General features: G+C 64.8%; 65 protein-coding genes, 1 tRNA gene and 2 pseudogenes (2 of these 68 only partly in view). 38 read left to right on the top strand and 30 right to left on the bottom strand.

Annotation, left to right across the window (positions count from 1 at the left end):
* From EA472_RS11370 to EA472_RS11340, 7 genes are all read right to left on the bottom strand, one after another.
* On the bottom strand, window positions 1-201 hold the beginning of the coding sequence (locus EA472_RS11370) for a DMT family transporter (RefSeq protein WP_124191629.1). Its footprint begins 726 nt before the window's first position; the window shows 201 of its 927 coding nt (coding positions 1-201); the start codon lies at window positions 199-201; the stop codon falls past the left edge of the window.
* 358 nt (window positions 202-559) lie between these two features.
* A complete protein-coding gene (locus EA472_RS11365; protein WP_124191628.1) occupies window positions 560-925 on the bottom strand; it encodes a DUF7344 domain-containing protein in 366 nt (121 codons plus the stop codon).
* Window positions 926-1,007: 82 nt separating this feature from the next.
* A complete protein-coding gene (locus EA472_RS11360; RefSeq protein ID WP_124191627.1) occupies window positions 1,008-2,315 on the bottom strand; it encodes an ABC transporter ATP-binding protein in 1,308 nt (435 codons plus the stop codon).
* Complete coding sequence (locus tag EA472_RS11355) at window positions 2,312-3,601, bottom strand: ABC transporter ATP-binding protein (RefSeq protein WP_124191626.1); 1,290 nt, start codon at window positions 3,599-3,601, stop codon at window positions 2,312-2,314. The genes EA472_RS11360 and EA472_RS11355 overlap by 4 nt, the downstream gene beginning before the upstream one ends.
* On the bottom strand, window positions 3,594-4,604 hold the full coding sequence (locus tag EA472_RS11350; RefSeq protein ID WP_124191625.1) for an ABC transporter permease: 1,011 nt from the start codon (window positions 4,602-4,604) through the stop codon (window positions 3,594-3,596). The genes EA472_RS11355 and EA472_RS11350 overlap by 8 nt, the downstream gene beginning before the upstream one ends.
* The gene (locus EA472_RS11345; protein ID WP_124191624.1) at window positions 4,601-5,590 is read right to left on the bottom strand and encodes an ABC transporter permease; all 990 of its coding nucleotides are present in this window, start codon (window positions 5,588-5,590) and stop codon (window positions 4,601-4,603) included. Before EA472_RS11345 ends, EA472_RS11350 begins: the two co-directional genes overlap by 4 nt.
* 231 nt (window positions 5,591-5,821) lie before the next feature.
* On the bottom strand, window positions 5,822-7,372 hold the full coding sequence (locus EA472_RS11340) for an ABC transporter substrate-binding protein (RefSeq protein WP_124191623.1): 1,551 nt from the start codon (window positions 7,370-7,372) through the stop codon (window positions 5,822-5,824).
* A gap of 187 nt (window positions 7,373-7,559) precedes the next feature.
* On the opposite strand from EA472_RS11340, the gene EA472_RS11335 reads away from it, so the two are divergent.
* A complete protein-coding gene (locus tag EA472_RS11335) occupies window positions 7,560-8,195 on the top strand; it encodes a reverse transcriptase-like protein (RefSeq protein ID WP_124191622.1) in 636 nt (211 codons plus the stop codon).
* Between the two features lie 73 nt (window positions 8,196-8,268).
* Window positions 8,269-8,730 (top strand): DUF2240 family protein, encoded by a 462-nt coding sequence (locus tag EA472_RS11330; protein WP_124191621.1) that lies wholly within the window; start codon window positions 8,269-8,271, stop codon window positions 8,728-8,730.
* 95 nt (window positions 8,731-8,825) lie between these two features.
* On the opposite strand, the pseudogene EA472_RS11325 reads toward EA472_RS11330, so the two are convergent.
* Window positions 8,826-9,390 (bottom strand): annotated as a pseudogene (locus tag EA472_RS11325) (OsmC family protein).
* A 303-nt stretch (window positions 9,391-9,693) separates the two neighbouring features.
* Between EA472_RS11325 and EA472_RS11320 the strand changes: the two are divergent.
* Window positions 9,694-10,083 carry a hypothetical protein gene (locus EA472_RS11320; RefSeq protein WP_124191620.1) on the top strand — a complete coding sequence of 130 codons (390 nt, stop codon included), beginning with the start codon at window positions 9,694-9,696 and terminating at the stop codon, window positions 10,081-10,083.
* A gap of 44 nt (window positions 10,084-10,127) precedes the next feature.
* Here EA472_RS11320 and EA472_RS11315 read toward each other — a convergent pair whose 3' ends face one another.
* The 5 genes and pseudogenes from EA472_RS11315 to EA472_RS11295 form a co-directional block, all read right to left on the bottom strand.
* Window positions 10,128-10,370, bottom strand: coding sequence for a hypothetical protein (locus EA472_RS11315; protein WP_124191619.1), 243 nt, complete (start codon window positions 10,368-10,370; stop codon window positions 10,128-10,130).
* Between the two features lie 556 nt (window positions 10,371-10,926).
* A complete protein-coding gene (locus tag EA472_RS11310) occupies window positions 10,927-11,436 on the bottom strand; it encodes a DNA-binding protein (protein WP_207891152.1) in 510 nt (169 codons plus the stop codon).
* Complete coding sequence (locus tag EA472_RS11305) at window positions 11,429-12,124, bottom strand: nucleotidyltransferase domain-containing protein (protein WP_124191618.1); 696 nt, start codon at window positions 12,122-12,124, stop codon at window positions 11,429-11,431. The genes EA472_RS11310 and EA472_RS11305 overlap by 8 nt, the downstream gene beginning before the upstream one ends.
* 60 nt (window positions 12,125-12,184) lie before the next feature.
* Window positions 12,185-12,513 (bottom strand): annotated as a pseudogene (locus tag EA472_RS11300) (transcriptional regulator TrmB); the annotation flags it as partial.
* Between the two features lie 202 nt (window positions 12,514-12,715).
* Window positions 12,716-13,381 (bottom strand): HAD family hydrolase, encoded by a 666-nt coding sequence (locus tag EA472_RS11295; RefSeq protein ID WP_124191617.1) that lies wholly within the window; start codon window positions 13,379-13,381, stop codon window positions 12,716-12,718.
* A gap of 228 nt (window positions 13,382-13,609) precedes the next feature.
* Here EA472_RS11295 and EA472_RS11290 point away from each other — a divergent pair, with 228 nt between their 5' ends.
* The 3 genes from EA472_RS11290 to EA472_RS11280 all read left to right on the top strand — a co-directional run bounded on the left by EA472_RS11290 (window position 13,610) and on the right by EA472_RS11280 (window position 17,416).
* Window positions 13,610-15,367 carry a cation:proton antiporter gene (locus EA472_RS11290; RefSeq protein ID WP_124191616.1) on the top strand — a complete coding sequence of 586 codons (1,758 nt, stop codon included), beginning with the start codon at window positions 13,610-13,612 and terminating at the stop codon, window positions 15,365-15,367.
* Window positions 15,360-17,051 (top strand): cation:proton antiporter, encoded by a 1,692-nt coding sequence (locus tag EA472_RS11285; RefSeq protein WP_124191615.1) that lies wholly within the window; start codon window positions 15,360-15,362, stop codon window positions 17,049-17,051. The genes EA472_RS11290 and EA472_RS11285 overlap by 8 nt, the downstream gene beginning before the upstream one ends.
* 155 nt (window positions 17,052-17,206) lie before the next feature.
* The gene (locus EA472_RS11280; protein WP_124191614.1) at window positions 17,207-17,416 is read left to right on the top strand and encodes a hypothetical protein; all 210 of its coding nucleotides are present in this window, start codon (window positions 17,207-17,209) and stop codon (window positions 17,414-17,416) included.
* 226 nt (window positions 17,417-17,642) lie between these two features.
* On the opposite strand, the gene EA472_RS11275 is transcribed toward EA472_RS11280, so the two are convergent.
* The 3 genes from EA472_RS11275 to EA472_RS11265 form a co-directional block, all read right to left on the bottom strand.
* Window positions 17,643-19,301, bottom strand: coding sequence for a cation:proton antiporter (locus tag EA472_RS11275; protein ID WP_124191613.1), 1,659 nt, complete (start codon window positions 19,299-19,301; stop codon window positions 17,643-17,645).
* Window positions 19,294-21,012 (bottom strand): cation:proton antiporter, encoded by a 1,719-nt coding sequence (locus EA472_RS11270; RefSeq protein ID WP_124191612.1) that lies wholly within the window; start codon window positions 21,010-21,012, stop codon window positions 19,294-19,296. The genes EA472_RS11275 and EA472_RS11270 overlap by 8 nt, the downstream gene beginning before the upstream one ends.
* 94 nt (window positions 21,013-21,106) lie before the next feature.
* Window positions 21,107-21,475, bottom strand: coding sequence for a methylglyoxal synthase (locus tag EA472_RS11265; RefSeq protein WP_124191611.1), 369 nt, complete (start codon window positions 21,473-21,475; stop codon window positions 21,107-21,109).
* A gap of 151 nt (window positions 21,476-21,626) precedes the next feature.
* Here EA472_RS11265 and EA472_RS11260 point away from each other — a divergent pair, with 151 nt between their 5' ends.
* On the top strand, window positions 21,627-22,052 hold the full coding sequence (locus tag EA472_RS11260; RefSeq protein WP_124191610.1) for a VOC family protein: 426 nt from the start codon (window positions 21,627-21,629) through the stop codon (window positions 22,050-22,052).
* A 130-nt stretch (window positions 22,053-22,182) separates the two neighbouring features.
* Here EA472_RS11260 and EA472_RS11255 read toward each other — a convergent pair whose 3' ends face one another.
* Window positions 22,183-22,464, bottom strand: coding sequence for a hypothetical protein (locus tag EA472_RS11255; RefSeq protein WP_124191609.1), 282 nt, complete (start codon window positions 22,462-22,464; stop codon window positions 22,183-22,185).
* Between the two features lie 167 nt (window positions 22,465-22,631).
* Between EA472_RS11255 and pyrF the strand changes: the two genes are divergently transcribed.
* The gene (gene pyrF / locus EA472_RS11250; RefSeq protein WP_124191608.1) at window positions 22,632-23,432 is read left to right on the top strand and encodes an orotidine-5'-phosphate decarboxylase; all 801 of its coding nucleotides are present in this window, start codon (window positions 22,632-22,634) and stop codon (window positions 23,430-23,432) included.
* Window positions 23,433-23,454: 22 nt separating this feature from the next.
* Here pyrF and EA472_RS11245 read toward each other — a convergent pair whose 3' ends face one another.
* Both EA472_RS11245 and EA472_RS11240 read right to left on the bottom strand, forming a co-directional pair.
* On the bottom strand, window positions 23,455-23,712 hold the full coding sequence (locus EA472_RS11245; RefSeq protein WP_124191607.1) for a hypothetical protein: 258 nt from the start codon (window positions 23,710-23,712) through the stop codon (window positions 23,455-23,457).
* Window positions 23,712-23,891 (bottom strand): hypothetical protein, encoded by a 180-nt coding sequence (locus EA472_RS11240; RefSeq protein WP_124191606.1) that lies wholly within the window; start codon window positions 23,889-23,891, stop codon window positions 23,712-23,714. The genes EA472_RS11245 and EA472_RS11240 overlap by 1 nt, the downstream gene beginning before the upstream one ends.
* A gap of 155 nt (window positions 23,892-24,046) precedes the next feature.
* Here EA472_RS11240 and EA472_RS11235 point away from each other — a divergent pair, with 155 nt between their 5' ends.
* Window positions 24,047-25,699: a GTPBP1 family GTP-binding protein gene (locus EA472_RS11235; RefSeq protein ID WP_124191605.1), complete on the top strand. Its 1,653-nt coding sequence runs from the start codon at window positions 24,047-24,049 to the stop codon at window positions 25,697-25,699.
* 80 nt (window positions 25,700-25,779) lie between these two features.
* On the opposite strand, the gene EA472_RS11230 is transcribed toward EA472_RS11235, so the two are convergent.
* The 5 genes from EA472_RS11230 to EA472_RS11210 all read right to left on the bottom strand — a co-directional run bounded on the left by EA472_RS11230 (window position 25,780) and on the right by EA472_RS11210 (window position 29,067).
* Complete coding sequence (locus EA472_RS11230; protein WP_124191604.1) at window positions 25,780-26,460, bottom strand: HAD family hydrolase; 681 nt, start codon at window positions 26,458-26,460, stop codon at window positions 25,780-25,782.
* A gap of 37 nt (window positions 26,461-26,497) precedes the next feature.
* Window positions 26,498-27,031: a hypothetical protein gene (locus EA472_RS11225; protein WP_124191603.1), complete on the bottom strand. Its 534-nt coding sequence runs from the start codon at window positions 27,029-27,031 to the stop codon at window positions 26,498-26,500.
* A gap of 2 nt (window positions 27,032-27,033) precedes the next feature.
* Window positions 27,034-27,966 carry a methenyltetrahydromethanopterin cyclohydrolase gene (gene mch / locus EA472_RS11220; protein WP_124191602.1) on the bottom strand — a complete coding sequence of 311 codons (933 nt, stop codon included), beginning with the start codon at window positions 27,964-27,966 and terminating at the stop codon, window positions 27,034-27,036.
* A 229-nt stretch (window positions 27,967-28,195) separates the two neighbouring features.
* Complete coding sequence (locus EA472_RS11215) at window positions 28,196-28,510, bottom strand: MTH1187 family thiamine-binding protein (RefSeq protein WP_124191601.1); 315 nt, start codon at window positions 28,508-28,510, stop codon at window positions 28,196-28,198.
* 203 nt (window positions 28,511-28,713) lie between these two features.
* Window positions 28,714-29,067 (bottom strand): HalOD1 output domain-containing protein, encoded by a 354-nt coding sequence (locus EA472_RS11210; protein WP_124191600.1) that lies wholly within the window; start codon window positions 29,065-29,067, stop codon window positions 28,714-28,716.
* 271 nt (window positions 29,068-29,338) lie between these two features.
* Here EA472_RS11210 and EA472_RS11205 point away from each other — a divergent pair, with 271 nt between their 5' ends.
* On the top strand, window positions 29,339-29,767 hold the full coding sequence (locus tag EA472_RS11205; protein ID WP_124191599.1) for a universal stress protein: 429 nt from the start codon (window positions 29,339-29,341) through the stop codon (window positions 29,765-29,767).
* A 9-nt stretch (window positions 29,768-29,776) separates the two neighbouring features.
* Here the strand turns inward: EA472_RS11205 and EA472_RS11200 are convergent, their stop codons facing one another.
* Together EA472_RS11200 and EA472_RS11195 are read right to left on the bottom strand one after the other, a co-directional pair.
* The gene (locus EA472_RS11200; RefSeq protein WP_124191598.1) at window positions 29,777-29,962 is read right to left on the bottom strand and encodes a hypothetical protein; all 186 of its coding nucleotides are present in this window, start codon (window positions 29,960-29,962) and stop codon (window positions 29,777-29,779) included.
* Window positions 29,963-30,467: 505 nt separating this feature from the next.
* Window positions 30,468-30,538, bottom strand: a tRNA-Gly gene (locus tag EA472_RS11195).
* Between the two features lie 295 nt (window positions 30,539-30,833).
* Here EA472_RS11195 and EA472_RS11190 point away from each other — a divergent pair.
* From EA472_RS11190 to secY, 25 genes are all read left to right on the top strand, one after another.
* The gene (locus EA472_RS11190; protein ID WP_124191597.1) at window positions 30,834-31,703 is read left to right on the top strand and encodes a putative RNA uridine N3 methyltransferase; all 870 of its coding nucleotides are present in this window, start codon (window positions 30,834-30,836) and stop codon (window positions 31,701-31,703) included.
* A 4-nt stretch (window positions 31,704-31,707) separates the two neighbouring features.
* On the top strand, window positions 31,708-32,727 hold the full coding sequence (locus EA472_RS11185; protein ID WP_124191596.1) for a 50S ribosomal protein L3: 1,020 nt from the start codon (window positions 31,708-31,710) through the stop codon (window positions 32,725-32,727).
* A 3-nt stretch (window positions 32,728-32,730) separates the two neighbouring features.
* Complete coding sequence (rpl4p, locus tag EA472_RS11180; RefSeq protein ID WP_124191595.1) at window positions 32,731-33,483, top strand: 50S ribosomal protein L4; 753 nt, start codon at window positions 32,731-32,733, stop codon at window positions 33,481-33,483.
* A complete protein-coding gene (locus EA472_RS11175; RefSeq protein ID WP_124191594.1) occupies window positions 33,480-33,734 on the top strand; it encodes a 50S ribosomal protein L23 in 255 nt (84 codons plus the stop codon). The genes rpl4p and EA472_RS11175 overlap by 4 nt, the downstream gene beginning before the upstream one ends.
* Window positions 33,735-33,736: 2 nt before the next feature.
* Window positions 33,737-34,456, top strand: a complete 720-nt coding sequence (locus EA472_RS11170) for a 50S ribosomal protein L2 (RefSeq protein ID WP_124191593.1) — start codon at window positions 33,737-33,739, stop codon at window positions 34,454-34,456.
* Window positions 34,453-34,878: a 30S ribosomal protein S19 gene (locus EA472_RS11165; RefSeq protein WP_124191592.1), complete on the top strand. Its 426-nt coding sequence runs from the start codon at window positions 34,453-34,455 to the stop codon at window positions 34,876-34,878. The genes EA472_RS11170 and EA472_RS11165 overlap by 4 nt, the downstream gene beginning before the upstream one ends.
* 7 nt (window positions 34,879-34,885) lie before the next feature.
* Window positions 34,886-35,389, top strand: coding sequence for a 50S ribosomal protein L22 (locus EA472_RS11160; RefSeq protein WP_124191591.1), 504 nt, complete (start codon window positions 34,886-34,888; stop codon window positions 35,387-35,389).
* Window positions 35,389-36,348, top strand: a complete 960-nt coding sequence (locus tag EA472_RS11155) for a 30S ribosomal protein S3 (protein WP_124191590.1) — start codon at window positions 35,389-35,391, stop codon at window positions 36,346-36,348. The genes EA472_RS11160 and EA472_RS11155 overlap by 1 nt, the downstream gene beginning before the upstream one ends.
* Window positions 36,348-36,554, top strand: a complete 207-nt coding sequence (gene rpmC, locus EA472_RS11150) for a 50S ribosomal protein L29 (RefSeq protein WP_124191589.1) — start codon at window positions 36,348-36,350, stop codon at window positions 36,552-36,554. Before EA472_RS11155 ends, rpmC begins: the two co-directional genes overlap by 1 nt.
* A gap of 114 nt (window positions 36,555-36,668) precedes the next feature.
* Window positions 36,669-37,076 (top strand): ribonuclease P protein component 1, encoded by a 408-nt coding sequence (locus EA472_RS11145; RefSeq protein ID WP_124191588.1) that lies wholly within the window; start codon window positions 36,669-36,671, stop codon window positions 37,074-37,076.
* On the top strand, window positions 37,067-37,504 hold the full coding sequence (locus tag EA472_RS11140) for a 30S ribosomal protein S17 (RefSeq protein WP_124191587.1): 438 nt from the start codon (window positions 37,067-37,069) through the stop codon (window positions 37,502-37,504). The genes EA472_RS11145 and EA472_RS11140 overlap by 10 nt, the downstream gene beginning before the upstream one ends.
* Window positions 37,504-37,902 carry a 50S ribosomal protein L14 gene (locus EA472_RS11135; protein WP_124191586.1) on the top strand — a complete coding sequence of 133 codons (399 nt, stop codon included), beginning with the start codon at window positions 37,504-37,506 and terminating at the stop codon, window positions 37,900-37,902. Before EA472_RS11140 ends, EA472_RS11135 begins: the two co-directional genes overlap by 1 nt.
* 2 nt (window positions 37,903-37,904) lie before the next feature.
* A complete protein-coding gene (rplX, locus tag EA472_RS11130) occupies window positions 37,905-38,261 on the top strand; it encodes a 50S ribosomal protein L24 (RefSeq protein WP_124191585.1) in 357 nt (118 codons plus the stop codon).
* Window positions 38,258-38,986 carry a 30S ribosomal protein S4e gene (locus EA472_RS11125; protein ID WP_124191584.1) on the top strand — a complete coding sequence of 243 codons (729 nt, stop codon included), beginning with the start codon at window positions 38,258-38,260 and terminating at the stop codon, window positions 38,984-38,986. Before rplX ends, EA472_RS11125 begins: the two co-directional genes overlap by 4 nt.
* Window positions 38,983-39,522 carry a 50S ribosomal protein L5 gene (locus EA472_RS11120; protein ID WP_124191583.1) on the top strand — a complete coding sequence of 180 codons (540 nt, stop codon included), beginning with the start codon at window positions 38,983-38,985 and terminating at the stop codon, window positions 39,520-39,522. The genes EA472_RS11125 and EA472_RS11120 overlap by 4 nt, the downstream gene beginning before the upstream one ends.
* Entirely contained in the window at window positions 39,515-39,697 is a 183-nt protein-coding gene (locus EA472_RS11115) for a 30S ribosomal protein S14 (RefSeq protein ID WP_124191582.1), read from the top strand. The genes EA472_RS11120 and EA472_RS11115 overlap by 8 nt, the downstream gene beginning before the upstream one ends.
* A gap of 1 nt (window position 39,698) precedes the next feature.
* Window positions 39,699-40,091, top strand: coding sequence for a 30S ribosomal protein S8 (locus tag EA472_RS11110; protein WP_124191581.1), 393 nt, complete (start codon window positions 39,699-39,701; stop codon window positions 40,089-40,091).
* Between the two features lie 2 nt (window positions 40,092-40,093).
* On the top strand, window positions 40,094-40,627 hold the full coding sequence (locus tag EA472_RS11105; protein ID WP_124191580.1) for a 50S ribosomal protein L6: 534 nt from the start codon (window positions 40,094-40,096) through the stop codon (window positions 40,625-40,627).
* Window positions 40,628-40,630: 3 nt separating this feature from the next.
* The gene (locus tag EA472_RS11100; RefSeq protein ID WP_124191579.1) at window positions 40,631-41,380 is read left to right on the top strand and encodes a 50S ribosomal protein L32e; all 750 of its coding nucleotides are present in this window, start codon (window positions 40,631-40,633) and stop codon (window positions 41,378-41,380) included.
* Window positions 41,373-41,822 (top strand): 50S ribosomal protein L19e, encoded by a 450-nt coding sequence (locus EA472_RS11095; protein ID WP_124191578.1) that lies wholly within the window; start codon window positions 41,373-41,375, stop codon window positions 41,820-41,822. Before EA472_RS11100 ends, EA472_RS11095 begins: the two co-directional genes overlap by 8 nt.
* Window positions 41,822-42,370: a 50S ribosomal protein L18 gene (locus EA472_RS11090; RefSeq protein WP_124191577.1), complete on the top strand. Its 549-nt coding sequence runs from the start codon at window positions 41,822-41,824 to the stop codon at window positions 42,368-42,370. The genes EA472_RS11095 and EA472_RS11090 overlap by 1 nt, the downstream gene beginning before the upstream one ends.
* Window positions 42,367-43,026 carry a 30S ribosomal protein S5 gene (locus EA472_RS11085; protein ID WP_124191576.1) on the top strand — a complete coding sequence of 220 codons (660 nt, stop codon included), beginning with the start codon at window positions 42,367-42,369 and terminating at the stop codon, window positions 43,024-43,026. Before EA472_RS11090 ends, EA472_RS11085 begins: the two co-directional genes overlap by 4 nt.
* Window positions 43,026-43,493, top strand: a complete 468-nt coding sequence (locus EA472_RS11080; protein ID WP_124191575.1) for a 50S ribosomal protein L30 — start codon at window positions 43,026-43,028, stop codon at window positions 43,491-43,493. Before EA472_RS11085 ends, EA472_RS11080 begins: the two co-directional genes overlap by 1 nt.
* Before the next feature lie 2 nt (window positions 43,494-43,495).
* Complete coding sequence (locus EA472_RS11075) at window positions 43,496-43,990, top strand: uL15m family ribosomal protein (RefSeq protein WP_124191574.1); 495 nt, start codon at window positions 43,496-43,498, stop codon at window positions 43,988-43,990.
* A gap of 3 nt (window positions 43,991-43,993) precedes the next feature.
* Complete coding sequence (gene secY, locus EA472_RS11070) at window positions 43,994-45,457, top strand: preprotein translocase subunit SecY (protein WP_124191573.1); 1,464 nt, start codon at window positions 43,994-43,996, stop codon at window positions 45,455-45,457.
* Between the two features lie 592 nt (window positions 45,458-46,049).
* Here secY and EA472_RS11065 read toward each other — a convergent pair.
* Window positions 46,050-46,307 carry a cytochrome C oxidase subunit IV family protein gene (locus tag EA472_RS11065; protein ID WP_124191572.1) on the bottom strand — a complete coding sequence of 86 codons (258 nt, stop codon included), beginning with the start codon at window positions 46,305-46,307 and terminating at the stop codon, window positions 46,050-46,052.
* Between the two features lie 211 nt (window positions 46,308-46,518).
* Between EA472_RS11065 and EA472_RS11060 the strand changes: the two genes are divergently transcribed.
* Entirely contained in the window at window positions 46,519-48,207 is a 1,689-nt protein-coding gene (locus tag EA472_RS11060) for a S8 family serine peptidase (RefSeq protein ID WP_243637829.1), read from the top strand.
* A 189-nt stretch (window positions 48,208-48,396) separates the two neighbouring features.
* Here the strand turns inward: EA472_RS11060 and EA472_RS11055 are convergent, their stop codons facing one another.
* Together EA472_RS11055 and coxB are read right to left on the bottom strand one after the other, a co-directional pair.
* Window positions 48,397-50,871 carry a cbb3-type cytochrome c oxidase subunit I gene (locus EA472_RS11055; protein WP_124191571.1) on the bottom strand — a complete coding sequence of 825 codons (2,475 nt, stop codon included), beginning with the start codon at window positions 50,869-50,871 and terminating at the stop codon, window positions 48,397-48,399.
* Window positions 50,868-51,842 (bottom strand): cytochrome c oxidase subunit II, encoded by a 975-nt coding sequence (coxB, locus tag EA472_RS11050; RefSeq protein WP_124191570.1) that lies wholly within the window; start codon window positions 51,840-51,842, stop codon window positions 50,868-50,870. The genes EA472_RS11055 and coxB overlap by 4 nt, the downstream gene beginning before the upstream one ends.
* Before the next feature lie 468 nt (window positions 51,843-52,310).
* On the opposite strand from coxB, the gene EA472_RS11045 reads away from it, so the two are divergent.
* Window positions 52,311-52,592, top strand: coding sequence for an amphi-Trp domain-containing protein (locus EA472_RS11045; RefSeq protein WP_124191569.1), 282 nt, complete (start codon window positions 52,311-52,313; stop codon window positions 52,590-52,592).
* A 3-nt stretch (window positions 52,593-52,595) separates the two neighbouring features.
* Here the strand turns inward: EA472_RS11045 and EA472_RS11040 are convergent, their stop codons facing one another.
* The gene (locus EA472_RS11040) at window positions 52,596-53,054 is read right to left on the bottom strand and encodes a hypothetical protein (protein WP_124191568.1); all 459 of its coding nucleotides are present in this window, start codon (window positions 53,052-53,054) and stop codon (window positions 52,596-52,598) included.
* Between the two features lie 59 nt (window positions 53,055-53,113).
* Between EA472_RS11040 and EA472_RS11035 the strand changes: the two genes are divergently transcribed.
* Window positions 53,114-53,626 carry the 5' portion of an adenylate kinase gene (locus EA472_RS11035; RefSeq protein ID WP_124191567.1) on the top strand. 123 nt of this gene lie beyond the right edge of the window, so 513 of the gene's 636 nt are visible here — the first part of the coding sequence; its start codon is at window positions 53,114-53,116; its stop codon lies beyond the right edge, outside the window.

Below are 53,626 nucleotides of genomic sequence, written 5' to 3'. Positions count from 1 at the left end.
CCACTCGTCGCGCCCCCGGGGTCGCCAGCGGTCGCCGACGTAGATCGCGTAGGCCAGCATCACCGCGCCGGCGACGTCGTAGCGCAGGGCGGCGAACAACACCGGCGGAAAGTACTCGAGGCCTGCGCTGATCGCCACGAACGCCGATCCCCAGATCGCCGCGAGCGCCAGAAAGAGCGCGACGTTTCTGTACCTGCTCACAGAGGCGGTCGCTCCGGTCTCGACCTATACGTGTCGATTCGACGCTCTCCGGAGACGCAGGATCGCCTTCCATTCGGGGAACCGTCCCGGGGGACCGTCCTGGCGCGACTGTCGGCTGAACAGCTACCTGAGAACGGCGAGACGGCCGCTGGGCGGACTCGAGCGGGAGCGTTCACCGTTGTGACCGATTGGCGGTGCGAGGATCAGTGGCGAGTGGCGACGGACGACGCCGCGAACTATCCGTTGCGGGGAGCCCGAATCGTCGGAACGAAATCGCCGACGACGGAACGTGCGCGCTGTCGACGCTCGTCTGAAACGGCGTTCTGGACCGCACTCTCGAGGCAACCGAACGAACGGCCTACAACGCCGGTCGCTGTCGGATCTCGGGGACCGCTTCGGTCTGTCTGAACTGTTCGAGCAGCGGCTTGATGTCGTCGAACCCCTCCGTCAGGACGATCTCGCCGCTTCGGAGGTCGTAGTCGACGATGTCGTAATCCGCGAGGCGCGGAAGGTGGTTGTGGACGAGGGTGACGTAGACGTGCTGTCGCCCGTCCTTGTCGATCGTCGAGGCCGGGTCGCCGCGTTCCCAGGCCGCGATCTGTCGGACGAGGTCCTCCAGGTTAGCACTTCGCTCGTCGGCGAGCAGGTAAAGCAGGTAGCGGCGCTCGGACTCGGAAAGCAGGGAACACGCGGCCTCCATGCGAGTTGCACTCCTCTGATCCATACTTCTACCTGGAACGTCGGTAACTTACACCTGCCGCCAAAACAGATAGGATAGCGGATCGAGACTGTCGTCGTCGAACGAATTACCGATCCCCATTCTCGGATCCGTCGGCGGCCAGTCCGTAGAGGTGACAGGCGACCGGGTGTCTTTCCTCGCCGAGGTCGGGATTGCGTCGCTCGCAGACGCTCTCGTAGCGTTGGCGAAGCACCTCGGCCGCCTCGTCCCAGTCGACTCCCGCGAGCGCGGCGAGCGCCTCCTCGACGATATCGCGGTGCGTGGGCGGTAGTTCGCGCTCGAGTAACCGGTCGGCGAGGGCGTCGACGAACGCCGGAACGTCGCGCTCCGGTACCCCACCGTCGTCGAACGCGATCCGATCGCCGCCGACGGACTCGAGCGAGACGTCGCGGCGCTCGATCCGCTCGCGCAGGTCCATGATCGCGCGGTACTGGGCCTGCTCGAGGTCGAGATCGTCCGGCGGAATCACCGCCGGACAGCGGGTTCGGAACCGACAGCCACTCGGTGGGTCCCGCGGCGACGGAACGTCACCCGAGAGCGTCTCTCGATCGCGCTCTCGCTCCGCGGTGGTCGCCCTGGGAACGCTCTCGAGCAACGCCCGCGTGTAGGGGTGTTTCGGGGACTCGAAGATGTCGCGGACGGGCCCGATCTCGACGATCTCGCCGAGGTACATCACGGCGACGCGGTCGCAGCTGTGGCGGATGACCGAGAGGTCGTGGCTGATGAGCAGGTACGTCAGATCGAACTCCGACTGGAGGTCCTCGAGGAGGTTCAACACCTGCGCCTGGACGGAGACGTCGAGCGCCGACGTCGGCTCGTCGAGGACGAGAAACTCCGGCTCGAGCGCGAGCGCCCGGGCGATGCCGATTCGCTGGCGCTGGCCCCCGGAGAACTCGTGGGGGTAGCGATCGAGGTGGTCGGCCGACAGGCCGACGCGCTCGAGCAGCGTTCGGACCCGTTCGGTGCGCTCCGTGCCGGTGGCGACGTCGTGGACGTCCAGGGGCTGACAGACGATCTCGCCGATCGTCATCCGGGGATCGAGACTGGAGAACGGATCCTGGAAGACGACCTGCGCGTCCCGGCGAAACGCGGTGAGACCGTCCCGTCCGAGGGCGTAGACGTCGTCGCCGTCGAACTCGACGCGGCCCTCGGTCGGTTCTTGCAGGGCCAACAGCGTCTCGCCGGTCGTCGACTTTCCGCAGCCGGACTCCCCAACGAGGCCGAGGGTCTCGCCCTCGTAGACGTCGAAGCTGACGCCGTCGACCGCACGGACGGCGACCGGCTCCTCGCCGAACAGTCGATCGAGGATCGAATCGTTCTCCCAGAAGTACTTCCGGAGACCGTCGACGCGAACCAGCCGCTCGTCGGTGCTCACGAGCCGTCACCCCCGGCGTCCTCGAGCGTCGGCTGCGTTCGTTCGGCGGGGAGCGGTTCGTCGTCCGACTGGGGCTCGTCGACGGCCTCGGCTGGGCGATCCGGCTCGCCGAAGTAGTCGTCCGGCAGCGCGCGCGACTCGTCGTACGACCGCTCCGCGAGGACGCACCGGACCGCGTGGTGGTCGCTCCCCTCGGCGTCGACCTCCGGCGGGTGGGAGAGACAGTCCTCCATCGCTTTCGGACAGCGATCCGCGAAGCGACAGCGGTCCCCCATCTCGCGATCGAGCAAGCTCGGAACGTTACCCGGGATCGGCTCCAGCCGGCCGCCGGCGCGCTCGACGTCGGGAATCGAGCCGAGCAATCCGTGCGTGTACGGGTGGACGTGATCGTCGAAGACGTCGGCGAGCGTCCCGCGCTCGACGATCTCGCCGGCGTACATCACGCCGACCCGGTCGCACATCCGCGCGATGACGCCGAGATTGTGCGTGATGAGCAGGATCGTCATTCCCGTCTCTCGCTTGAGTTCGTCGAGGAGGTCGAGGATCTGCGCCTGGATGGTGACGTCGAGCGCCGTCGTCGGCTCGTCGGCGATCAGCAGGTCCGGCTCGCCGGCCAGCGCCTGGGCGATCATCGCCCGCTGGAGCATTCCACCCGAGTACTCGTGGGGGTACTCGTCGGCTCGTTCGACCGGGTCGGGGATGCCGACCAGCTCGAGCAGGGAGATCGCTCGCTCGCGGCTCTCCTCGCTGACGTAGCGTTTCGACGGCAGCATCGTCGAGAGGACGAACGAGCCGAGCGAGTACTCCTCGGATCGGGTTCTGGCCCGCGTCGACCGAGGGTTCGCGCTCGCCCGCCGTTGGACCTCGACGGCCTCCGCGAGCTGTTCGCCGACCGTGAGACTCGGGTTGAAACTGCTCTCGGGATCCTGGAAGATCATGCTGAACGACGTTCCGCGAAGCGATCGACGGACTCGTTCGGGGATCTCGAGGAGGTCGACGAACGATCCGTCGACGGCGTGGCCGTGGTCGTCTTCGACCGCGGCCGCGAGCTCTCCGTTTCGGTACCAGATCTCGCCGCTCGTGATTTCGCCCGGCGACTCGATCAGATCCATGATCGACCGGGCGGTGACGCTCTTGCCGCTGCCGCTCTCGCCGACGATGCCGTAGACGTCGCCGCGATCGATCCGCAGATCGAGGTCGGAGACGGCGTTGACCTGCCCTTGCTCGGTGAAAAACCGCGTCGAGAGTCCCTCGACGCGAAGCAGCGCCTCGGTCGACTCAGACACCGCCCTCACCTCCGATGTTCGGATCGAGCGAATCGCGCAACCAGTCGCCCAGCAGGTTGATGCTGATCACCGCGAGGACGATGCCGATCCCCGGCACGGTCGCGATCCACCAGGCCGTCGCCAGGTAGTCCTGGCCCTGCTGGATCTCGTAGCCCCACGAGAGCGTCGTCCCCGAAAAGCCGAGATACGACAGCGCGCTCTCGAGAAGGATGATCGCCGCGACCTGGATCGTCGCCAGGACGATGATCGGCGTCAGGCTGTTCGGAAGGACGTGTTTGACGAGGATCGTTCGGTTGTTCGCGCCGAGACTTCTCGCGGCTTTGACGTACTCCTCGCTGCGGACCGACATCGCCTCGCCGCGGGCGACGCGCGCGAACCAGACCCAGTTGACCAGCGCGACGACGAGCGTGACGGTCCCGGGCAACACGGCGTACTCGGGCATGCCGTCGGCGAAGCCGGCCATCACGATGGGATCGGGAATGAACTGCTCGCTGCGGCCGAAGACGCCGATCAGCGCGATGGCGAGCACGAGCGAGGGGAACGCGAGCATCACGTCGGCGATCCGCATCATCGAGTCGTCGATCCGGCCGCCGTAGTAGCCCGAGATCAGCCCGAACGGGACGCCGACCGCGGCCGCGAGTCCGGTTCCGATGAGCCCGACGAGCAACGACGTTCGCGCGCCGTAGAGCAGGCGCGAAAAGACGTCCTGACCGATGTTGTTCGTCCCGAGGTAGTGATCGGGGCTCGGCTCCGCCGTGTAGCTGATTCGCTCTCTGCCGTCGTCGCCGTCCTCCCAGGTGTGGGTTTCGTGGGTCACTCCCCACGGCGGGTAGGAGTTGCCGTGTTCGTCGAACTGGCCCGTCGTGGTCGGGTTGTGCGTCGCCAGGATCGGCGCGAACGTCGCCAGTAGGAGGATGACGATCGCGATCGCGAGCCCGAGTTTCGCCATCAGGCTCCGGTCGAACTCCCGTTTCAGGTTGGCCTTGAGCCGATCGGAGATCATTCGTCGGTCACCCGCGGGTTGAGGTAGGCGTAGATCGAGTCGACGAGTATGTTGATGCAGACGAAGCCGACGCCGATGACGATGATGATCCCCTGGATGAGCGGCCAGTCGACGGCGTAGATCGCGGAGATGAGCCGGGAGCCGAGCCCGGGCCAGTTGAACACCGCCTCGGTGATCACCGCGCCGCCGATGAGCGTCCCGAGTTGCAACCCGAGGACGGTGACGATGGGGATCATCGTGTTCCGGAGGACGTGCTTGTAGCGGATCAACACGCCCGGCAGTCCCTTCGCTTCGGTCGCGGTGACGTACGGCTTGCCGAGTTCGTCCAGCATCCCGCTTCTGGTCAGGCGCGTGATCAACGCGGTGAAGTAGGTTCCGAGGGTGATCGCCGGCAGCGCGATGTGGCGCAGCCACGTCACGAGGTCGTGTGCGTAGCCGGTCGTCACCAGCGAGACGACCGCGTCCGTGAAACTGACCGGCCGACCGCTCACCGGAAAGAGGCCGATCTGCACCGACAGGACGAGGATCAGCATGATTCCGAGCCAGAAGTTGGGCGTACTGATCCCCACGAGCGAAAACAGCGTCGCGCCGTAGTCCGCCGGCTCGTGCCGTCTGGTCGCGCTGACGACGCCGAGGGGAATCGCGATGACGACGGCGACGATCGTCGCCGCGATCGCGAGTTCGAGCGTCGCCGGCAACCGCTCGGCGATCATGATCGAGACGTCGCGTCGCGACTGGTATGAGAAACCGAGGTCGCCGACCACCAATCCCTGTAGATACTCGAGGTACTGGACGTACAGCGGCTGGTCGAGACCGACCTCGCGTCGGATCTGTTCGCGGAGCTCCGGCGACGCGCCCGGGTCGACGATCAGGTTGACCGGATCGCCGGGTGCGGCCGCACGGAGCGCGAACGTCACCGTGACGACGCCCCAGACGACGAACACGCCCTGCAGGATCCGTTTGACCAGGAATTTGGCGTACGACATCGAGAGTGTGATCGGTGTGTGTGGTTCCGGAGAGTCGTGGACTGTCGGCGTCAGCGAGCCCCGCCGACGGTCGGGTGGCGTTGATCCGCGATCGGTTCGCGTTCGGGCTCCCGTCGCTCCGTCGGTCCGATCGAGTGGATCGTCCCGTGACGGGGGAACCGAGCGAAATCGAGAGCGCTTCGGCGGGCGTCCACGACCGAATTTCGACGATCGTTCACGGACGGTCGCGGGCTAGAGCCCCATCCGATCCACGTAGATGCTCTCGTCCGAGCGCGGCTCCCACTCGAGGTCGTCGCGAACGCCGTAGATGCTCTCCTGTAAGTGCAGAAACACCCACGGGGCGGCCTCGCGCAACTCGGCGTTGATTTCCTGGAGCGCCTCCTCGCGCTCGTCTTCGTCTTCGATCGTCTGGCTCTCTTCGATCATCTCCTCGATCTCCTCGTCGACGAAGTTGTACGAGGCCTGGCCCTCGACGAACCACGGCGTGAGCCCGTAGTTCGAGTCGTACGTCGGGTTCCCCCAGCCGATGAGGAAGAAATCCGGCGACGTCGTCGGATCGCCGTCGAGGATCATCTCGACGAGGCTGTCGAACGGCTCGATCTCGGACGTGCAGTCGACGGCGTCGAGTTCGTCGATCTGTTCGGCGGCGGTTTCGGCGATCTCCGTGTCGTTCAGGTACCGCCCTTCGGGATGGTAGAGCGTGATCTCTTCGCCCTCGTGACCGCTCTCTTCGATCAGCTCCTCGGCGAGGTCGGGGTCGTACTCGTAGGGCTCGAGTTCGGGGTCGTAGCCGAAGATCCCCTCCGGAACGGGCTGTGTCATCGGCTGTCCGAACCCGCCGAGGATCGTGTCGATGATCCCCTGGCTGTCGACGGCGTGGTTCATCGCCTGGCGGAACTCGAGGCTGTCGAACGGCGGCCCGTCGTTGGTCATCACCAGGAAGATGTTCCGGAAGCTGGTGACGGTTCGAATCTCGACGCCGTCTTCGGTGTCGATCGTGTCGACGTCGGTCGGCGGAACGTTGACGATCAGATCGCTCTCGCCGGTCTGTAACTCGCCGACGCGCGTGCTGGATTCGTCGATCGCCTGGAATCTGACCCGCTCGACCCCGGGGGGGTCGCCCCAGTAGTCTTCGAAAGCGGTGTACACCGCCGTCTCGTCACCGGGGTTGAACTCCTCGACCCGGTAGGGCCCCGTCCCGTTCATCTCGTCGGTTACCGGCTGCTCGCGCTCTTCGACCCACTCCTCGTTGACGACCCTGCCGAAGACGCCCAGTCCGAACTCCGCGAGCGAGGGGCTCACCTCGTGTTCGACGGTCACCGTGGTCTCGTCCTCGGCTTCGGCTCCGAGAATGCCCGCGAGGCCGTCGACTTGCGGGCTCGCGATGCCGACGTCCTCCTGGACCTGGCGGTTGATCGTGTACGCCACGTCGGAGGCGGTCATCTCCTGTCCCTCGTGGAAGACGACGTCTTCCCGGACGGTGAGTTCGACGATCCCGTCTTCGGGAAACTCCCACGCCTCGACCACGTGGGGTTCGATGTCGCCGTCGGGCGTGATGTCGAATATCGGCTCGTACACCTGATCGAGCACGTTGTACGTCGGCGTCGCGTTGTCGGCGTTAGGGTCCGCATTCGGCGCGAACTCCCCCTGCGTAACCACGATCTCCTCGCCGTTACCGGGCCCTTCCTCACCGAGACAGCCAGCGACCGCCACCACGGACGTTGCACCCACAGCCGTCAGGAACGAGCGCCGCGTCGCTCGTCCGCTGCGTTCCTGTGACATATGACAGCATACCACGACAATATATTTAGTAATATCGGACGAAAAAATTAGTTGCTGGTGACAGTATCTGTATCCTGAATTTCAGCTCACGACGACTGTCGCTGACGGTGTCACGGATCGCACCACTCGACTGGTAGATGTTAACGTAGACAGAATAGTTAAGTGTGAGAAGAGCTTACTCGGAATCATGGCCGCTCACGGCCGGCCCGCACTGCGGAACCTGTTCGACGAGTCGCCAACCCCCCACATCGCCCACCCTCCGCGGACCCACCACCGTGACTTCTACGTCGCCACCGACGGGTCCTTCAGGGAGTCAGGGGGCGGACTCGGCGCCGTCATCGAGACGCGCGACGGCACTCGAGTCGCCCGTATCGCGACGGCGGACACTCCGCCGGACAACAACGTCGCGGAGTATCGGGCGTTGCACCTGGGGCTCGACGTGCTCGCCGCACGCGCGCCGCGAGACGCGAGCGTCGGCGTCCTGGTCGACCACGACGCGCTCGCGAGCAACGTCAACAACACCGTGCTGGCGACGAACCACCCGGACGGGAAGTCCCCTCGCCCCGTCTCGATTCCCCCCGCGATCGGCTACCACTGGCGGGGCATCCGCGCGCGCCTCAGCGGGTTCGACGAAGTGCGGGCGGCCCGCATCGCCAGCGACCAGAATCCCGCCCACCCGCTCGCTAACCAGCCGGAACGGTACGAGCACGTCAACCGCGAACCCGACCGCTGCGTGCTTCCCCAACCGCTCGAGTCGTCACCCTCCGAGTTTCCGCCGCCGTCGCGCGCCAACCGAAACGGCGGCGGTCGCGCGTCGGACTAGGCGCCCGTCCGACAGTCGGACAAATCGAGACGAACCGTCATCGTTTTCTCGTCGCTCGAGAGAGTCAGGTTCGATGAGCCTTCGCGTCGCGGTCGCCGCCCCGTTCGTCCAGAACGGCACGTCCCGACTCGAAGAAAGCGAGTTCGTCGTCTCCCTCTCGCTCGACCGCGACTGGTTCTCGCCGGATCAGGCGAAGCGGCTGATCGACGTCGCGACTGGGGAGGGACTGCTCGAGCGCACCGGCGACGAACTCGTCGCGGCGTTCGATCCGACCGACGTGACCGTCCCCGAGGAGTTCGTCCCCGACGAGGACGTCCTTCGCGAGCGGTCGGCGTTCGAACGCGTCCTCGACGCGCTCGTCGCCGAGGGGAAAGAAAAACACGAGGCCGTCGGCGCGATCAACACCCTCCAGCAGGAGCTCGGACTGACGATCGAGGCGGCGGCCGTGGTGTACGCCCGCCGCGAGGGACTCGACGTCGCCGACCTCGTTCCCGCCGCGAAGTCGGCGCTCGTCCGCGACGACGCCGGTACGTGACGGTCGCGCGGTCGGTCAACCGGTCTCGAACTGGACGCGATCGTGCGGTCCGCTGGTTGCTGCGGAGATCGCCGCAAAATGAGGTGGGGTTGGTGTCACTCGACGACGAGGTGCGTCTCGAGTGGCACTTCGGTGGTGAGGATATCCAGCAGCGGCGAGGTCGCCTCGACGCGCTCGCGGAGCGTCGCGAGCGCTTCTTCGGACGCGTCAGCGTCGACGAACACCGTACAATCGATCGATTCGTAGCCGGGCCGAACGTCCTCGGAGATCCCGAGGAACCCGCGCAGATCGACGTCGCCCGCCATCTCGAAGCGGAGTTCGTCGAGTTCGATGCCCATGGCCGCGGCGTTGGCCGCGTAACCGACGGTGAGACACGAGCCGAGCGCGCCCAGCAGGAGTTCGACGGCGTTTGGAGCCGTCCGCTCGCCGAGGATCTCCGCCGGTTCGTCGCCCTGGACGGTGAACTCCCGGGTGCGGACCGTTTCGCCAGCCTGATCGAACTCGTCGATCGTCGTCGTGGACTTCAGCGCGTCCTCCCACTCGCTCTCGGCCTGGAAGCTGAACCTGCCGACGGCGGAATCGTCGCCGATCGCTTCGACCGCGTCCTCGAGCGGCCCGTACGTCGACACCGTTGACGTGCGTCTTTTCGGTGGTTGCCATTCTCGAATCACCGTCCGTCCGCTCGTCGGGCGAGGAGATAACCTAGCTAGTCACTGTCTCACTATCCGTTCAGTCCGCCGTTCCTGCAGGTGATCCGCGTGCCCGAGCGTCGATCCGGGTCCCGACGGAGAGCGTCGGTTCCGCCACCAGTCGGTCGGATGCACTGCCGTCCCGTCCTCCGGTGGTACCGTCCGCAGGTTCGGAACCCGCGGCGACCGTGGTTCGCGTCCGCTGGATCGCGCCGAACCCGCGTCCGCGACGCGAAGCCAAAGGCGTTTGTCGCCGCTCGCCCGAAGCGTCGGTATGGTCGAAGAGCGGATCACCGACGGCAGGCGAATCGCCCAGCTGCTCGCGTCGGAACTCGAGGGGCGCGATGACGGCGGCCTCGAGTCGGTCGCCGTCACCGACGCCGACCCCGACGTCGAGGCGACCGCCGACGGCGCTCGCGCGTACGACGTGACCAGAGCGGACGACGAGGACGAGCGCGTCGCCCGCGTCTTCGTCCACGAGGACCGCGCCCGCCTCGAGTTCGCGATCGAACCGGACGCCGCGGCGGAAGCCGCCGCGGACGTCGACCTGCGCGTCCGTCCGAAAGCGAGCGAGCCGCCGCGCACGCTCGTGTTCGTCGAGTCCGGCGCGGCGGTCAAGCGGGCGACGGACGTCGTCCAGGCGGTCCTTCGAGCGTCGCGGTGAACCGACTCGCGGCCAGGCGACTCGAGGGTCACTTCGAGGTGCCGTCACTCGGACCGCGTCGGCGAGCGCGCACGGGCCGCGGGTGCGAACGCGAGCATCCCGACGGCGGCGACGCAGTCGGGACAGTACGACCGGCTGACGGGTTCGTAGCGATCCGCGAGCGCCGGCGACGGCTCGCTCGAGAGGCGAAACGCCCGCTCGCCGCGGATCGGATCGCCACAGCGATCGCAGGCGGGTCCGGAATCGGCGGCGCTCGCCGGCTCGAGAGCTCCGCGCTCGGAACTCATCGTCGTCCCCCTCCGCGGCGTGGACGCCGACTCGAGTAGCGGCCGCTCCTCGAGTCGACGGGCCGGAAGCGCCGGCGGACTGGCCCGCGCGGACGGCGTCCCCGTCGGCTCGAGGCGCACCGACCGAAGCGCCGCCGTTCGTCGGGGCTCCGAACGAACGGGCGTTCCGGCCGAAGCGTGCGCTGTTCGTACGGGATACGTGACCGTCGTGCGAGACCTTTTTGTCTCGGTAGCGGTAACGAAAGCATGGCAACCAACGTGTGAGGTTGGAAGCCACCCGCCTCGGGTGTTGCACCACCCGGGGCGTTTTCGTACGCACGCCCCTCCTTCGCATTTTCGGCGGACAGCTTCCATCTTCCCGTTCGAGCTAGTCGATAATATAATTACTGGTATCTGTGAAGGAAGGAGGCTGTATTTAGGTCGTATAGCAGTCCTAGTCACCCTAGATCGTTTTTCAAACCGAGTCGATGAAAGGCATACTCACCGCGGATAGATTCATGACCGTTCGGTACTAAAAGGCTTGAATTGCTGATAACTGGTAAGGAGACTTCGACCACTATTCACAGAGACAGACGCCGCCTTCTCGGATTTGGTCAACGGCGAATTGATGTACGGCAGCGGCAAGCTCAGCCATCGCTTTTGCTTGCTCTCCTGTCGGGCGTCCGCCGCCGTAATAGCTTTCTGTCCGGTTTTCGCTGTAGAGACTTTTCATCTCTTCAGCGGTTTCTTTGCTGAATAGACCAATCTGGTGAGCTCGTTCGTAGCTGAATTGGTGGTCCTGAAAGTCTTGGAGCGAGTCGTTCGTCATCGCGAGTGCATACGCTTCGATGGATCGCTCGATCGCGCCGAAGCAAACTTCGATAACGGCTGTAAAGTAATCGCCCTGGGACTGGAGCGCATCGACGACCTCGAGGAGCCGGCACGCCTTCGTCAGTTGAGTTTCCCAATCATCGTCCCCACTAATCCCGGCTTCGAACTCGACTTGTCCACGGCCGGCCATCTCGAAGGCGTCTTGAGCGCGGGTGAGTGCGTCACGGACAGCAGCCGGGTCAGATCCATTACTCACCGTCACCACTCTCCGTAAGGAGCAGGTTTTCGACGGTCACGAAGTCATCAGTCCTGTAAACTGGAATGCCAGAGACGACAATTTCACGGATATCTTCTGTGTACGTGGGGATCGCTTGTACTGTTTCGACATCGATGTCGTAGGCGTACCTGTCCCCATCAAATTCTCGCTCTTCAAGGTCTCGAGCGACTGCATTTGCCTCGCGTTGGTTTGCGGCTCGGTTCCTCCGGGTGAGCACCCACAGGTCGATATCGCTGCGCCGGTCGGCCTCGCCACGTGCGACACTTCCGTAAAGGACAACCGCCAAGAGATCATCGAGGGCAGTAGCGAGACTATCCACGGCGGCTTTCACTGGTTCTTGAAAATTGGCTTGTGGGATTCGGAGAAGCGGATCGTCCGGAATTGATAGCCGTTGTCGATTGATCTGGACGAGTCGCCGACTTCCGTCCGGGGATTCGACCACTAGGTCGTTCTCGATTAGGGTGTCGATGGCTCTGCGAACGGTCTGCTGAGAGTGTCCTATTTGGTTTGCAACTTCCCTGAGTGAGAACTGCCTGAATCGGTGGTTAGTTAAAAAGAGAAGAGCATCATTCGTTGCCTTTCTCTTGAATAAATCGGGGTTTGGTACGGGTATAGACAGGGATATCGAAGTTCCATTGCCGCCGTCGGAATTCGTATGGTGGCTCATATGCCACTAGACGGCTCACTGCTATAAAAGATTTATATTGATGGTTGGTGCGGGTTACTAGTTACCGCTCCGTTCGGTGACGTCGGTAACGGTTCTGGCTGATTTCTCTGATAGAGCACCTCGAGAGCTTTGCCCGCCAACAGCTCGGGAAAGTCGATGTGGGGGTACTGACGGACGAGATCTGGGCATGTTTCAGCTGTCCGACTGCCCGAGGGAATGCCGCATTTGCGGCGGCCGTCGCGTTCCGTGTAAACCAACCCCTTCTCGACGAGGGTCCCGACAGCACGAGAGAGGTACCACTCGCTGTGGTCGGGCTTCGCTGCGAGCTCCGACATCGTGTCGCCGCGCTCGACAGCAGCGAGCACCTCGAGTTCGATGTGTCGGAGCACAGTGTAACACAGGACGAAACTTGAATTTAAAGAAATTTCGAGTAGTGTTACAGCAGAGCGGAAGAACGGTCCGAGACAAAGACGATCTATTGTACCGATTTACCGGTTGACCGCGACCTGTCTGCGGTCCCCCGGCAATGACTCAGATGGAGCGAATGAGTCCTCCGAGCCGCCGACACCCCCTCACGAATTTCCCACGTCGTCACGCCCGCTCGAGGTCCGAGACGATCTCGGGAATCGCCGCGGCGACGTCCACCCCCGGAACGTGCGCGGCGGCTCGAGGATCGGGATCGGGTCCGTCCTCGAGGAGCACCTGTACGGCCAGCATGCCCGCGCTCGTCGCGCCGGCGACGTCGGCGTCGACCTCGTCGCCGACGTAGACCGCCTCGTCGGGATCGACGCCGAGTTCGGCCGCGATCTCTTCGAACGCGCGCGGATCGGGTTTGCCGGCCTCGAGTTCGCCCGTGACGAGGGCCGCATCGAAGCGGTCCTCCCAGCCGAGGACGGCGAGTTTGTCCCGCTGGGCGCGGATCGGCCCGTTCGTGAGCAACCCGACGCGGTAGTCCGCGCGGAGGTCCTCGACCATCGCCTCGACGCCCGGCCGCGGTTCGATCGTCCGCGCGATCGTCTCACGGTAGGCCGCCGCGAGGTCGGCGGGATCGACGTCGCCGTCGCGACCCGCGAGCAGGTCGGCGAAGATGGGTTCGCGCGTTTCCCGGGTAAGATTCGACCGGTGGGCCTCGAGGTACTCCTCCCGGCTCACCGGCGGCGCGCCGACGGTCTCGAGGGCCTCCTCGAGGATCGCCTCTCGGTCGCGGTCCGGAACCGCGAGCGTGTAATCGAGATCGAAGACGATCGCCCGGAGCATGGATGTCAGAGGGGACTCGAGGGTGTTGAAGGTATCCCTTCGATCCGACCGTCTCGAACGCCGCGACGAGGGATCGACCGCTTCTGGACGAGCGGAATCGGTTTCGTGATGGCGAGCGTTCGACGGTGGCGGAACCGCGTCCGGGAACGAAGCTCCGCCACGACGCCGACGCGTCGGACAGCGGTTTTCGACACCGTTAATTCGCCACACCTGAATCGTCCGTACGACATGGTCGCCGAGCCGGCACTGACCGTCGATTTCGCCATTATTCTGCTGAGTGCGACGCTCGTCGGCTTCATCGCGAAGAGGACGGGACAGCCGACGATCATCGCGTACATCCTCGCGGGAGTGATTCTGGGACCCGCGGTCCTCGGCGTCGTCCAGGTGAGCGAACTTACCGAGTTGTTGTCCGAACTCGGGCTCGCGTTCCTCCTGTTCCTGCTCGGGATCAAGATGCGCCTCGACGAGGTCCAGCACGTCCTCAAGCCGATCGTCAAGATCTCGATCCCGCAGATGATCGCGGTCTTTCTCGCGGGCGCGGGTATCTCCCTCGCGCTCGGCTTCAGCTCCCTCGAGGCGTTTCTGATCGGACTGGCGGTGATGTACAGCTCCACCGCGGTCGTCATCAAGATGCTCACGGACAAAGACGAGGCAACCTCGCTGCACGGCAAGATCGACGTGGGCGTCTTGCTCATCCAGGACATCGTCGTGGTCATCATCCTTGCGGTACTCGCGGCCGGTCGCCCGGACGATCTGGCGGAAGTCGCGACGACGCTCGCCGTCGTGCTGGTGCTGGTCGCGTTGATCACCGTCGCGGCCGTTCTCGCGTCTCGAACCGTGTTGCCGATCGTCTTCCGGCGGATCGCCGACAACAAGGAGGTGTTTTTCCTCGTCGCCATCTCGTGGGCGTTCCTCTTCGTGTTCGTTTCCGACAACGTCAACCTCTTTCTCGCACCGCTCGGTATCGAGGCGTACCTCTCGATCGAGATGGGGGCGTTCATGGCCGGACTGGCCATCGCACAGCTCCCCTACAGCAAGGAACTGCAGGACCGGGTTAATCCGCTGACCGACCTCTTCGTCATGGTGTTTTTCGTCTCGGTCGCGCTCGACCTCGAGGCGGCGCAGTTGCTGGCCCACTGGCAGGAGGCGATCGTCGCCGCGCTGGTGTTGATGCCCGTGAAGTTCTTCGTCTTCTTCTATCTGATCGACTGGCAGGGATTCGATCACGAGACGACGTTCCTCGGCTCGATCAACATGATTCAGGTCAGCGAGTTCGGTATTATCGTCGCCGCCGTCGCGTTCGAGGGCGGATTCATCGAGGCGGAGGTGCTCGGATTCATGACGCTGCTCGCGATCTTCACGATGGGCGTCTCGGTGTATTTCATCGAGTTCAACCACGCGCTGTTCGAACGGTTCGAACCGACGATCGACCGGTGGACCGGCGACGCCGAGTTCGAGGGCGGCAAGCGGGGGTACCGGGACCACGCCGTCGTTATCGGCTACGACGAGGTGACGAAAAACGCCCTCCCGCTGCTTGCCGACCGGTACGAAGACGTCGTGGTCGTCGACCGGACGGTTAGTCACATCGAAGCGCTCGAAGCCGAGGGATACGACGCAATCTACGGCGACTTTCGGAACTCGACGATTCGGAAGGACGCGGCGATCAAAAAGGCCGATTTCGTCCTCTCTTCGTCGGTCCAGACGGAAGTGAACAAGGCGTTGCTCCGGGAAGTAAGCGAGAACGCGACGGTGTTCGTCGAGGCGGAGCGAGTAGATCACGCACGCGATCTCTACGCCAACGGGGCTCACTGCGTCATCATGGCTCCACATCTCGCGGCCGACAGACTCGCGGACTATCTCCGAGCGTACCTCGAGGGCGATGACGACGTCATCGAAGGGGCGATCGACGGCGACGTCGAACTGCTCGAGAAACCGGATCCGTTCCCGAACGCTCACGATCGACTCGGAGGTGAACTCCGTGACTGATCTGCTCTCGGCGGTCGCGATCATCTTCCTCGTTACGGGACCGTTCTTGCTGGCGGCCAACCGGCTCGAGCTACCGACGGTGCCGTTTTTCGTTCTCGCGGGGATCGTCGCCGGGAGGTTCATCGAACCAGCCCTTCTGCTCGAACTCGCCTACTACGGGATCGCGCTGCTGGTGTTCACGTTCGGTGCCCAAATCAACCTCTCGGGGATCAGGACAGTGATCGCCGACGGTGAACTCGCGGGGCTCGGACAGATCCTGATCGTCGGATCGCTCGGCGTCGGGTTCAGCGTTGCCCTCGGCGTTCCGCCGACGGAGGCGATTTACCTCGGGATCGCAGTTGCGCTCTCCTCGACGATCGTCGGCACCGCGCTGTTACAGCGCACCATCAACGCGGATCCCGTTCGCGGGCGGCTCGTGCGGTCGATCCAGTTCGTTCAGGACCTGATCGCAATCCTCGCTATACTCCTCTTGGGGGCCGGCACGCTCGAGGCTGGCTACGTAGGACCGGCACTCGCCGCCGGAGCGGCGTTACTGCTGGCGGCCGTTTTCGTCAATCGGTACCTGTTCGACCTCATCGGGCGGTTGGCCGGGGGATCTGACGAACTCATGATCCTGGGCGTCGTCGCACTGCTCACGGTGTTCGTCGGTGCAGCCGAGTTCGCCGGGATCTCGATCGTCGTCGGCGCGTTCGCGGCCGGACTCGCCGTGCGGTACGATCCCGTCAACTACCTCGGGCTGTTCAACGGTCTCCAGTCGATCAGGGACTTCTTCGTCGCCATCTTCTTCGTCACGATCGGCGCACTCGTCGTCTTCCCGTTCGTCGGTGCGGAGTGGGGTGAATCCGTCGAGATACTGCTGCTCGTCGCAGGTCTCGTCGTCCTGACTGCAATCGTGAAGCCAGCCGTCACCACGGCGATCCTCATCGCCCGCGGATACGAGGCGCGCTCGGCGACGCTCGCCAGTCTCAACACCGACCAGGTCAGCGAGTTCGCGCTGATCATCGCGATCCAGGCACTCACGCTCGAGGCGCTGAGTCCGGCCATCTTCGACGCGATCATCCTCGCCGCCGCAATAACCATGGTGACCTCGAGTCTGACACACCAGTACGGCGAGCGGATCTACCGCACGCTCGCCGACCGCGGCGTGATAACCGGCCGCCACGATCGGATCGACGAGTGGAGCGACGTGCCGGACGACATCGTCGATCACGTCGTCATCGTCGGCTACGGTCGACAGGGTCGGTCCCTGGTCGAAACCTGCGAAGCGATCGATCACCCCTACGTCGTCATCGAGAACGATCCCAATCGCAGGGACATCGTCACCAGCGAGTGCGATGCCGTCGTCATCGGCGACGCGATGGAACGCTACACGTGGGAGAAGGCGAACGTCGGCGACGCGAAACTCGTCGTCTCCACGGTCAACTCCCTGCCGGTCTCGCGGCGTATCCTCTCGCTCGACACCGATGCCGAGATCACGCTGCGGGCCGCGGACCGAGCGACGGCCCTGGAACTGCTCGACGAGGGCGCGCTGTACGTCGGCCACCCGGACCTGCTCGCGGGCCAGCAGTTGGCCCAGCAAATTCGCGAACTGTTCGACGGCGACCTGACGCGCGAGGAACTTCGGGAGAACCAGCGAGCCGAACTCGAGCGACGCGCCGATCACGTCCCGCTTCACCTTCGGTGAGCCGAGCGATCCGACCGGTCGTTCGACGTGTCACACCACGGTCAGTCCGCCGATTTCGAGCGCTCGGTCGTGCTGGAATCGGTGACCGCGGGACGCCGACACCGCGACGTGGCGGAACCAGTACCCCTATAGCTCCACTGCCGATAGAAACGGCCGTGTTCGAGGTAACCCAGCCGGTACGGGTCGGTCGAAACCTACTGATCTACGCGGTGGGCGTCGCGTTGCTCGTCGTCGCCGCGCTCGGGCTGGCGGACGCGAGAGACGTTTCGACGGTCGTCGCCGTCCCGCTTTTCGTCGCAGGGTTGGCGCTCGTTTTCGTCGTCCACGAGTACTTCGGCGGCCCGGTCTATAGTAGCCACAACTAGACCCGATCGTCCCGCTCCCGATGCCACCGGAAATCGCACCGACAGACCGTACGACGCCCAGACCGTACGGATCGGAATTTCAGTCGGTGTGCTCGCTCGGCCGCCGTCCGAGCGCCCGGCCACCGAGCGTGACCGCGCGTTCGCCCCCGTGTACCATTCCGGGCCAACGCTCATACGCATCCGGCTCGCGAATGACGCCCCGGCTCGACCTCGCGACGGTCGGCGCTCACCGCTCTCCCGGCTCCGACGGCGTCTCGAAGTGGGCCTGGCCGCGGCGGGTGAACTCCTCGCGCGAAACGTCGCCAGAGAGTAGGGCCTCGAGGTCGTCGCCGACGCGCTCGGCGGCGATCGCGTCCGGATAGATGACGCCCGCCGCGCCGCGTTCGACGAACTCGGTCGCCGCGTCGGTCCCGTCGACGCGAACGATTCGCGGGACGTCCGTCTCGAGGTCGACGACCGTTTCCGTGCGGTCGCGCTCCGGCGTGAGCGAGACGACGGCCGCCGCGTGCTCGAGTCGGGCCAGGTCCCAGACGCGATCGTTCAGCACGTCTCCGTAGACGTAGTTGTCGCACTCCTCGCTGATCGCTTCGAGCACCGTCGGATTGTCCTCGACGACCAACACCGGCCGATCGAGTCGCGAACAGGCCTCGAGCACCTGCCGACCGCCGTGCTGGAAGTCGACGACGATGACGTGGTCGTCGAGATTCCTCGCGACGGTCGCCCGGTCCTCGAGGGATTCGCCCAGTACGCGAACGAGTCCGCGGTCGCGTAGCCAGCGGGCGATCGATCCGGCGTGACGGCCGGTGTACGTCGCGACGATCATCGTCACGGCCGCCGCGAGCACGATCGCGTCGAACAGCGACCTGGCGATCGTCTCCGCGACGAGGGCTTCGATCGCGACGAACAGCGTGAACGCGCTCACCTGATCGAGCGTGAGGCCCGCGAGGATCGACGTTCGACCGTCGAACCCGCTTCGAACGAGGACGAACGCGACGACCAGCGGGTTCAACACCAGTACCGCGACGACCAGCGCGATCGTGTACCCGACCGTCTCGAGTGTCGGAATCGAAAGCAACGCGCCGACGGTGACGAAGAAAATCGGCGTGAAGAAGTCCTCGAGATCGTCGATCGTGTCGACCAGCTCGAGCGAGTGGGGGTAGTCGTCGGCGATGGCGATGCCGGCGGCGAACGCGCCGACGACGATCGAGAGGGCCGCCGCTTCGGCGAGCGCGATGAAGCCGATCACGAACGAGATGCCGACGAGCATCATCACCTCCGGAACGCCGCGAAGCCTGGCGGTGAGCCGGTGAAAGAGGAGGTACCGAACGCCGAGCGCGAGCGCGATCATTCCGGCCGCGACCGCGAACTGTTCGACGGCCGGCTCCTCGGCGTAGACGAACGCGCTCAGCGCGAGCACGACGAGCACGCCGAGGACGTCCTCCGTGAAGTGGATCGACTCGGCGAGGCGTTCGTAGGTCGGGCGGGCACCGGTTCGCTCGTCGAGGTAGCTCGTCGCGACGAGCGACGAACTGAGCGCGCCGGCGACGCCGAAGTAGACCGCGTTCAGCGGATCGAGTCCGAACGCGAGCCCCGCACCGAACCCGAGCGCCCCGATGAGAGACGCCTGTACGGTCCCGACGGCGGTGCTGACCCGGCCCTGCGAGCGAACCGCCTCGAGGTCGACGTGGACGCCGAAGAGGAAGACCAGAAAGACGATCCCCCACTGCGCCAGGTCGAGCAACGCGGTCTCGTCGATCACGAAGCCGGCGAGGATGCCGGCCAGGAGGTAAAACGGGATGACGGGGAGGCCCCTCTCCGCGGCGACGAGCAACAGGGCTCCCGCGAGACAGAAGATCACCGTCAGCGCGAAGAGGACCTCATACATCGGTCTCACCTCCGGTCGGCGCGTCGGCCGCCGTGCGGGGCGATCCGTTCCGCGCCCGGTCGTTCAGGCTCGCGAGCCGCCGTTCGAACGCGTCCGGATCGTCCAGTCGCTCGAGCAGCTCGACGAGTTCCTCGGCGACGAGACCCCTTCCCTCGACGACGTAATCTGCGCCGTGTTCGTACAGGAGGCTCGCCTCCTCGTCCGTGGTGGCGGCGACGATCGTCAACGCGTCCGGCGCGTCCTCGACCAGACGGAGATTGACGTCCGTCCGTTCCGCCGCGCTGACGACGACGTCGGCACCCGAGACGTTCGCCTCCTGACGAACGTCGCCGTGTCTCGCGTTACCGAAGATGAACCCGTACTCGGCGTCGCCAAGCTCCTCGACGTACTCGGCTCGATCCTCGACGAAGACGACCTCCTCCACCGCGTTTTCCAGGACGTCCGCGAGTTCGGCCGTCAGTCGGCTGTAGCCGACGATCACGGCGTGGTCTTCGAACTCGACTGGCTGGGCCTGGACGGTGTCCTCGCGCTCTAAGCGCTGGAGATACGGTTCGACGGCGGCGTAGATCCGGCGGTTGTAGAGGACGTAGTACGTCGAGATCGGCATCGTGATCAGCGCCATCAGGCTGAGAAATCCGAGGATTCCCTCCTCGACGAAGCCCTGGTCCACCGCGAGCGCGCCGAGGACGAGCGAGAACTCGCTGACCTGCAGCATCGAGATCGTGCCGAGAAAGGAGGTCTCGACGTCGAAGCGTTGGCTGTAGAACAGCCCGAAGACGATGAAGAAGTTGACGACGATCAGGACGACGGCCGCGACGAGCGCCTCCTGCCAGTAGACCAGCAACTGGTCGACCTCCATCTGGAGCGCGATGCTCGCGAAGAAGACGGCGATGAAGAAGTTGGTCGCGGGTCGCATCCGCTCTTTGAGTTCGGTACTGTAGGGAAGCTGGGCCAGCGCGAGCCCCGCCAGGAACGCGCCGATTTCGACGGAGAGCTCGAGCGTCTCGGCGGCGAAGATGAACAGGAACGCCCAGGCGATGCCGACCGTGAACAGGGTGCTCTTGTTGGCCGCGCTCGCGCGCAACAGCGCCGGCAGGAAGTACCTGCTCGCGAGGTAGGCGACGACGCCGATCGCTCCCATCAGGACGAAGACGCGACCGATGCTGAACGCGATCTCGCCGAGGTCGTCGACGGCTCCGACCGAGAGGATCGCGAGCGCCATCACGAGGTAGATGTCCTGAAAGATCAGGATACCGACGTCGGTCTTCCCGTACAGCGTTTTCAGGTCGTCCTTGTCGCCGAGCACCTTGACGATGATCGGCGTCGCGCCGAACGTCGTCGCCAGCGCGATCATCAGCGACTGGAAGACGGTAAAGCCGAGCAGCAAGGCCACGGCCGTGGAGGCGATCGCCTGGAGAATGGCCTGTCCCACGGCGATCGCGCCGACGGGACGGACGATCTCCCTGATGTCGTCGAAGCGCATCTCGATCCCGAGCAGAAACAACAGGAAGCCGAGCCCGAGTTCGGAGACGATCTCGATCAACTGATCTTCGGCGACGATGCCGAGGCCGATCGGACCGACGACGACGCCCGTCAGCACGTAGGCGACGATCGTCGGCTGTTTCGTCAGCCTGGCGGCGTAGCTCAGAACGGTCGCGGCGACGATCAACAGCGCGAAGTCCGTCGCGAGTGCGATTCCACCGAGCGACATACTGGTGATACGGCCGTCGACTCCCCGGCGTCGTCACGTTTGACGGCTTGCCGTCGCAAAAGGGTTGGCGCTGCACAGCGAACGGGTTCGTACGCTAGTCGGCGAGCCCCTCGATCAGAAACGCCGCCGACGCGAGGTTCGTCGCGAGCGCCGTGTCGTGAACGTCACAGATTCGCAAGAGCGCGGAGATGTCGGGCTCGTGGGGCTGTGCGCGGAGGGGATCGCGGAGAAAGACGATGCCGTCGAGGTTCCCGGACGCGACCTCCGCGCCGATCATCAGGTCGCCGCCGAGCGGACCCGACTCCTTGCGTTCGACCTCGAGACCGGTCTCCTCGCGAAGCCGCTGGCCCGTCGTTCCCGTCGCGACGAGATCGTACGTCTCGAGTTGCGATTCGTGACGCAGCGCGAATTCGATGAGATCCGGCTTCTTCTCGTCGTGGGCGATGAGCGCGACGCGCGTCATACGGGAATCGTCGGCGGCGGACGAAATAAGGGTGAGCCACCGATCGAACGGCGACTCGTTCGATCCGCCGCGATCGCGACTGCGCTGGTCGCCGACTACGGATCCGCGCCGAAGCGAACCTTTAACCCCGGTTCCCGCTCGAGAGGCGTGTATGACCGGTCCGTCACCCCAAACGCACCACGTCGGAATCACCGTCTCCGACCTCGAGTCGACGCTGTCGTTCTACCGCGACGTCCTCGGATTCGACGTCGTCGATCGCTTTTCGGTGGCGGGAAAGGCCCTCTCGGAAGGGATCGGCGTCGAAAACGCGAGCGGGACGTTCGTCCACCTCGAGTCCGGCGGCGTCCGGCTCGAGCTCGTCCGATTCGAGCCGGAAGCGAACGAATCGCGAGAGTCGGCGCTCAACCGTCCCGGAACGACCCACGTCGCGCTCGCGGTCGACGACCTCGAGTCGTTCTACGCGACGCTACCCGACGACGTCGAGACGATCAGCGAACCTCGCACGACCGAAAGCGGCACCACGATCCTGTTCGTTCGCGATCCGGAGGACAACCTCGTCGAGCTGCTCGAGAGCTGACGCGGACACCCGTCCGTCGGTTCCGGCGAGAGCGCGACCGTTCGGCGGTCGCGTCAGGACGTCGGCGCGGCGGGTCGGACGAGTCGCCGGCGGTCCGGCGAACCGACCTCGCATTCGATCGAAAATTCGGTCAATCGGCCCCCCGCTGGTGAGTGAACGTCGAACTGACCTGTTCGACCTGCTGGTCACACTTCGCACAGACTCGCTTTTCAGACGCGATGTAGACGGACCCGCAGGTCGAGCAGTGGAACAGGTTTCCGGACGACTCCCCGCCTCCGTCCGATCGCTCGCTCCCGTTTCCGGAATCCGCCCGCGACAGTCCCGCTGTTTCCCGCGTTTCTTCGAGTGCCGATCGAACGCGCTGGCGCAGGCGCTCGAACGGCGACGACGGTAGTTCGTATCGACGGCCCATACAGTTGTGGTCTATTATATATAATAAGTACGTGACTCCGAATATATTTGGACCGTCGGTGGCGACCGCGATCGTTTCCAGCCACACTCGAGTCGTCAGGGGGTCGACGGCGTATTATCCCGGAAGTATAGCAACCTTTTCGAGCGTCGGGGGTTCACTCTCGGCGTATGAACTTCTTCGATCGACTGCACGACCGCATCAGGACGGTCGACAGCGTCGTCAGCGTCGGGCTCGATCCCGACCCGTCGCGCATTCCAGACCACCTGTCGGAGTACGACCTCCCGCGGTGGGCGTTCAACCGCCGCATTATCGACGCCACTCACGAACACGCCGCCGTCTTCAAGCCCAACGCCGCCTTCTACGAGGACCCCGACGGTTGGCGGGCGCTCGAGGAGACGGTCGCCTACGCCCACGGGAAGGACGTTCCGGTGTTGCTCGACGCGAAGCGAGCCGACATCGGAAACACGACTCGCCAGTACGCGACGCTGCTCGAGACGGTCGACGCGATCACGGTCAACCCGTACATGGGTCGGGACTCCCTCCAGCCGTTTCTCGCGAACGAGGAGGCCGGCGTCTTCGTCCTCTGTCGCACCTCGAACCCGGGCGGGGCCGACCTGCAGGATCTCGAACTCGAGACGGGCGAACCGGTGTACGAGCGCGTCGCCGCGCTCGCGGATCTCTGGAACGAAAACGACAACGTCGGCCTCGTCGTCGGCGCGACGAACCCGGACGAACTCGAGGAGATCCGCGAACAGGTTCCGGAGCTTCCCTTCCTGGTTCCCGGCGTGGGCGCACAGGGCGGCGACGCCGAGGCGGCGGTCGAGCACGGACTTGCCGACGGCGTCGGCCTCGTCAACTCCTCGCGGGGAATCATCTTCGCCGGCGAGGACGAAAGCGAGGAGTTCGCGGCCGCGGCCGGCCAGGCCGCAAAGCGGTTGAAAGCGCGGCTCAACCGGTATCGGGACTGATACGGCCTGTTACGATCGACGATCAATGACGCGTCTGATCGGGGCCGACGACGCGAGCCGCGACTCGGCCGTCGACGATCCGATCGAGAAGCTCGACGTCGACCGGTTCGGTCGGCGGATACTCGTCGAGTTGCTCGAGCCCGTCGACCACGACGACGGAAAGCGGACTGGCGTCGTTCGGGTGGTCGGCGACGAGCGTTCCGTCGCGTTCCTCGAGCGCGAGTCGATAGGTCTCGCCGACGCCGACGCGCTCGGCGAGCAGGTCCCTGATGGACGTCATCAGAACCGGTGGACGTCCACGTCGTCGCTGTCTCGTCCCGGATCGGCCCGAGCGACGCAGTCCGCACACAGCCCCATTCCTCGCTCGTAGTGTTCCATACACGCGAGCGTCCCGCAGTTGTCACAGCGCTCCTGTGCCGGCCGCGATTCGCAGATCTGACAGAGACCGCTTACGCTCATACGGGGCGTACGCGCTGGAAACCCTTGAAACCGAGTCCGACGTGCGACGGCCAGACGGGTTCGAGACGAGAGATCCGGCGGTAGCACCGACCGAACGTGTGCTGTGGTAGCACGTGACGAGAAAGCTTTTCCCGTGGGGACCGCTACCGGACCCTATGAGCCGTGACCGGGCTCTCCTCGAGCGAGCCCTGGAACGTGGCGAACAGGACGGTGGGAGCGTCGAATTCAAAGAACGGCTGTCACGGGACGTCCACCTCGAGGGTGGGCGTCGGGAGAGTCTGGCCGCACAGCTTCGACACCGGATGCTCTCGGGCGACGGCGAGGCGACCTACGTCGTCGGCGTGACCGACGACGGCGGACTCGCCGGCGTCGATCACGATACCTTCTCCGAAACGATGGACGTCCTCTCGTTGCTCGCAGAGGAGGCCGACGCCCACATCGACGACGTACAGACGTGGGGCGTCCCGAGCGGATCGGACGCGGAGAGTCCGGACGACGATCGCCTCCAGGAGTCGGCAAACGGCCTCGTCGGCGTCGCCACGATCCGGGACGGCGGCGTCCTCGAGACCGACGACGAACACGTCGTCGTCGGCACGGCGGGTCACGTCGATCACGGCAAGAGCACGCTGGTTGGCTCGCTCGTCACCGGCACCCCCGACGACGGCGACGGGGCGACCCGTTCGTACCTCGACGTCCAGCCCCACGAGGTCGAACGCGGGCTGTCGGCGGACCTCTCGTACGCCGTCTACGGCTTCGACGACGACGGTCCCGTCCGCGTTCGCAACCCGAACCGGAAGTCGGATCGAGCGGAGGTCGTCGAGGAGGCCGACCGCCTCGTCTCGTTCGTCGACACCGTCGGCCACGAGCCCTGGCTGCGGACCACCATCCGCGGCCTCGTCGGCCAGAAACTCGACTACGGACTGCTCGTCGTCGCCGCCGACGACGGTCCGACCCGGACGACGCGCGAGCATCTGGGCGTCCTGCTCGCGACCGACCTGCCCACGATCGTCGCGATCACGAAGACCGACGCCGTCGACGACGAGCGCGTCGAGGAGGTCGAACGCGAGGTCGAACGCCTCCTGCGCGACGTCGAGAAGTCGCCGCTTCGCGTCGCTCGCCACGGCGTCGACGCCGCGATCGAGGAGATCAGCGAACGCGTCGTCCCGATCGTCGAGACGAGCGCGATCACGATGGACGGCCTCGAGACGCTCGACGAACTGTTCGACCGGCTCCCGAAGACGTCCCAGGACGCCGGCGAGTTTCGGATGTACGTCGACCGCAGCTACTCGGTCACGGGCGTCGGCGCGGTGGCGTCGGGAACCGTCATGTCCGGCGAGGTGGAGGCGGGCGACGAACTGCTGATCGGTCCGACCGCCGACGGGCGATTTCGGGAGGTCGAAGTCCGGTCGATCGAGATGCACTACCACCGGGTCGACAAGGCCCAGGCGGGCCGGATCGTCGGCATCGCCCTGAAGGGGATCAAAGAGAGCACCATCGAACGCGGAATGGCCCTCGTCCCCCGCGACTCCGCGCCGGAGCCCGTCCGGGAGTTCGAAGCCGAGGTCATGGTGCTCAACCACCCGACGCGAATCGGCGACGGCTACGAGCCCGTCGTCCACCTCGAGACGATCGGCGAGGCGGCCGCCTTCCACCCCGAGGACGGCCGGCTCCTGCCGGGCGATACGGGCGACACCACCGTCCGGTTCAAGTTCCGTCCGTACCTCGTCGAGGAGGGCCAGAAGTTCGTCTTCCGCGAGGGGCGCAGCAAGGGCGTCGGAACGGTGACCGACGTCCGGCCGGTCGACTGACGGCGCTCGAGGCCGTTCGGTACCTCGTTCTGTGGATCGGTCGATCCCGAAAGACGTGTGGAACTTCCCTCGCTACTGCGTCACCACGGGCGCGTCGTCAGCTCCGCGAGCGACTCGAGGGTGTAATCCGGCTCCGGCTCCGGCCGCTCGGGGACCGTCTCGCCGTCGGGGATCCAGACCGAGCGGAGACCCGCCGCTCGCGCACCCGTCACGTCCGAGGTCAACGAGTTGCCGACGTAGATCGCTCGATCGGGGGTCGACTCGAGCGCCTCGAGGGCGACCCGGAACGGCTCGGGGTCCGGCTTGGCCGGCGCGTCGTAGCCGGCGCAGACGACCGTCTCGAACCAGTCGGATACCCCCGTCGTCTCGAGTTTCGTCCGCTGTATGCCCGGCGCGCCGTTGGTGATCAGCCCGAGGCGGTACTCCTCGGCGAAGTGCTCGAGCGCGTCCCTCGCACCCGGCAGGAGTTCGACGCCAGCGCCGTCGCGGACGGTCCCGTACTCGTCCGCGACCGTCCACCCCGTCTCGCGATCCAGCCCGGCTTCGACGGCGAGATCGCCGAAACACCGTCGGCGGAGATCCTCGACGTCCGCGCTCTCCTCGAGGTAGTCGTCGTATCGCGTCTGATAGGCCTCGATCTCCCACGGCTGGTCGACGCCGACGCGCTCGAACGCCCGCTCGAGGGCGACCGAACCCGGCTGGCTGTAAGTACACAGCGTGTCGTCCAGGTCGAAACAGACGGCGTCGATGTCGGCGGCCATGTCCGTGGATACCGCGGTCGTCCACAAAAGCGGATCGCTACGCCCGGTCGGTAGCCGTCCGGTACCTCGGTTTCCGGTCCTGGCGTCCCTCCGTACGGACCGCGAGGCCGAGCAGGACGGCCCACTCGAGCAGCCGTTCGGTCCGCTCGGGATCGGCCGGTCGGGCCGCGTCCGACCGCGATCCGCGATTGCTACCGGAACCGGTCGAGCGGTCGTTCACCCGATCGGCCACCTCGGGTGCGCTAATGGGTCCGTCGCTCGCCTCGAGCACCGCGAGCGCGTCGCCGGCCCCGTAGACCCGGTCGCGAAAGCGCGCTCGCATCGCCGACGGCGCGACGTCCTCGTCGGTTCGAGCGTAGCCGTCCGGTCCCGCGCTCACCAGCCCGAGCGCCCGGAGGAACGTCAGCCAGTCGCCGGCGTCGTCGCGGCTCTCGATTCCGGTTTCGTCGATCAGTCGCGCACAGCAGTCGATCTCCGCGCGGCGCGACTCGGCCGGCGACGGCGTCGCCGCGCGAACGTCGGCGACGGTCTCGAGGTCGTCGGGCGGGGCGGGGATCGGTTTGAACCGCACGGTTACAGGCCGAACGACTCGACGAGCAGCGCTTCGTTCGTTCCGCCGTGGACGTACGTCGGACCGCCGAGGACGTCGACCGTCACTTCCGCGGGTGCGAACAGATCGGCCGGAACCTCGTCGAACTCCCACTCGAGGTCGTCGAAGACCTCCTCGAACGGACGGCCGTGCTCGTCGGCGGCCGTCGAGGGGATCGAATCGAAGACGTCCGCGTCGGTTCGGACGGTGAGGTGTGCCGTGCCGCCGTAGGCGATGGCGTCGTTGGTGCGGGCGATCGCCGTCCGTTCGTCGTCGGCGACGGGAGCGACCGGGCCGCGGCCGGTCACGGAAACCACGTCGCGCGGGTCGTAGCCGAGTTCGCTCAGCCGGAAGGTCGCGAGTTCGGCCACCCGTGCCGCGTTCGAGATGCTCCCCGCGAGGCTCGCCGTCGAGTACGCGAGCAGGAAGACGCTGCTCGGCTCGACCTCCGCGAGGTCGGCGACCTGCTGGGCTGCGGACGCGGTCGGGTGCGATTCGGTCTCGACGGCGAGTGCCGTCAGGTCGAAGGCGTCGGTGTACCCGATCCGCCTGAACTCCTCTTCCTCGGCGACCAGCGCCCTGGCCGGACCGCTGCCGAGCCCCTCGAAGTCCTCGGTGGTCAGCTCCCAGCCGGCCTTCTGAGAGCAGAGCAACGAGAGCGCCGGCTGGTCGGTCGAGAGTTCGACGAACGGGATCGATACGCCGCCGAGCTCGCCGAGTCCGTGCTGGGGCGTCGCCATCCCGGCGGTCTGGATTTCCGTCAGGAGTAACCCAGCCTCGACGCCCCCGTCGAACTCGAGCCCGAAGTCGAGCACCGTCGCCTCGTTCTCGAGGTCGTAGCCCCCGACGTTCAACTCCTCGGCGTACTCGAGGGCCTCGTCGACCAGCTCGATCGCCATCCGGTTGAGACTCTCCATACCCTACGCTTCAGCGTCGGGCGTAAAACAGTTTGCCAGTTCGTGTCTGACCCGCGTCAGACCGATCCGTCCCGGAGCCGCCAAGCAGCAGCCGACCTTCCAGTGCCGCGGTCGCGGTCCCCTCGCAGCCCTCGCAGGCTTCCGGACGCCTCGAGCGCCGTTCGTTCGATCGCCTGGCTACTCGACCGGCCCCGTTGAGCGTTCCGGCGAACGGGCCGGTGGTGGCGGATCAGCTGTGATCGCTCGTCGGAGGACGACCCAGGTGCTCCTCGACGGATTCGACCTTCTCGGCCGCCGTCGTCTCGCTCGCGCGCTTGTCGTCGATCTTCAACACCGTACTCACGCGATCGCCGTCGACCGCCTCGTGTGCGGCCTGAGCCGCCGCGAACAGCTCGGCGACGTCGTCGGTCTCGATCACCGTCCCCATCGGATTCGTCTCGTACTCGACGTCGTACTCCTCGAGCGCCTCGACGGCGTTCGCGATCTCTTCGGCCATGCTGTCTTCGATCACCGGTGCGACGCTCAGTAATGCGACTACCGTCATGGGCGCTACTGACGGGGACCGTCGCCCTAAAGCCGTCCCTTTCATACGGTCTGCTGGAAGCCATTCCCGGTACAATCGCGATACGTCTGCGGTTGTACCGGTAAATCGTTACAGCAGTCCGTATCAGGGGTGCGCGACGGTGCTCGACGAGCGGGACGCGATCGACGAGTGTGACCGTCCGGACAGTGCCGATCCGTTCGAACTCAGTTACGTCCCGGATCGCGATCCGCGTCCGCCGGCGGGTAGATGATGACGTCGCCGTTGGCGTAGACGTACACTTCGTACTCGAGGGCGGTGAACGCGACGTGGCCGTCGGTCCGCTCGGACCCGTCGGCCTTCTTGCTGAACAGCCGGTCGAGGGCGTCGGGGTCGACGCTGTCGTAGAGGGAGAACTCGCCCTGTGAGACGTCGGTGTCGGCGATCGACGCGATCGCGTGGACGATGGTGGTGGTGATCGTCGCGGCTCCCTCGGGATCGTGGCGGAAGACGTACCGGTCGTTGGGCTGGTCGTACTGGAGATCGCTGGCGTCGTGGGTGGGAGAACCTTCCAATTGCATTTCGATCCTCTGGCGTTCGATCGTCGACTGTCTATACCGAACCAAGGTATAAAAGCGAACCGTAACGTACAACGGTTCGAAATCGTGAATTAACGCGTCGATTGGCGGTCGGAAGCGGACGCCGTACCGACGATCGTCCCCGCGTCGGGGATGCTCGTCCGCGAACTCCCTCGAGCCATCGCTCGTCGACCGGCTCGGTCCGCGACCGTCGTTTCCGATTTCCGGGAATCGACTCGGGTACTTACGTGCTCGCCGGTTGGGTACGTAATCGATGACTTCCTACGACGAAATTCTGTTTCCGACGGACGGAAGCGAGGGGTCGATGACCGCCTTCGAACACGCGATCGCACAGGCGCGCCTCCACGACGCCAGACTCCACGTGCTGTACGTCGTCGATACGACCTACGCGGGGGTCGGGTCGATGGACGCGGCGATCACGGCGCTCCGAGAGCGCGGCGAAACCACCGTCGAGGACGTCGCCGAGCGCGCCCAAGCGGCCGGCATCGAGGTCGTCCGACACGTCGGAGAAGGCGACCCGTACCGCACGATCATCGGCTACGCCGACGAACGGGAGATCGAACTGATCGTCATGGGGACGAGCGGACGAAGCGGACTCGACAGGTACCTGCTCGGAAGCGTCGCCGAGAAGGTGGTCCGTACCGCCGACGCGCCGGTACTGACCGTGCGAACCGAGTCATAGTCGGTCGAGTTACTCGTCGTACCGGGGATCGGTATCGTCCTCGAGCGCATCTCGCGACTCCCGGAGCAGCCGTTCGGCCTCGGCCGATCGCCTGTTCTGGGGCGACACGATCGGTTCGCCCGATCCTTCGATGCGGTCCTCGGGGTCGTCTACCGCGATCCACTCGCGGAGACGCGCGAACAGTCCACGGATCACGATCGAATCGACAGTCTCTCGCGGGAAAAAGATTGCCTGCGTGACACGGGACGACGACCGTTCGCGGACGGCAGCGAGCCGGTTCGGTGGGTCGGTCTCGAGCGCTATCGTCTCGGACGGTCCGGTGCACCGATTTACCGACGCGAGTACAGGACGACTCGTAGTCCCACCGGCAATGACATCCCGCGGATCGTACGAGGACCCTCTCGGTTCGCCCGTGGAGCCTCGATTCCGGTACACGTCCCGAAATCGCGTTCTCGATCCGCGATCGGGCCCGCGGTCGCTCGAGGATGTGAATTCGGATGGGTGGGCTGGCTGGGATTTGAACAACGCGAAGAGGGTCCTGCTCGCTCACTTCGTTCGCTGTGCGGTCGTCGGCGCAAAGCGCCGACTGCTCGAGGGATCGGAAATCCCTCGCTGGCTGCGACTTCTCTCGTTCAAATCCCAGATTCGATTTTCACTGACCACGCGACTCGCTTCGCTCGTCGGTGTTGGTCAGTGAAAATGCGCTGGCTGGGATTTGAACCCAGGTTGTGACCATGGCAAGGTCACGTGATACCACTACACTACCAGCGCCCTGTTGCACTTCTATCTACTCCCGGAGGGACGTATAAGGGTTGCGAATCGGGCCAACTTCGACAGGCCGGCACACGGAAGCGGGTCAACGGGAGAACCGTCCGCGAGCCCCGTCGTTCGGCCCGGACTCGAGCCGTTGGCGTATCGACGGGTCGGGTGACGTGACTGTGTGTCCAGTGCGCACGAATTTGGGGGTGTGAGGGGTTCACAGCCGCAATCGAATCCGCTATCCTTTTAAGACCATGTCCGCAACAGATCGCTACAGTCTAGTGACGCGGCGCCGAAGCGTTTCGGCATGACCGTCAGCGTACTCGTTCCGTCGTCACTGACCCGGGAAGCCGAGGACAAACGCGAGGCCACTCGCAAACTCGGTTACGTCGCCCGCGCGGCGACCGTCTTCCGGGTCGACCGTCTGCTCGTCTATCCCGATCGGGACGGCGAGGACGGACGGTTCGACGGCGGGTTCGTTCGCACCGTCTTGCGGTACGCCGCAACGCCACCGTACCTCAGAAACGAGGTATGGGGGATGCGGGACGAACTGGAGTACGCGGGCATCCTGCCGCCGCTCCGCGCCGCGTCGCAGACCGGCTCCGAATCGAACGGTTCGGGGTCGTCAAGACAAGGGATCGTGACCGAGGTCGGACCTGATCAACGCGTCCGGGTCAATTGCGGCTTGCAACACCCGATCTCGCTCAACGTGCCTCCGAACATGGAGGTCGTCGAGGGAGAGCGCGTGACAGTCAGGATCTCTTCGCGACGACCGGTCCGGGCGAAACTCGCAGACGAGCCCCTTCCGGGGCTGTCAGTCGAGCGGACGGACCTTTCGGCAGCACTCGGCCGTGAGGACGCCGGCGTTCGCATCGCGGCTTCCCGATTCGGTGAGGAACTCACCGTCGGGAGGCTCGAGACGCTGGCCGGACGCGTCGAACGGGACGGGATGACCGTCGCCTTCGGCGCGCCCGAGAGAGGGTTGCCGGACATCCTCGGAATCGAGGCACCGGCTCTCGCCCCGTCGGATTCGACGGACGGGACCGGTGACGAAGTCGAACCCAGCGATCCGGGGTTCGACCTCTGGCTGAACACGATTCCGGATCAGGGGAGCGAGGTCGTGCGAACGGAGGAGGCTCTGTTCGCGACGCTCGCGCCCCTCTCACTGAGAGCGTGATAGAATGCCACAAAAAAACGCACCACGCAAAGGCTCACTCGGGTTCGGCCCACGACAGCGTGCGACCAGCGAGGTCCCGCGCTTCAACTCGTGGCCGAACGACGACGGACAGCCGACGCTTCAGGGCTTCGCGGGCTATAAGGCCGGCATGACCCACGTCGTCATGGTCGACGATCAAGCGAACTCGCCGACCGAGGGGATGGAAGAGACCGTCCCCGTGACGATCGTGGAGACGCCGGCGATGCGCGCCGTTGCACTGCGAGCGTACGAAGAAACGCCCTACGGTATGAAGCCGGTCACCGAGGTCTGGACCGACGAGTTCGTTTCCGAACTCGATCGCGTCCTCGACACCCCCGGTGACGACTACGACGCCGACGCCGCCGAAGACGAACTTCGGGGCCTCCTCGAGGAGGGTCGCGTCGACGACGTGCGCGTCATCACGCACACGGTTCCCGGATCCGTTCCCTCGGTTCCGAAGAAGAAACCGGACGTGATGGAGACGCGCGTCGGCGGCGGCTCCGTCGCCGACCGCGTCGACTTCGCACTCGAGTTGCTCGCCGACGGCGGCGAGCACACGATGAACGACGTGTTCCGCGCCGGCGAGTACGTCGACGCGAGCGGCGTCACGAAGGGGAAAGGAACCCAGGGTCCCGTCAAGCGATGGGGCGTCCAGAAGCGCAAGGGCAAACACGCCCGGCAGGGATGGCGCCGCCGCATCGGGAACCTCGGTCCGTGGAACCCGTCGCGCGTTCGCTCAACGGTTCCACAGCAGGGTCAGACCGGCTACCACCAGCGAACCGAACTGAACAAGCGCCTCGTCGACATCGGCGACGGCGCGGACGCGACGGTCGACGGCGGCTTCGTCAACTACGGCGAAGTCGACGGACCGCACGCGTTGATCAAGGGCTCGCTCCCCGGGCCACAGAAGCGCCTCGTGCGCTTTCGCCCGGCGATCCGACCCGGAGACCAGCCGCGCCTCGATCCCGAGGTTCGGTACGTCTCCACCGCATCCAACCAGGGATAAACCATGGAAGCAACAGTACGAAACCTGGACGGCTCGGACGCGGGCTCGGTCGAACTTCCGGCGGTCTTCGAGACGACGTACCGCCCGGATCTGATCGCCCGCGCCGTTCGGGTCGCCCAGGCCAACCGAACCCAGGACTACGGCGCCGACGAGTTCGCCGGCAAGCGAACGCCGGCCGAATCGCTCGGCAGCGGTCGCGGGATGGCCCACGTTCCCCGTCAGGACGGACGCGCTCGTCGCGTTCCCCAGGCGATCAAGGGACGCAAGGCCCACCCGCCGAAAGCCGAGAAGGACTGGTCCGAATCGATCAACACGAAAGCGAAGAAACTGGCCGTCCGCAGCGCCATCGCCGCGACGGCCGACGCCGATCTCGTCTCGGAACGCGGTCACGCCTTCGACGACGACGTCGAGGTTCCGGTCGTCGTCAGCGACGAGTTCGAAGACCTAACGAAGACGAAGGAGGTCGTCGAGTTCCTCGAGGCCGCCGGTCTCGAGGCCGACGTCGAACGCGCCGACGAGGGTCGAGGCATCCGCGCGGGTCGCGGGAAGACTCGCGGTCGGAAGTACCAGGAACCCAAGTCGATCCTCTTCGTCACCGCGAGCGAGACCGGCCCGTCTCGTGCGGCCCGGAATCTCGCCGGGGCCGACGTGGCCACGGCCGCCGAGGTCAACGCGGAGGATCTCGCGCCCGGCGCACACCCGGGCCGACTCACCGTCTGGACCGAAAGCGCACTCGAGGAGGTGGCCGACCGATGAGTTCGATCATCGAACACCCGCTCGTGACGGAGAAGGCGATGAACGACATGGACTTCGAGAACAAGCTCCAGTTCGTCGTCAACCCCGACGCGACCAAACCCGAGATCCGGGACGTGGTCGAAGAGCGCTTCGAGGTTACGGTCGACGACGTCAACACGCAACTGACGATGAAGGGTAAAAAGAAAGCAACCGTCAAACTCTCCGAGGACGACGACGCCCAAGAAGTCGCCTCGCGAATCGGGGTGTTCTGACGATGGGACGACGCATTTTCGGACAACGACGCGGTCGCGGGTCGCCGACGTTTCGCGCCCCGTCGCACCGGTACAAGGCGAAGCTCGATCACAAGAAAGAAGAGACGGACGTCGTCCGCGGGACGGTCGTCGACATCGAGCACGATCCGGCACGATCCGCACCCATCGCCGCGGTCGAGTTCGACGACGGCGACCAGCGGCTCGTTCTCGCCCCGGAGGGCATCTCCGTCGGTGAGGAGCTGCAGGTCGGCGTCTCAGCCGAGATCAAACCCGGCAACACGCTTCCGCTGGCCGAGATTCCCGAGGGGGTCCCGGTCTGTAACGTCGAATCGAGTCCGGGTGACGGCGGCAAGTTCGCCCGCGCGTCCGGGACGAACGCCGATCTGATCACTCACGACCGCAACGCAGCGGTCGTCCAGTTGCCAAGCGGCGAGGTCAAACGCCTCGACCCGCAGTGTCGAGCGACGATCGGCGTCGTCGCCGGCGGCGGACGGACGGAAAAGCCGATGGTCAAAGCCGGCAACAAGTATCACAAGATGAGAGCCAGGGGCACGAAGTGGCCCCGCGTCCGTGGTGTCGCTATGAACGCCGTCGACCACCCGTTCGGTGGCGGCGGACGACAGCACCCCGGAAAGCCGAAATCCGTCTCGCGGGACGCCCCGCCGGGCCGGAAGGTCGGTGACATCTCCTCGCGCCGAACGGGCCGAGGTGGGAACAAATGAGTCAGGAGTACCGAACCGGTCGCGAAGGTGAGGAGTTCACCTACCGCGGCCACACGCTCGAGGAGTTGCAGGAACTGGAGCCCGAGGACGTCGCGGAACTGTTGCCCGCACGCAAGCGGCGAAGTATCGAACGCGGCCTCTCCGTCGAGAAGCAGAAGCTGCTCGAGAAGGCTCGCGAGAAAGACGAGGAGGAGACGGCGAACGCGCCGATCCGAACGCACCTGCGGGACATGCCGATCCTGCCGGAGTTCGTCGGACTGACCTTCGAGGTGTACAACGGTCAGTCCTTCGAGCGCGTTCGCGTCGAACCCGAGATGATCGGACACTATCTCGGCGAGTTCCGGCTGACCCGCACGTCCGTCGAACACGGACAGGCGGGCATCGGCGCGACTCGCTCCTCGAAGTTCGTCCCACTGAAGTGATTCACGCATGGGAATTAACTACTCAGTCGACGCGGATCCGGGCACCACCGCGAAAGCGATGCTCCGGGAGCGTCACATGAGCCACAAGCATAGCAAGGAAATCGCACGCGAGCTGAAGGGACGGACCGTCGACGACGCGCGAGCGTACCTTCAGGACGTGATCGACCAGAAGCGGTCGGTCCCGTTCAAATCGCACAACAGCGGCGTCGGTCACCGCTCGGACATCGACGGCTGGGACGCCGGCCGCTACCCCGAGAAAGCCTCCGAGGCGTTTCTCGACCTGCTCGAGAACGTCGAGGCCAACGCCGACCACCAGGGATTCGACGGCGCGTCGATGGAGATCGTCCACGTCGCCGCCCACAAGGTCGGCGAGTCGGTCGGACGAAAGCCCCGCGCGATGGGGCGTGCGTCGGCCTGGAACACGCCGGAAGTCGACGTCGAGATCGTCGTCAGCGACGAGTCGAGCGACGCGACGGAAGACGACGCCGACGACAACGAGAGTGATACCTAATGGCTGACGAACACCAGTTCATCGAAAACGGTCTGCAGCGGTCCCAGATAGACGAGTTCTTCAGCGAAGAACTCGGCCGCGCGGGCTACGGTGGCATGGACGTCGCCAAGACGCCGATGGGCACCCAGATCGTCCTCAAGGCCGAGAAACCGGGGATGGTCATCGGTAAAGGCGGCGAGAACATCCGAAAGGTCACGACCGCCCTCGAAGAGCAGTTCGACCTCGAGGACCCCCAGATCGACGTCCAGGAGGTCGACGAACCCGACCTCAACGCGCGGATCGTGGCGGATCGACTTGCCAACGCGCTCGAGCGCGGCTGGTACTTCCGGAAGGCCGGTCACACGACGATCGACCGGATCATGGACGCCGGCGCACTCGGCGCGGAGATCGTCCTCTCAGGAAAGGTCACGGGCGCTCGCTCGCGCGTGGAGAAGTTCAACCGGGGCTACATCAAGCACAACGGCGAACCCGCCGAGGAGATCGTCGACGAGGGTCAGGGCGTCGCCGTCATGAAACTCGGAACCATCGGCGTCACGGTGAAGATCATCCCGCCGAACGCCGAACTGCCCGACGACTTCCGCGTCCACGACGACGTCGACCCCGCGGAGGTCGTTCCGGACGCCGTCGAGGCCAACGAGACGGAGGGCGTCGAGGAACTCCTCGAGGGCGAACCCGAGGAAGCCGAGGCCGCCGAGACGGGTGCCGAAGCGCCCGCCGAGGACGCCGTCGAGCCCGAACCGGAGATCGACGAGGAAACCGTCGAAGAGGTCATCGAGGAGGAAGTCGCGGGTGACGAGGACGAGGACGACGAGGACGTCGAGACCCCGGACGAGTCGCCGATCGAAGAGGAGCTGGACGAACTCGAGGAGGACGTCGAAGCCGAAGCCGAGGAGCTGATGGCGGAGATGGACGACGAGGAGGCCGACGCGGACGAATCAGACGAGGGAGGTGACGCCTGATGGCGATCATCCACGTCGAAGAGATCCGCGACATGACGGCCGCCGAGCGCGAGGAAGAACTCGAGGAACTCGAGACGGAGCTGCTGAACGCGAAATCCGTCCTCGCGGCCGGTGGTGCCCCGGAGAATCCGGGTCGCATCGGCGAACTCGGTCGCACCATCGCGCGGATCAAGACGATTCAGCGAGAAGAAGGGGATCTCGAATGAGATCCGAGATCCGAACGGGCGAAGCCCGTGAGGAAGGCGATTTCGAGAGCGAGACGTCGGAGGCGTCTCGAAACGAAGGCGGCTTCGCCGCCTGAGACGACGAGTAACGAAACGATGGCACTGACACCCGAGACGCTCCCCCGGCACGAACTCAACGGCCTGCCCGTCCGAGTCGTCGACAGCGACGACGAGACGCGCGTGGGCCTCGAGGGCCGCGTCGTCATCGAGACGGCGAACACCCTCTCGATAGAGATTCGCGTCGACGGAGGTTCCCGGGTCGTCACGGTGCCGAAATCGGGCTCGGTGTTCGAATTCGCGATCACAGATGACGCCGCCGGCGACGAGAAGTCACCGGGGACCCCGTCCAAACTGGCCGACACTCAACCTGACTCGACCGACGAAGAGTCGTCCGGGTCAGAACGCGCTGGCGAGGACGTGGCCTACGTTACGGTCGATGGATCGCGATTGCTCTCACGACCCGCCCGACGCACGGAAACGAATGGTGATTCACCATGGCAATAGGACTAGACGTTGAAACCCCTCCGGAACCAGAGAACCCGGAGGAATACGACTACGAGAAGTGTCCGTTCTACGGCGAGCTTCCCGTTCGAGGCCAGATCCTCGAGGGGCTCGTCGTCTCGACGGACATGGACAAGACCGTAGTCGTCGAGCGAGAGTACGACGTTGCCGTACCGAAGTACGATCGGTACATGAAGCGTCGCTCGCGCATCCCGGCACACGTGCCGGGCGTGCTCGAGCCGCTTTCGCTCGGAGATACGGTCAAGATCGCAGAGACCCGACCACTGTCGAAGACGAAATCGCACGTGGTCGTCGAAGTAACCGAAGAAGCCACTCCGGAGGACGTCGCCGAGCTCACCGGTCAGGCCGAGCCCGAGCCGGAGCTTTCGGACGAGGACCTCACGGCGACGACGGACGAGGGTGATCAGTGATGGAGGCGATGAAAGCCGACGTCACCCAGGGACTCAAGAAGGGGTCGCTGGTCACGTGTGCCGACAACACCGGCGCGCGCGAACTCAAGGTCATCAGCGTCTCCGGCTACCACGGCACCAAGAACCGCCAGCCGAAGGCGGGACTCGGTGACAAGGTGACCGTCTCGGTCACCAAGGGGACGCCGGAGATGCGCCGCCAGGTTCTCGAGGCGGTCGTCGTTCGCCAGCGGAAGTCGATCCGCCGGCCCGACGGCACCCGACTCAAATTCGAGGACAACGCGGCGGTCATCATCGACGAGAACGAAGAGCCCCGCGGCACGGAGATCAAGGGACCGATCGCCCGCGAAGTCGCAGAGCGCTTCGGTGCAATCGCATCCACCGCGACGATGATCGTATAGACATGAGCAAGCAACCACACAAACAGCGAACGCAGACGGAGCGTGCGCCCCTGCACCAGCGGGGAAAGCAGCTCCACGCGACGCTGTCCGACGAGCTCCGCGAGGAGTACGGAACCCGCCGCACCCGCGTGAACGCGGGCGACACCGTCGAGGTCATGCGCGGCGACCACGCTGGCGACGAAGGCGAGGTTCTGCGTGCGGTCCTCGAGGACGGCACGATCCACGTCGAGGACGTGACGGTCGAGACGGCCGACGGCGAGGAAGTGCCGCGCCCGATCGATCCCTCGAACGTCCGCATCACGGAGCTCGATCTCTCGGACGAGCGACGCGAAGCACGGCTCGAAGGTGAGACAGAATGACGAAACACCAGAAACGACTGTCCGTCCCCAAGTCCTGGCCGGTCGAGCGAAAGACCGAGGTTTTCACGGTGAAAGCCGGTGCCGGACCCCACGGCGAAGCGGGCGTTCCGCTCGTCGTCTTGTTGCGGGACGTACTCGGCTACGTCGACTCGAAGAAGGAAGCGCGGTACGCCCTCTCCCAGGATTCGATCCTGGTCAACGGCCAGCCGATCAACGACGAACAGCGACCGATCGGAATCTTCGACATCCTCGCGTTCCCCGGACGCGAAGAGTACTACCGGATCTTCCCCGACGAGGGCGGTCGGCTCTCGCTGACCGAAATCGACGAGGACGCCGCCGGTAGCCGACTCGGCAAGATCGAGGGCAAACAGCAGGTGCCGGGCGGCGACACGCAGCTAACGCTGCACGACGGAACGAACGTCCTCGTCGACGAAAACGAGTACAGCGCGAACGACTCGGTCGTCGTCGACAACGACGACAAATCGATCGTCGCACACTTCCCCTACGAAGAGGGCGCGCTCGTCACCGCCGTTGGCGGAAACCACGGCGGCAAGATCGGCGAGATCGAGACGATCGACGTCACGCCCGGTAGCGGATCGAACACCGTCGCCGTCTCTACGGACGACGGCGAGTTCGAAACCGTCGAGGAGTACGTCGTCGTCATCGACGAGAACTTCACCGGCGATTCGGAAACCGAAAGCGACGACGGAGGTGACGACGAATGAGCGAAGCCGACGCCGGCGAGTTCCACGAGATGCGCGAACCCCGCGTCGAGAAGGTCGTCGTCCACATGGGCGTCGGTCAGGGTGGTCGCGAACTCGGCAAAGCCGAGGACATCATCGAGGAGATCACCGAACAGCAAAGCGTCCGCACGCAGGCGAAACGCACCGAACCCGACTTCGGCATTCGACAGGGTGATCCGATCGGAACGAAAGTGACGATCCGCGGCCAGGAAGCCCACGAGTTCCTCGAGACGGCGCTTCCGCTGGCCGACCTCTCGGCCACGCAGTTCGACGATACGGGCAACTTCAGCTTCGGGGTCACCGAACACACCGAGTTCCCGAGCCAGGAGTACGACCCGACCGTCGGGATCTACGGGCTGGACGTCACCGTCAACCTGGTACGTCCGGGCTACCGCGTCGCCAAGCGAGACAAGGCGACCCGCTCGATTCCGTCGAGTCACCGTCTCACCCCCGAGGACGCCATCGCGTTCCTCGAGGCGAACTTCGACGTCACAGTAGAGGAGTCCGACGATGAGTGAAAGCGAACACGAAAACGACCGCACAGGCGAGCACGCGGCGAAGCGAACGGGCCAGGAGGCGGCCTGTCAGCGCTGTGGCCGCAAGCAGGGGCTGGTCGGCAAGTACGACATCAACCTCTGTCGACAGTGCTTCCGCGAGATCGCCCGCGGCATGGGATTCAAGAAGTATCGATAACATGACCGGAAACGACCCACTCAGTAACGCGCTCTCGGGACTCGACAACGCCGAGAGCGTCGGACACCTGAGCCACGAGGTAACGCCCGCCTCGAACGAGATCGGCAGCGTGCTCGAGGTCTTCTACGACCGCGGGTACATCGGCGGCTTCGAGTACGTCGACGACGGCAGAGCCGGTCGGTTCGAGGTCGAACTGAAAGGAGCGATCAACGCGTGCGGCCCCGTCAAACCCCGCTACAGCGCCGGCGCCGACGACTTCGAGAAGTGGGAGAAGCGATTTCTCCCGGCTCGAGACTTCGGTGCGCTCGTCGTCACGACGAGCAGTGGCATCATGAGCCACTACGAGGCGCGCGAGCAGGGTATCGGGGGCCAGGTGATCGCATACGTCTACTAACCATGCGAGTCGAACTGGAAATACCCGACAACGTAACCGTCGAGATCGACCACCTCGACGTGACCGTCGACGGACCGGAAGGCACCGTAACCCGGCGCCTCTGGTACCCCGACGTGAGCGTCGACGTGGAGGACGACACCGTGGTCATCGAAAGCGGCGCCGAGGACGCGAAGACGAACGCGACCGTCGGCACGTTCGAGAGCCACATCGAGAACGCCTTCCACGGCGTGACCGAGGGCTGGGAGTACAAGATGGAAGTCTTCTACTCTCACTTCCCGATGCAGGTCCGCTCCGAAGGCGACGAGGTCGTCATCGAGAACTTCCTCGGCGAGAAGGCACCGCGACGAACGAGTATCCACGGCGACACCGACGTCGCCGTCGACGGCGAGGTCGTCGTCCTCTCCGGCCCGAACAAAGAACACGTCGGACAGACGGCGGCCGACATCGAACAGCTGACGCGAGTCAGCGGCAAGGACACCCGCGTCTTCCAGGACGGGGTTTACATCACGGAAAAGCCCGCCAAAGGAGGTGCCTGATAGATGGCAGACGACGAACCCGAGACGGACGACGTCGCGACCGAAGACGACGGTCCCCAGGAACTCGAAGACATCAGCGGCGTCGGCGCGAGCAAAGCCGACGCGCTCCGCGATGCCGGCTTCGAGAGCATCCAGGACGTCAAGGAAGCCGACCAAGACGAACTGGCCGAAGCCGAGGGCGTCGGTAACGCGCTGGCAGCCCGAATCAAAGCCGACGTCGGCGACCTCGAGGTAAGCGAGGAGACCGACGCCGAGATCGAAGACGACGGTCTCGAGGACGAAGAAGAACTCCGGGAGGACGTCGAGACGGAGCTGCAGGCCCGCGGACTGACCGAGAAGACGCCCGAGCTCTCGGAGGAAGAACAGCGGCTGCTCGACCGTCGACGCACGGTCGGCAAACCGCAGTTCAACCGCCAGGACTACCACAAGAAAAAGCGCACGCCAGAGTCGTGGCGGCGACCGCGCGGCGGTCTCTCGAAGCAGCGCCGCGGCATCAAGGGCAAAGGACCGAAGGTCCAGGCCGGCTACCGGACGCCCGAAGCCGTTCGGGGAAAACACCCGAGCGGATTCGAGGAGGTGTACGTCGAGAACGAAACCGACCTCGAGGGCGTCGACGGCGACACCGAAGCCGTCCGCATCGCGTCCTCCGTGGGCGCACGAAAGCGCGAGCGCATCGAAGAACTCGCCGAGGAAGACGGCATCCGCGTGCTGAATCCGACCTACGAGGAAGTCGAGGTGGAATCAGATGACTGATCTCTCCGCACAGAAGCGACTCGCGGCCGACGTCCTCGACGTCGGCGAGAACCGTATCTGGCTCGACCCCAGCGCTCAGGGCGACATCGCAGAGGCGATCACTCGCGACGAAATCCGCGAACTCGTCGACGCTGGCCTCATCCAGGCCGAAGACGCCCGCGGCAACTCCCGCGGGCGCGCTCGAGAGCGAAACGCCAAGCGGGCGTACGGCCACCGGAAAGGGCCGGGCAAACGCAAGGGCAAGAAGGGCGCACGCCAGAACGAGAAAGAGCAGTGGCAGACCACGATTCGTGCACAGCGACGGAAGCTGCGCGAACTCCGCGATCAGGGCGAGATTACGCCCACGCAGTACCGCGAGCTATACAAGAAGGCTGGCGGTGGGGAGTTCCGCAGCGTCCGGTACCTGTTGAACTACATCGACGGCAACTACGGTGACCAATAATGGCGACAGGACCACGATACAAGGTACCGATGCGGCGTCGCCGTGAGGTCCGGACGGACTACCATCAGAGGTTGCGCCTGCTGAAATCGGGCAAACCACGGCTCGTCGCTCGAAAGAGCAACAAGCACACTACGGCGCAGCTGATCTCGCCCGGCCCTCAGGGAGACGAAACCCTCGCCAGCGCACACTCGAGCGACCTCGAGGAGTACGGCTGGGAGGCACCCACGAGCAACATCTCCGCGGCCTACCTGACCGGCCTGCTGGCCGGCAAGCGAGCGATCGACGCCGGTCTCGAGGAAGCGGTCCTCGACATCGGCCTCAACACGGCGACGCCCGGAAACAAGGTGTTCGCCGTCCAGGAGGGCGCGATCGACGCGGGACTCGAGATTCCGCACAACGACAGCGTACTCGCGGACTGGTCGCGTACCCGCGGCGAGCACATCGCCGAGTACGCCGAACAGCTCGACGAGCCGCTGTACAGCGGCGAGTTCGACGCGACCGAACTCCCGGAACACTTCGACGACGTACGTGAGGCGATCCTAGAATGAGCGCAAACGATTACAACGACGACGGCTGGCAGCCGGTCACCCGTCTCGGCCGGAAGGTCCAGGAGGGCGAAATCGACACGATGGAGGACGCCCTCAACTCGGGACTCCCGCTCAAAGAGCCCGAAATCGTCGATCAGCTCCTTCCCGGACTGGACGACGAAGTGCTGGACATCAACATGGTCCAGCGGATGACCGACTCCGGACGACGCGTGAAGTTCCGATGCGTCGTCGTGGTGGGCAACCGCGACGGCTACGTCGGCTACGCGGAAGGCCGAGACGATCAGGTCGGCTCCGCCATCCAGAAGGCGATCGGCATCGCGAAGCTGAACATCATCCAGGTTCCCCGCGGATCCGGTTCGTGGGAGGACCGCTCGGATCGACCCCACTCGCTGACCCGCCGGACGAGCGGCAAGGCGGGATCCGTCGAGGTCGACGTCATCCCCGCCCCCGAGGGGCTCGGACTCGCCGCGAGCGACACCGTCCGCGCCGTCCTGGAACTGGCGGGACTCGAGAACGCCTGGACGAAGAGCCACGGCAACACCCGAACGACGGTGAACCTCGCGAAGGCGACGTTCAACGCACTCGAGAACGCCTCCCAATCGCGACACCCGCAGTCTCGCGGTTCGAGCCGTGACGAAGCCGAGGTGACCGAGTGATGAAGGCGATCGTCCAGATTCGCGGCGAGGTGAACCGCCAGGAGGACGTCCAGGATACGCTGTCGATGCTCAACATCCACAGCGTCAATCACTGCGCGCTCGTCCCCGAGACCGACACCTACGTCGGGATGGTCAACAAGGTCAACGACTACGTCGCCCACGGCGAACCCGACGCGGAGGTGCTCGCGACGGTGCTCGAAAAGCGCGCCGAACCCCTCGAGGGAAGCCAGTCCGACGTCGACGAGGAGTGGCTCGCCGAGCACACCGAGTACGACGACTTCGGTGCGCTCGCCGAGGCGCTGCTCGCCGAGGAGACGACCCTTCGCGAGGAGGGGCTGTCGCCGACGCTTCGACTGCATCCCCCGCGGGGCGGTCACGACGGCATCAAGAAGCCGACCGCCGAGGGAGGCCAACTCGGAAAGCATACAACAGCGCAGATTAACGACCTGCTAGAATCGATGCGATAACCATGACGAGCAAAAAACGACGCCAGCGCGGATCGCGGACCCACGGCGGTGGCACCCACAAGAACCGACGCGGTGCGGGCCATCGCGGTGGTCGTGGCCGTGCCGGGCGCAGCAAACACGAGTTCCACAACTACGAACCGAAAGGCAAGCACGGCTTCAAACGTCCACACGACATTCGCGAGGACGTCGCCGAGATCGACGTCCAGAAGCTCGACGAGGACGCGATCCTCTACGCCGCGGACGGTCTCGCCGAAGAGACCGACGGCGGCTACGAACTCGACGCACGCGACGTCGTCGAGGACGGACACGAAGTCGACGTCGTCAAGGTCCTCGGCTCCGGCCAGGTCCGCAACCAGCTGACGGTGACGGCCGACGCCTTCTCCGAGACCGCTCGAGAGAAACTCGAGGAGGCCGGCGGAGCGGCCGTCATCTCCGAGCGAGCGCAGGCGGACGACGACGCCGAAACCGACGACGAACCGGAACAGAACGAGGACTAACACATGGGATGGAAGGAAGCCGCCGAACCAGTCCTGACGCGGATGCCCGCAGTCCAGCGTCCACAGAAGCACGTTCCGTTCAAGCGGAAGCTGGCGTGGACCGCAGGCATCCTCGTGTTGTACTTCTTCCTGACGAACATCGCGCTGCTCGGAATGCAGTCCGGACAGGGAACCGACCTCTTCGGCGAGTTCCGCGCCGTCCTCGCGGGTGAGCACGGCTCGCTGATGCAGGTCGGTATCGGTCCGATCGTCACGGCCAGCATCGTCATGCAGTTGCTCGGCGGAGCGAACCTGCTCGGGCTCGACACCAACGATCCGCGAGATCAGGTGCTCTACCAGGGCCTGCAGAAGCTGCTCGTCATCGTCATGACGGCGTTGACTGCGCTCCCGATGGTGTTCGCCGGCGGTTTCCTGCCAGTCCAGCAGTCGCTGACGCTCGGAGGATTCACCTTCGATCAGACCCAGATCCAGGCGCTGATGTTCCTCCAGATCTTCATCGGCGGCGTCCTCATCCTCTACATGGACGAGGTCGTCAGCAAGTGGGGGATCGGCAGCGGGATCGGGCTGTTCATCATCGCCGGCGTGAGCCAGCGCCTCGTCACCGGGTTCATCCAGCCCGCGTCGGGCGGGTTCTTTTACGACTGGTACCGGATTCTCACCGGACAGGTCGAGATCGGCTCGATCGTCGCCGGCGACGGCCTGTACACGCTGTTGCTTCAGGAGGGGCATATCATCGCCCTGTTCACGACGCTGTTGATCTTCGGGATCGTCGTCTACGCGGAGTCGGTCCGCGTGGAGATTCCGCTGAGTCACTCGCGCGTCAAAGGCGCTCGCGGTCGCTTCCCCGTGAAGCTCATCTACGCCAGCGTCCTGCCGATGATCCTCGTTCGCGCGCTGCAGGCGAACATCCAGTTCATCGGACAGATCATGCACAGCCAGTGGGCGGGCATGCCCCAGTGGCTCGGCGAGTACGGCCCGCAGGGCCAGCCGGTGAGCGGATTCTTCTACTACACCGCGCCGATCTACTCGCCGGAAGACTGGATGTGGTGGACGGGTGAAGTCGCCCAGGACGCCTGGATGGTGATGATCCGCATCTCCGTCGACCTGACGTTCATGGTCATCGGCGGTGCGATCTTCGCCATCTTCTGGGTCGAGACGACGAACATGGGCCCCGAGGCGACCGCCCAGCAGATCCAGAACTCCGGGATGCAGATTCCCGGCTTCCGCCAGAACACCGGCGTCATCGAGAAGGTCATGGAGCGCTACATCCCGCAGGTGACCGTCATCGGCGGCGCGCTCGTCGGCCTGCTCGCCGTCTGGGCGAACATGCTCGGCACGATCGGTGCCGTCACCGGAACCGGTCTGCTGCTGGCCGTCTCCATCACGTACAAACTCTACGAGGAGATCGCAGAAGAGCAGATGATGGAGATGCATCCGATGATGCGCCAGATGTTCGGCAAGGAGTAGCCGAAACGCGCGGACACAACGTCCGCCGTCTCGATCGCATCGCGATCTCGATTCGCTTCACTTGCTTTCCGTCTTTTTCACCCCGGACGCCGAGCGGTCGCCTCGAGAATAGTCGTCGGAGACACCGAGTCCGAGCGGCCGCAACGACTCGAGCGGTGCTACGGCTACGGACCGAGATCCGAACTCCGTCACGCGCCGACGAGAATAATTCGTCGCCATCGCCGTGGTCGCCACGCAGACGGGCTCGGTCGACCGACGACGGTTCGTCACTCGAGAGCGAGCGCTGGTGGCTGCGTCGAGTGTCACGGCGACACAGGTTTCCACACGACGGAAAAACGGCGAGGTCGAGTTCCGAGACGACGATTCAGAGGGATTGCTGTCCGTCAGCTACGATCACGAACGGTCAGGGTTGCACGGGTTATCGGTGCAACTGCGTCAGCGCTCGGGACCGAGAGTCGATCCGCCCCAGGCTGTCTCGCGTACCGATTCAACGTGTGGTACCGGTTCAGCGTTTGCCACACGATGTACCCGCGGAACACGTTCGAAAACGGTCCGAAACGAAAAGCGAGAGCCGAACGGGAAGATCGAAGCGTTACTGGATCGAGTAGCCCGCCGCGACCGCCAGCAGGAACACCATGAAGACGGCCATCCCCATCATGTACGTGATGGATCGCGGTTCTTCGAGCAGGTGCTGGTAGTAGCCGGCGATCAGGAGGATCTTCGCGACCGCGAGTGCGATCGTCGCCGCCAGCGCGATCTGGTACGTGAAGAACTCGAAGAACGCGAACTTACCCGTACCCAGTACTAGCAGTACGACGTAAATCAGCGCGTACGTTCGAACGTCAGCCATTGGTCTCCATTCTGGGCGACGACCACTTATACCTTCCTCAACGCCGTCGCGATATCCGCTCGCGTCCGCCCAGTCCGCGACGCTGACGGTGATTCGTGACCGCCTGGGCCGTCGATCCGGAAAGAACGAGTGTGAACGAAAGAGCGTCGCTCGCAGTGACCGGTCCGTTCTCCAGAACGTCTTTATTCATCGACTGCGCAGTAGGGCTATCTTGATACGGACGACGCTCTCGCTCGTGGACTGCACGGTCGAATCGAACCGCAGTATCCGCTTCGACTCGCCGGTTCGCCGTCGAACAGCACGCGTCGTCGACCGACTGCTCGTGATCGCCGTTTGCCTGCTGATCGCCACGTCGTTGGTACCGGCCGTGGTCGCTTCGAGCGCCGGCGACGCCGGCGGCGATCTCGCGACGGGGAGCGACGACCTCGAGGAGGCGCTCGTCGACGGCGACGAGCCGATCGAACTCGTCGTTCGATTCAAGGAACCGGACCTCCCGAACGATCCCGACGTCGTCGAGGAGCGTCTCGAAACGCACGCGGACGACACCCAGCAGCCGCTTCTCGAGTATGCCGAATCGACGCCCGGAGTCGACGTCGAAGAGACGTTCTGGGTCGCGAACGCGGTCGTGCTCACGGTCGATCCGGATCGCGTGGATCTCGCGGCGTTCGAGCAGTTCGACGACGTCGAGGAGATCCACGAAAACTTCGAACTCGCCGTTCCGGAGGAGCCGCCGGAGATCGACGAGTCGAACGAGACCGCCGACGAACGGACGACGTGGGGGCTCGAGGCGACGAACGTGCCGACAGTCTGGCGGACGCACGAAACCCGCGGCGAGGGCGTCCGGGTAGCGGTCCTCGACACCGGAATCGACGTCGACCACCCCGACCTGGAGCTGTACACCGACGATCCGTCGGATCCGACGTATCCCGGCGGCTGGGCGGAGTTCGACGAAACGGGCGAGCGCGTCGTCGGCTCGACCCCACACGATACGGGGACGCACGGGACCCACGTCAGCGGGACCGTCGCCGGCGGCGCGAGCAACGGAACGGCGATCGGGGTCGCTCCGGACGCCGACCTCATGCACGGGCTCGTTCTCGAGGAGACCGGCGGCACGTTCGCACAGGTCGTCGCGGGCATGGAGTGGGCGGTCGAGGCGGACGCCGACGTCGTAAGCGTCAGTTTCGGAACGACGGACCGCCACCATCAGCTGATCGAGCCGGTTCGAACCGTCGATCGCAGCGGCGCGGTCGTCGTCTCGTCGATCGGCAACGAGGGACACGGGACGTCGGGCTCACCCGGGAACGTCTACGAATCGATCGCCGTCGGGGCCGTCGACGAGGACGGATCGGTTCCCGAGTTCTCCGGCGGCGAACGCATCGATCGAGCCGAGTGGGAAGAACCGCCGGCGGAGTGGCCCGAAACGTACGTCGTCCCGGACGTCGTCGCTCCCGGCGTCGCGATCGAGAGTTCAGTTCCCGGCGGCTACGAGTCGATGCCCGGAACGTCGATGGCGACGCCACACGTCGCGGGAACGGTCGCGCTGTTACGATCGATCGATCCCGGCGCGTCGTCGGAAGCGATTTCGACGACGCTACGCGAAACGGCCTGGAAGCCGGACGGAACGTCCACGGAGGTGGATACGAGATACGGATACGGAATCGTCGACGCCGCCGCCGCTGCCGACGAACTCGCCGCCGCTGCGGGCGAGACGGACGTCGAAATCGATACCGATCCCGGATCCGGAACGGACGGCGCTGCGAACGACGACTCGCTCGAGCAGCCTCGGGAGTCGGCCGATCGGGACGAGGCCAGGACGGACGTTGCGTTCGCTGTAGCCGGACTGGCCCTCCTCGCCATCGTCGCCGTCGTACTCGCTTTCGCCGGGCGCACTCGCGAGTAGACTCCGTCGACTCGCGACCGTTGCCGCGACCACTCACCGCTCGACTCGTCACCGTCGTCGGTTGCTCGAGTTACGACTCCCGGATCGTGGCGGACGTGTGAGTTTCCGTGACCGTGCGTTCGATGTCCCGTACCGAGACGGTCGTCGAGTGTCGGTCGAGACGACGGAAAAAACGGCGGGGGATTCCCGCTACATCAGGTAGAACAGCGGGAAGAGGATGACCCAGACGATGTCGACGAAGTGCCAGTAGAGTCCGAAAAACTCGACCGGCCGGTGATCCTCGAGGTAGGCGTCGACGCTCACGATCCGGTAGATCATGAAGATGGCGATGAGCACGCCGAGGATGACGTGAAGCGCGTGCAGCCCGGTCGTCACGAAGTAGACCGAGTGCTCGAGGCTGGTCCACCAGTACTCGCCGATCGAGAACTTGTAGCCGTACTCGTAGGCCTTCACGGCCATGAAGGTGAGCGCGAGCGCGAGCGTCGCCCCCATGGCACCGAGAAGTCCCTTCTTGTTCTTGCGCTCGGCGAAGACCAGCGCCATGATGACCGTGAAACTCGAGGTCAATAAGACGTAGGTGTTGAGCAGGCCGGGCCAGGAAGCGAACGGAATCGTCTCCCAGTTACCCCAGCCCATGTGGATTCGCAGGAAGACGAACGCGCCGATCGCGGCACCGAACACCACGACGTCGGACGCCAGGAACACCCAGACGCCCATCTTGGTGTTGTCGACGCCGCCGAACGGCCACCGCTCGGCGATCGCCATCTCGGGGACGTTGAACTGTTCGACGCCGAACTTGAACAGCGTGTACGCGAGTATGACCAGTCCGACCGCGATCAGACCGAGGTACGCAGCGTTCGGTTCGGCACTCGTTCCGATGACGGAGTGTCCGCGCGCTTCCGCGAACTGGACGAGATACGGCGTGATTCCCGTCAGCCCGAGGAAGAACACGAATGTTCCGATACCGATTCCCAGCGGCCAGATGCTCGCGTGGTCGGCGTGCTCTTCGTCGTGATCCGCCACCGCTTCGGTGGCGGTTCCCTCGCTGTGGGCGACGCCGCCGTCGGTGGCCGCTCTGGAGTCCTCGACGAACTCGAGATTGCCGCTCGCGTAGCTCGGCCGCCCGGTCCAGTTCTCGAGCGGCGGCGGCGACGGAACGGCCCACTCCGCGGTCCGCGAGTACTCCCACGGGTTGTCGGGAGCTTTCGGTCCGTAGAGGAAGCTGTAGACGAACGTCGCGAACATGATAATGAACGACGCACCGAAGACGAACGCGCCCACCGTCGAGAGCTGGTGGTAGAACTGGGCCCCCCCGTCGTAGTGGAAGACGCGCCGCGGCGTCTCCCAGGCGAGGAACTGCGGGAAGTACAGCAGGTTGAAGCCGATGAAGTAGACGGCGAAGTTGAGCTTTCCGAGCGTCTCCGAGTACATCTTCCCGGTGATCTTCGGCCACCAGTAGTAGAGGCCGGCGACCAACGCGGTGACGCCCGACACCATCACGTAATGGAAGTGAGCGACGACCCAGTACGTGCCCCGGAACTCGTAATCGAGGACGACGGCACCGAGGAAGACCCCGGTGATGCCGCCCAGGATGAACAACACGAGCGCGCCGAGACTAAACAGGAACGGCGTCGTAAAGCGGACGCGTCCCTTGACCATCGTGTAGATCAGCGCGAAGACCATCAGGTCGAACGGCAACGAGATACCGATCGTCGTCGCCATCATGAGGGTCTTGATCTCGAGGTTGATCGTCGTCAGGAACATGTGGTGCATCCAGACGAGGAACGACTGGACGGCCACGAGCACCATCGCGATGATGACCCACTTGCGACCGACGAGTCGACGGCCACAGAAGGTCTGGAACGTCTCGAACATGATCCCGAGCGCGGGGAAGAAGACGATGTACACCTCCGGGTGACCGAAGAACCAGAACAGGTGCGCCCACAGTAGGCCCGATCCCTGTTCGGTCGCGAAGTACTGCGTGAGAAACAGCCGGTCGCTCGCGAGCAACAACAGCGCAGCGAGCAACGCGGCGAACGCGAACAGCATCATCCAGACGGTGAGCAGCCACGACCAGGTGAACATCGGCATGTTCCAGAGGCCGAGCCCCTCCGCGCGCGAGCGGTGAATCGTGACGAGGAAGTTCACCGTCCCGATCGTGATCGAAATCACGAACAGCATCAGACCGAGGATCGTCGAGTTCCCGCCGGTCGTCGCCTCCATCGCGGGCGTGTACGTCGGGACGTTCAGCGGTGCGTACATCGTCCAGCCGCCGGCGTAGGCCCCACCCTGGAAGAACGAGATTCCGATCAGGATTCCCGAAAAGAGGTAGAACCAGTAACTCAACGCGTTCATCCGCGGGAACGCGAGGTCGTCCGCACCGATCTGGAGCGGAACGAGGTAGTTCGCGAAGCCGGCCGCAAACGGCGAGAGGAACCAGAAGACCATCAACAGCCCGTGAGCCGTGACGGCCTGGTTGAACTCGTTGGCCCCGAGCAGGCCGGTACCACCCGGAACCCACATCTGGGCGCGGAACGCGAGCGCCATGACACCTCCCAGCAGGAGGAAAAACAGCGCCGTCCCCAGATAGAGAATCCCGACGTCCTTGTGGTTCGTCGTAACGAGCCACCGCTTGACCGAGGTCATCGGGGGAAGGTCACTCATTCGTCGTCACCTCCGTCGTCGTTGTCGTTGTCGTCATCTGCATCCGGATCCTCGAGCGTGTACGTTTCGTCGGTCGGACCGGTGAAGTCGATCGTGTCTTCGATCTCCTCGAACTCGTCGTCGGTCGGCGAGATCACGACGTCGTACGGACCGCCCTGTTCGAAGTCGCCGAGTTCGACCGTCCCGTCCTCGAAGTCCTCGGGACCGAGTTCGGCCGACAGATCCTGATCGAACTCGTCGTTCTCCTGGTGTTCGATCGTGAGTTCGAAGCCGTCGGTGACCGGTTCCTCGTCCTCGTCTTCGAGCGTGATCGTCAGCGTGAGCTGGTCGTCCATCCACTGATCGAACTCGTCTTCTCCGAGGACGATCACGTCGGACGTCATGCCCGAGTGGCCGGGTCCGCAAAGCTCGAAGCACTCGAGTAGGTACTCGTCCTCCTCTTCGGCGACGAACCAGGTTTCGTCGACTTCACCCGGAATCGCGTCGGCTTTCACCCGTAAATCGGAGATGCCGAACGTGTGCCAGACGTCCGTCGACGTCACCTCGATCCAGATCGGCGTGTCCGCGGGAATGACCATCCCCTCACCGAACGAGTCCGTCTCTACGCCGTTCTCGTATGTGAACCCCCAGTCGAACGCCCACGCCTCGACGTCGATCTCCATGGCGTCTTCGGGGTTATCTTCGGGGCCGTCCTCGACGTACAGCAACATCCCGTACGTCCAGACGACGAGCGAGATAACGATGATCGCGCTCAGCCCGAACGAGACGAACAGCTTCTTTCCGCCCTTTCCACCGGTCGGTAGTTCCCCGAGGGTCGGCAGATCCTCGTCGTCGCTCGTGTCGCCGCTGTCGCGATACTTGTACGCGTTGTACAAGGTGTACGCGACGACGACGACGCCGACGAGCGTTCCGAGTCCGAGGAAAACGAGGAAGATACTCTCGAACACGTCGACGCGCGTCTGCACTTGCATCGGGGTCGTGAGTGCGCTGAAGATTGTATTCACCTCTATTGAAGTCCGCTTATATGTCGGACGATGGTTGCCGGGGGCACTTATCTATTTGGAAACGGTCGTCCGTCAGTACCGTCCGCAGTCCCACGGTTCGCACCGCCGTAGCCCGACCGCCACCGCCGATTCGTCACCGGCCCGTTGGTTTGTGCCCTCTTCTTTCTGTCGTTCGCACCCTCCGAATTGCGGCAAAATACGCAGCGGCATCGATCCCTCGGCACCAACTCCCGAACAGATTCGGTTCGAACTGCAACCCACTCGGCGGACGGCGTTGTGTTCTCTGGATACTCGTCGAAATCATCCGCCGCGCGTTCGTCGACTTCTACGCGAGAGTCCGACAGAAGTGACTCTCGAACGCGAAAACCCGTCCTGCAGCTGCAAATTCACCGCGCGCGGCGAAAGGTTCTCTATCACTGGGCGCGAAGGTCGCACGTGCCCGAAGAAGTACTGTTCAAATTCGAACAGCGGATGGACCGAACCGAAATCGCGGACTACCTACGAACCGTCGCCGACAACCTCGAGGACGGGGGATCGCTCTCCCTCGAGGCAGGCGACGAATCCGTCACGATGACGCCGCCAGCCAGGCCGACGTTCGAGATCAAAGCCGAACGCGAAACGTCGAGCAGCGGCGGTCCCGGCGAACTCAGCATCGAGTTCGAACTCGAGTGGGACGAAGGCGAAGAGGGGACGGGCGGCGATCTGAACATCGAGTAGCCCTCACAGTTCGACCACCCACACCCGAACGTCCTCGGCGAGTCCGTACACCCGGAGAAACGTCGCGTCCAGAAACTGGGCGATCCGGTTCGGATCGGCTTTCGCGCTCACGCGAACGTTGACCCCCTCGGCTTCCTCGGGGCGGGTCAACTCGTCGATTTTGAACGCCGGAAACTCGTTCAACAGCGACTTCAGCTCCTCGAGTTCGTCGTCCGTGCAATCGAGGTTGACCGTTCCGTCGCCGAACTGGATCCAGGGAACCCCGAGTTCTGGGTCCGGTCCTGTCGGAGTTTCTGCGTCGCGCTCGGAATCCGCCTCGAGTGGCGCGTCCTCGGTCGCCTCGAGTTCTCTCTCGTCGACCTCGAGCGTCAGAAAACCGCTTCCGCGCGTTCGATGGGCGGTGATGGCGTCGACGTACAGTTTTCGTCGCTCCGTCGGCTCGGCCGCGTCGAAACGGGTCATACGTCGATAGTTGTGATCATTTCTTTAAGCCTTTATGCGCTGGCCCAGAACTGGGTGGTATGGCGCAGCCACGAATCCTGATTCTGGGCGCTCCCGGCGCGGGGAAGGGAACCCAGAGCGCGAAGATTTCCGAAGCGTTCGACGTCGAACACGTCACGACCGGCGACGCACTCCGGGCGAACAAGGACATGGACATCTCCGAGATGGACACGGAGTACGACACGCCGCGCGAGTACATGGATCAGGGCGAACTCGTCCCCGACGAGGTCGTCAACGCCATCGTCGACGAAGCGCTCACCCAGGCAGACGGCTTCGTCCTCGACGGCTACCCGCGAAATCTCGAGCAGGCAGAAGAGCTCGAGGACATGACCGACCTCGACGTCGTGCTCTCGCTCGACGTGAGCGAGGAGGAACTCGTCCACCGGTTGACCGGCCGGCGCATGGACCCCGAGACCGGCGACATCTACCACCTCGAGTACAACCCGCCCGAAGACCCCGAGGTCGAGGCGCGACTCGAGCAGCGAGACGACGACACCGAAGAGACCGTCAGAGAACGACTGCGCGTCTACCGC

The organism is Natrarchaeobius oligotrophus, assembly GCF_003841465.1.
In the GTDB taxonomy this organism is placed as follows: Archaea; Halobacteriota; Halobacteria; order Halobacteriales; family Natrialbaceae; genus Natrarchaeobius; species Natrarchaeobius oligotrophus.
The sequence above is the reverse complement of the archived record's forward strand: the minus strand, read 5'-3'. Positions and strand labels throughout refer to the sequence as shown.

Coding starts and splice junctions, on each gene's coding strand:
- EA472_RS11055 (WP_124191571.1), bottom strand. CDS start 50,871: ATGAGTGACCTTCCCCCGATGACCTCGGTCAAGCGGTGGCTCGTTACG.
- EA472_RS11145 (WP_124191588.1), top strand. CDS start 36,669: ATGGCACTGACACCCGAGACGCTCCCCCGGCACGAACTCAACGGCCTG.
- rplX (WP_124191585.1), top strand. CDS start 37,905: ATGAGCAAGCAACCACACAAACAGCGAACGCAGACGGAGCGTGCGCCC.
- EA472_RS11290 (WP_124191616.1), top strand. CDS start 13,610: ATGGTCGCCGAGCCGGCACTGACCGTCGATTTCGCCATTATTCTGCTG.
- EA472_RS11185 (WP_124191596.1), top strand. CDS start 31,708: ATGCCACAAAAAAACGCACCACGCAAAGGCTCACTCGGGTTCGGCCCA.
- EA472_RS11320 (WP_124191620.1), top strand. CDS start 9,694: ATGGTCGAAGAGCGGATCACCGACGGCAGGCGAATCGCCCAGCTGCTC.
- EA472_RS11340 (WP_124191623.1), bottom strand. CDS start 7,372: ATGTCACAGGAACGCAGCGGACGAGCGACGCGGCGCTCGTTCCTGACG.
- EA472_RS11075 (WP_124191574.1), top strand. CDS start 43,496: ATGACGAGCAAAAAACGACGCCAGCGCGGATCGCGGACCCACGGCGGT.
- secY (WP_124191573.1), top strand. CDS start 43,994: ATGGGATGGAAGGAAGCCGCCGAACCAGTCCTGACGCGGATGCCCGCA.
- EA472_RS11170 (WP_124191593.1), top strand. CDS start 33,737: ATGGGACGACGCATTTTCGGACAACGACGCGGTCGCGGGTCGCCGACG.
- EA472_RS11270 (WP_124191612.1), bottom strand. CDS start 21,012: ATGTCGCTCGGTGGAATCGCACTCGCGACGGACTTCGCGCTGTTGATC.
- EA472_RS11275 (WP_124191613.1), bottom strand. CDS start 19,301: ATGTATGAGGTCCTCTTCGCGCTGACGGTGATCTTCTGTCTCGCGGGA.
- EA472_RS11110 (WP_124191581.1), top strand. CDS start 39,699: ATGACCGGAAACGACCCACTCAGTAACGCGCTCTCGGGACTCGACAAC.
- EA472_RS11120 (WP_124191583.1), top strand. CDS start 38,983: ATGAGCGAAGCCGACGCCGGCGAGTTCCACGAGATGCGCGAACCCCGC.
- EA472_RS11350 (WP_124191625.1), bottom strand. CDS start 4,604: ATGATCTCCGATCGGCTCAAGGCCAACCTGAAACGGGAGTTCGACCGG.
- EA472_RS11230 (WP_124191604.1), bottom strand. CDS start 26,460: ATGGCCGCCGACATCGACGCCGTCTGTTTCGACCTGGACGACACGCTG.
- EA472_RS11125 (WP_124191584.1), top strand. CDS start 38,258: ATGACGAAACACCAGAAACGACTGTCCGTCCCCAAGTCCTGGCCGGTC.
- EA472_RS11080 (WP_124191575.1), top strand. CDS start 43,026: ATGAAGGCGATCGTCCAGATTCGCGGCGAGGTGAACCGCCAGGAGGAC.
- EA472_RS11330 (WP_124191621.1), top strand. CDS start 8,269: ATGAGCCTTCGCGTCGCGGTCGCCGCCCCGTTCGTCCAGAACGGCACG.
- coxB (WP_124191570.1), bottom strand. CDS start 51,842: ATGCAAGTGCAGACGCGCGTCGACGTGTTCGAGAGTATCTTCCTCGTT.
- EA472_RS11105 (WP_124191580.1), top strand. CDS start 40,094: ATGCGAGTCGAACTGGAAATACCCGACAACGTAACCGTCGAGATCGAC.
- EA472_RS11160 (WP_124191591.1), top strand. CDS start 34,886: ATGGGAATTAACTACTCAGTCGACGCGGATCCGGGCACCACCGCGAAA.
- EA472_RS11165 (WP_124191592.1), top strand. CDS start 34,453: ATGAGTCAGGAGTACCGAACCGGTCGCGAAGGTGAGGAGTTCACCTAC.
- EA472_RS11115 (WP_124191582.1), top strand. CDS start 39,515: ATGAGTGAAAGCGAACACGAAAACGACCGCACAGGCGAGCACGCGGCG.
- EA472_RS11260 (WP_124191610.1), top strand. CDS start 21,627: ATGACCGGTCCGTCACCCCAAACGCACCACGTCGGAATCACCGTCTCC.
- EA472_RS11100 (WP_124191579.1), top strand. CDS start 40,631: ATGGCAGACGACGAACCCGAGACGGACGACGTCGCGACCGAAGACGAC.
- EA472_RS11305 (WP_124191618.1), bottom strand. CDS start 12,124: ATGAGCCACCATACGAATTCCGACGGCGGCAATGGAACTTCGATATCC.
- pyrF (WP_124191608.1), top strand. CDS start 22,632: ATGAACTTCTTCGATCGACTGCACGACCGCATCAGGACGGTCGACAGC.
- rpmC (WP_124191589.1), top strand. CDS start 36,348: ATGGCGATCATCCACGTCGAAGAGATCCGCGACATGACGGCCGCCGAG.
- EA472_RS11175 (WP_124191594.1), top strand. CDS start 33,480: ATGAGTTCGATCATCGAACACCCGCTCGTGACGGAGAAGGCGATGAAC.
- EA472_RS11190 (WP_124191597.1), top strand. CDS start 30,834: ATGACCGTCAGCGTACTCGTTCCGTCGTCACTGACCCGGGAAGCCGAG.
- EA472_RS11095 (WP_124191578.1), top strand. CDS start 41,373: ATGACTGATCTCTCCGCACAGAAGCGACTCGCGGCCGACGTCCTCGAC.
- EA472_RS11255 (WP_124191609.1), bottom strand. CDS start 22,464: ATGGGCCGTCGATACGAACTACCGTCGTCGCCGTTCGAGCGCCTGCGC.
- EA472_RS11065 (WP_124191572.1), bottom strand. CDS start 46,307: ATGGCTGACGTTCGAACGTACGCGCTGATTTACGTCGTACTGCTAGTA.
- EA472_RS11245 (WP_124191607.1), bottom strand. CDS start 23,712: ATGACGTCCATCAGGGACCTGCTCGCCGAGCGCGTCGGCGTCGGCGAG.
- EA472_RS11315 (WP_124191619.1), bottom strand. CDS start 10,370: ATGAGTTCCGAGCGCGGAGCTCTCGAGCCGGCGAGCGCCGCCGATTCC.
- EA472_RS11235 (WP_124191605.1), top strand. CDS start 24,047: ATGAGCCGTGACCGGGCTCTCCTCGAGCGAGCCCTGGAACGTGGCGAA.
- EA472_RS11295 (WP_124191617.1), bottom strand. CDS start 13,381: ATGCTCCGGGCGATCGTCTTCGATCTCGATTACACGCTCGCGGTTCCG.
- EA472_RS11090 (WP_124191577.1), top strand. CDS start 41,822: ATGGCGACAGGACCACGATACAAGGTACCGATGCGGCGTCGCCGTGAG.
- EA472_RS11345 (WP_124191624.1), bottom strand. CDS start 5,590: ATGTCGTACGCCAAATTCCTGGTCAAACGGATCCTGCAGGGCGTGTTC.
- mch (WP_124191602.1), bottom strand. CDS start 27,966: ATGGAGAGTCTCAACCGGATGGCGATCGAGCTGGTCGACGAGGCCCTC.
- EA472_RS11335 (WP_124191622.1), top strand. CDS start 7,560: ATGGCCGCTCACGGCCGGCCCGCACTGCGGAACCTGTTCGACGAGTCG.
- EA472_RS11215 (WP_124191601.1), bottom strand. CDS start 28,510: ATGACGGTAGTCGCATTACTGAGCGTCGCACCGGTGATCGAAGACAGC.
- EA472_RS11135 (WP_124191586.1), top strand. CDS start 37,504: ATGGAGGCGATGAAAGCCGACGTCACCCAGGGACTCAAGAAGGGGTCG.
- EA472_RS11155 (WP_124191590.1), top strand. CDS start 35,389: ATGGCTGACGAACACCAGTTCATCGAAAACGGTCTGCAGCGGTCCCAG.
- EA472_RS11365 (WP_124191628.1), bottom strand. CDS start 925: ATGGATCAGAGGAGTGCAACTCGCATGGAGGCCGCGTGTTCCCTGCTT.
- EA472_RS11205 (WP_124191599.1), top strand. CDS start 29,339: ATGACTTCCTACGACGAAATTCTGTTTCCGACGGACGGAAGCGAGGGG.
- EA472_RS11140 (WP_124191587.1), top strand. CDS start 37,067: ATGGCAATAGGACTAGACGTTGAAACCCCTCCGGAACCAGAGAACCCG.
- EA472_RS11210 (WP_124191600.1), bottom strand. CDS start 29,067: ATGCAATTGGAAGGTTCTCCCACCCACGACGCCAGCGATCTCCAGTAC.
- EA472_RS11085 (WP_124191576.1), top strand. CDS start 42,367: ATGAGCGCAAACGATTACAACGACGACGGCTGGCAGCCGGTCACCCGT.
- rpl4p (WP_124191595.1), top strand. CDS start 32,731: ATGGAAGCAACAGTACGAAACCTGGACGGCTCGGACGCGGGCTCGGTC.
- EA472_RS11240 (WP_124191606.1), bottom strand. CDS start 23,891: ATGAGCGTAAGCGGTCTCTGTCAGATCTGCGAATCGCGGCCGGCACAG.
- EA472_RS11040 (WP_124191568.1), bottom strand. CDS start 53,054: ATGACCCGTTTCGACGCGGCCGAGCCGACGGAGCGACGAAAACTGTAC.
- EA472_RS11265 (WP_124191611.1), bottom strand. CDS start 21,475: ATGACGCGCGTCGCGCTCATCGCCCACGACGAGAAGAAGCCGGATCTC.